The organism is Mycobacterium sp. NGS19 (assembly GCF_059813155.1).
This window is the reverse complement of record NZ_JCALEB010000006.1, coordinates 55925-111212: the sequence shown is the minus strand read 5'-3', so window position 1 is coordinate 111212 and position 55288 is coordinate 55925. Positions and strand designations below refer to the sequence as shown.

Sequence of the window (55288 nt, the reverse complement as noted above, 5' to 3'; positions counted from 1 at the left end):
GCGGCCTGAAAGTCGATGAAGTGCCTGCCGAACTCGCTGTGCAACTTACTGTCGCCGCGGCCGTCGACAACATCGGCCCAATGGCCGCCCACCGCCCGGCAGAACACTTCGGCGTATGGGTCCACGGCGAGCGGATGGTCCTTCTTGGCCTCCAAAGCCCTTGCCGCGGCGACGAAAAGCGCTGTCGAACCCACGCTTGTGGTGATATCCCAGGTGTCGTCGTCGGTGCGCATGCTCCGAGGGTACCGGTGACCGGCATCAACCAGATTGAGCACAAATCGATTCGGGTCGGCCGCGCGATGACCGCGCACGAAGCGCTGCGAGCCGTCGCAAACACTAGGGGAGTAGCGGAGCTGCTGGTCTCGCTTGCCGCATCGCTGCCCATGAAAAAGTTGGGTAGATGGGCTCTCCCGGTGAAGCCGTATTCACTAACCCCTTGACAGATCAACCCCACGCGATCACCGGGTGGTGCGTCAGAACCGGGGCCTAGTAGGAGCACCCCTCCGTCAGAGTAGGTGCCGAGAACGAGGACCTCTGAGCGCACCGGACCTATTTGGCGCGGCGAAGATTCGCGGCGCCGAAGAACATTCGATTAAGCAGTTCATCGCGGGAGTAGTTCGTGTTCTGCCCCGAAGACCGCTTCAGTCTGATTTAGGGACGAAAATCACTATGCAGCTTCCACGCGAGACGCCGTGCTCCCGGGGAATTCATCGACTGCGATCACACGGTTCGTCATGCGCTGGCGCGGCTCTTTCGCGCTGCGACGGAGCGAGGAGGGCGAGAACGCATGTGGTCGCGGGTTTTCTCCATCATGAGTCCCAGAGTGTGCACGTCGCTGGGATCGAGAGCGTCGAACAGTAGCTTGCGTACCACCTTGATGTGGCCGGGTAGAACCTTGGCGACTAGGGCGCGTCCCTTTTCGGTGATATCGACGACTGTCGCGCGTTGGTCGTCTGGCGATGTCGCTCGGGTGATGAGGCCCTCATCCTCGAGCAGCTTGGCCTGATGGGTGAGCCCAGATCGGCTGTACACCACACCGTCGGCCAACGAGGTCATGGTCAACGGATGCTCCGCGTGGGCGAGTTTGGCCAAGATTTCGAACTGCACGTAGCTGAGCTTGCCGTCGGCTTGCAACTGCTCTCGCACCGCATACTGAAGAAGGCTCACTGTCTCCATGAGAGCGAAGTAGGCCCGCAACTCGGCGGCGTCGAGGGCGTCGGGCATGTAGCCAGCATAGTGCTTCAACCTCGAAGCGTCTGTTGGTGGCCGAGGCGCGTGCAGCGACAGGGCGGTCGGACTCGAACGAACGCTCGGCGGGGCAAGAATGGGGCACCGCGGGCACGCTTTGACCTCAGAAGTCCTGGCCGTCGCACTACGCTTGCTCGAAATGGCGTCCACTCAGCCTCCTCGCAAGCTCCGAAAGGATGCTGCGCAGAACGCTGAACGGGTCATCGCTGCGGCGATTCGCGCGGGCTTGGCGGAGGGAAGATTTGTGCCCCTCGAGCAAATCGCGGCCGATGCTGGTGTGGGTATCGGGACGCTCTACCGCAGGTACCCCAACCGCGAGGCGCTCCTCGAAGCGATGGCAGTACGCGCCTACCGCTTGATTCTCGCCGAGGCGAAAGACGCGTTGGCGCATGGCGAAACAGGGCATGATGCCATCGCCCGCTTCCTGCGCCAAACGTTCGCCCATCGCGACGAGCTGGTTCTTCCCTTGCACGGCGCACCGATGACCGAGGACACCGAATCGGCGGAACTCCGCCAACAGATGCATCAGACGATGGGCGCGATTGTTGCGCGTGGCCATCGCGACGGCAGCGTACGGCTGGACGTGACCGCAGGTGCCGTCGTTCGGTTCGGGGCCATGCTGGCCCGCCCTATGTCGAATGTGCCGGACTGGCCGGCCGCGGCGGCCGAACAGCGGTTGATCTTCCTGCGTGGCATCGCCGCTGCAAGTGACTGACAGCTGGCGCCGCGTTGTCGCACGTCGGAGAATCAAAGAACCATGTGCATTAGCTTCGTCCGCGGCGTTGTAGTGGAGGAAATCCTCCGCTACTAGTAGGGTGAGCGCATGCAGCTCCATGCCTCGCAATCGGAGGCATATGTCGCGGCGACGCGGCCGCACAATTCGTCGACTTCGACCGCTGACGCGGTGGATCCGGCGGCCCGCATCCGACGATCACGGCTGCTGGGATGAGTCTTTCGGGCGCCGGGCCGCGCCTGCACGCATCGACAGTTCCGCTCGGCGTTGCCGATCGGGAGCGCGACCCACATGCCCGTCCGACAGCGCAACTCCTGATCGCCGCAGCGGCCCGGTACGGCCGGTTTCCGGCACGCCACTGATCCCGGGAATTGCTTCGATATAGAAGCGGTTAAACGGATGTCAATTGCTTCGGATTCGAAGCATTAACCAAGGAGGAAACATGAAGGCTGTCCGATACCACCGCTATGGCGACAGCGGCGTACTCGAATACGAGGATGCCCCGCGCCCGGTGCCGGGCCCCCAGCAGGTGCTCGTGAAGGTTGCCGCCACCTCGTTCAACCCGGTGGACGCTGGTATCCGCGGCGGCTATCTGGCCGAGGTGTACACGATCAGCTTCCCGCACATACCCGGTGTCGACCTGGCCGGGACGATCGCCGAGATCGGTGAGGGCGTACAGGGCTGGAATGTGGGTGATGCCGTGGTCGCGTTCCTTCCGCTGGATGCCGACGGCGCCGCCGCGGAGTACGCGATCGCCCCAGCCGAATCGTTGGCAGCCGCCCCGACGTCAATCGACCTCGCCGACGCCGCCGCCCTGCCCGAAGCGGGGTTGACAGCCTGGCAGGCCCTCTTCGAGGTAGCCGGCCTCACCAGCGGCCAATCGGTGTTCATCAACGGCGCCTCGGGCGCGGTGGGTGGTTACGCGATTCAACTGGCCAAGCAGGCCGGGGCCGTCGTCACGGCCACCGCCAAACAACGCGATGCCGACCGGCTGCGCGGCTACGGTGCCGACCGGATCGTGGACTACATCGACTACACGCAATCCCCGGTCTCGGTCGAGGGCGCACCCTTCGACGTCCTCCTCAACCTGGTTCCCACCACCGACGAACAGACCAACGCCCTGATCGGCGTCCTCGCCGACGGCGGTTTCCACGTCGGCACCATGGTCTTCGGGCCGCAGAACCCAGAGCGCAACGTCCGGTCGCAGCGGGTCTTCGTGCGCAGCGACGCCGCTCAACTGGCCGAGCTGGTGCGCCGCGTCGACGACGGACAGTTGCGCATCGAGGTCACCCACCGCCGCCCGCTCGCGCAGGCCGCGGCCGTGCACGACGAATCCGATGCCGGCCGCCTGCACGGCAAGACCATCCTCGTGCCCGGCCAGTAGCCGTAATCATCGACCCCTCAACAGATTGGGAGTAATGATGTCCGAGCAGAAACTGATCGCCGTCGTCGGAGGCACCGGATCGCAGGGCGGTGGCCTCGTCCGAGCCATCCTCGACGACCCCGCACAGCAATATCGCCTGCGCGTCCTCACTCGCAGCGCCAGGTCCGCGAAAGCGCGCGACTTGGCGGCCGCAGGCGCCGAGGTTGTCGAGGCCGATCTCGATAACGGGGCGAGCGTGCGAGCAGCGTTCGACGGCGCCGAGGGCGCATTCGTCGTCACCAACTATTGGGCTGAACGCACCGCCGAAGAGGACGCCGCACGGACCAGGGCCGACATGGAACTTCAGCAGGCCGACAACGCCGCGCTGGCAGCCAAGCAGGCCGGCGTGAAGCACGTCATTTGGTCGACGCTGGAAGACACGCGCGACGTCTTGGGCGCCGACGACCAAGTGCCGACCGTCGAGGGGCGCTACAAGGTGCCACACTTCGACGCCAAGGCCGAGGCGGATGCCTTGTTCCGCGAGTACGACGTCCCGACGACCTTCCTGCGCACGACGTTCTTCTTCGAGAGCTTCGCCGGCGGCGTCGGCCCGACGCGGACCGGTGACGGCACGCTGGAACTCAGCCTCCCGATGGCTGACCAACCGCTGTCGGGCATCGCCGTCGCCGACATCGGTAAAACCGCGTTGGGCATTTTCAAGCGCGGCGCAGAGTTGATCGGCCAGACGGTGAGCATCGCCGGTGATCACCTGACCGGTGAACAATACGCGTCGGCGTTCAGCGACGCCTTCGGCGAACCGGTCATCTACCGACCCATGAGTTGGGAACAGTTCCGTGCGCTGGGGTTTCCAGGGGCCGTCGAGATGGCCAACATGTTCCAGTACTACGCGCAGAACTCGGCCCGCTTCGTCGGCGATCGAGATCTAGCTGCGGTGCGCCGACTCAATCCAGCGCTGCAGTCGTTCCGCGATTGGCTCGCCCACGCCGGTCTCCAACGCCCGTAGTTAGGCCGGCCATGGCACGGCGACTTCCTATTGCCGCAACCCATCGATGACGCGTTTAGCGTATGGCGTGCGCGTGAGTTGAAGGTTGAAGGTGGCACGAGCGCAGCGCTGCTCGCGCAGCAGGGCGCGCAACGTCGTGTCGAGCGCATACGACGGTGTGGTCATGGCGCCCGCGCGTCAGTCGAGGTGCCGGTCGACATCCATGCGTTTGTGGAGGATGCGCACCACGTCGACGAGACCTCCGCCGGCGCCAACTCGGTAATAAAGCGTGTGTGATCCCGCCGTATGCCGTCGGTAGCCGGCCCGAACCTCGTCGCAGGACTTTCCAATTAGCGGGTTGTCCGCCACAAGCTCAATCGCATGCTGAATCACCCGCACGTACGCTTCGGCCTGATCGTCATTCCACCGTTCGCAGGTGTAGTCCCAGATCTGCTCCAGATCAGCCTGGGCAGCAGGGGACAGGACATATCGGCTCACCGTCCGCGAGGTTCTCTGGCGCGCTTCCGCGACACAAACTCATCGAACTCGAACGGCGTCGACGCGCCGCTATTTTCACCAGCTACCAGTGCCTCACGGAGGGCATTTAGATGGGTCTCGCGTTCCTCGAGCAGCCGCAGCGCAGCGCGTACGACGTCGCTCGCCGAGCGGTATCGTCCTGATGCGACCTCGTCTTCGATAAACGCATTGAAGTGCTCATCCAGGCTGAACGAGGTGTTCCTACCCATACGACAAATGTACCAACTATTGGTATTGGAGGCTTGGCTATCGTAGGCAACCCTGGAACGGTGATGTCGCGAGGGGGTGGTCCTCCCACCGGCCGACTTGGACCGTCATCGCCAGCTGGGAACGGCCCAAGCTCGTCGAACTCGAGCATCTGAGCCTCGACCATCCAGCCGTTGTCGCGGCAGCCAGGCGTCTCAACCGCCCTCTATAGACATTTTGGCTCCGGAAGGGATCTGCGACCTACCTGACGCCACCACGGGCTTACCGGCGTATTCATCATCGTCGTCAGCGAACGAAAAACGTTGCACTGCACGGTAATACGACGAACCATACCGGTAATCCGCCATATTCGATCCCGCCGTATTCCCTCGTCGCAAGGGACATCACACAATCAAACTTGCCGCAGCATGTCGCAAATGAAATGGGTTCAGGCGCCGCAGTGGAGAAGCGTTGAACGGTCGCCGGTTCCCCTCGGGTATGTGGTCGCATTCAGTCCTGGCGGTGCGGCGGCGAGGTGGTCGGGTGTGCGGGGATCGCGTCGAGCGCGGCGAGGGCCTTTTCATCGAGGGTGATCGCTCCGGCAGCGAGGTTTTCCTCGAGGTGGCTTGCGCTGGCGGTTCCGGGGATGAGTAGGGTCTGGGGGCTGTGGTGCAGCAACCAGGCAAGCCCGACCTGTGCCGCGGTGCATCCCAGGCGCTCGGCGACGGCGAGTACGGCCGCCTCGTCAGTGACCTTCGCCATACCCGGCATCGCGCCGCCCAAGGGGAAGTAGGGCACCCAGGCGATCTGCTCTGCCTCGCAGAGGTGGAGCAGGTCCTCGTCGTCGCGGGCCACGAGGCTATAGAGGTTCTGCACACACACGATGCCTGCGGGCAAGGCGCGACGCAGTGTGTCCAGGGACACGCTGCTGAGCCCGATCGCCCCGATCTTGCCTTGGTCGCGTAGCGCGATCAGCTCGGCGATCTGGTCGCCGATGTCGACCGCCTGGTCGCCGGGGTAAGGAATCGTCATCCCAGTGTCCATGCGGCGCAGGTTGACCACCGGGATCTGCTCCAGGCCGAGTGAGGCAAGATTGTTCTCGACTTGGGCCCGCAGTTCCTCGGGGCGCTGGGCCACCTTCAGCGGAAATGGACCGCCGGGGTCGGAGACAGCGCCGACCTTGCTGGCGACCACGACATCGTACTGGGATCGCAATGCCTCACGAATGAGGCCGTTGACGAAGCCGTCGCCGTAGAACTGGGCGGTGTCCACGTGGTCTACGCCGAGGTCGAACGCTCGGCACAGCAGGGCGACAGCTGCGGCGGGCTCGTCGTGCAGCCGTTCCAGCTGCATCGCGCCGTAACCGACGCGTGAGACCATACGTACGGCCAGCTGACCGGTGCCACCGGGGCGCGGAATCTTATTGAAGGCATTTCCCGATGTCATGGTTACCTATTCTCTCTGAGACCGGACAGGTCGGTCAGGGTAGGCGTGATTCATCCGATGAAAACGCCGAGGTTAACTTGACATAATGTGGCTTATCGGCGTTTATCCGAGCTGCATTGAAGGCACCGACTACGGCCGACCACCATGAAAGACCAGCACAACAACGGAAAGTCGCAAAGGTAACGCAGGCCTCGCCGTCACGGTCAGCACCGCTGGTGCCCATTGGAGCCGCGACAAGTCGTTTCCTTCGCGAGCCTCGCCGACCCGACTGCGCGCTCTAGCGCCGTACCGCCTTCATACGTCACTGTGACGAATTTGCATGCGCGTGGCCGATCTCAGTGAGCCGGCACTTGATGCGTTCACACCACCGCACGTTGCGTCGGCGCCCGTGGCGAAACTTGGCGTCCTATTCCGATTGGCGCCCACGGCCGTTGTCCCACTAGTTTTCGGAGGTGCTTTCTTCAGTTGCTCGTGCCGCAGCGCAGCGGATCGTCCCATTGCTGGCAGCTGCGGCTGTCGCCGTCGGCCTTTGCGGACATCCCGATGGCCCCACTCCGGCGCTGCGTCTAGCCGCCGATGAGGTGAACCCTCTGGCCGCGCTGCCGCTGTACGTCGACCCCAACTCGGCGGCCATGGCCGCGGCGCACAACGCCAATCCGCCGAGCCCCGAACTGACCGCCATCGCAACCACGCCGCAGGCCTACTGGATCGACCAAGCCGTCCCTCGTGCTGCTATCAGCAGATACATCAATGGGGCGCAGGCCGCCGGCAGCATGCCCGTTCTGGCCGTCTATGCGCTTCCCCATCGCGACTGCGGGAGCTTCGCAGCCGGCGGCTTCGCGACGGCCGCCGACTACAAGGCGTGGATCGACGGTCTCGCCACCGACTTGGGCTCATCGCCCGCCACGATCATTCTCGAACCCGACGCGCTCGACATGGCCGACTGCCTGTCCGCCGACCAGCGCCAGGAACGCTTCGACTTGATCCGCTACGCCGTCGACACATTGACCAAGGATCCAGCTGCGGCCGTGTACATCGACGCTGGCCACTCGCGCTGGCTGAGCGCCGAGGAGATCTCTGCACGGCTCAATCAGGTGGGCATCGACCACGCGCGCGGTTTCAGTCTCAATACCTCGAACTTCTACACCACCGACGAGGAAATCGGTTACGGCGAAGCGATTTCGGGGCTCACCAATGGCGCGCACTACGTCATCGACACGTCGCGCAACGGCGCCGGGCCGGCACCTGAGGGCCCGCTGAACTGGTGCAACCCCAGCGGCCGAGCACTCGGCGCCCAGCCGACGACCGCCACCGCGGGCCCACATGCCGACGCCTACCTGTGGATCAAACGTCCCGGTGATTCCGACGGATCATGTGGACGCGGCGAACCAGCACCGGGCCACTTCATGACCCAATACGCGATCGATCTGGCTCGCAACGGCAGCCGATAGCAAGCGGCCAGCAACTGCGCTGAATCACGAACGACGCAGGCCCGCAACAAATTTCGCCCGCCCCAAGCCGATCGCAGCGACCTAGTGATGGCTGTCGCCGGCCTGCCGCCATCGTCGAATGCGGTGGTGATCGGGCATGAAGCCGTGGTCGACACCCCACAGCACGGCCTGAGTTCGACTGCCGACGTCGATCTTGCGGTAGATGTTGCGGATGTAGGACTTGACGGTGTTGGGACTCAGATAGGTCAGTGCGGCGACCTCGGCGTTGCTTTTGCCTTGCGTGATCAGCGCGAGTATCTCGGCCTCCCGGTCACTGAGCCCCTCGTGCCGCCCGGGCCAGTCCAAACCGGCCGCGCGAGGCGCCCGCGCGGGCGGATCACTTATCACGATTTTGCCGGCGTGCACCGCCTCGAGGGCCGCGACCAAATCACCGGCCGACAGCGTCTTCGACAGGTAACCGTGAGCCCCTTGCGCGCGCGCGTTGTCGATCAGGTCTGGCTGAAAGTTCCAGGTGTACACCACCACTCGGCGCGCCCGAGGATTGCCAACCAACACACCGACCTCTTCCTGATCGGACTCCGGCTGGGCGAACGAGTCGTAAAGGGCGATATCGACCACGCCGTCGACGTTCTCTTGTGAGTCCAATTCGGTGACGACGACGCGGTCACGGTAGGGCTCGAGCATGTTGGCCACGCCCATGACGACGACGTCGTAATCGTCGACGACAGCCACGGTGATCGGCTCTTTCCGATCGGCCCCCACGCCGCCGACATTACCTCCCTAGGGGTGTACCGCGGACCGGCTCAGCGCTGGTCTCCTGGTCTCATGCCGGTCGTTCACCGGTAGCCCAAGCGCCGAGCATCGGCGCGGACGGAAAGGGGCAACAGCCATGATCATTCTCGGAATCATTTTGCTCATCGCCGGCTTGCTGCTGAAACTGTCGATTCTGTGGACCATCGGCATCATCGTCTTGGTCATCGGCCTGATCCTGGCCGCGATGGGCGCAATGGGCCGGGCGGTTGGCGGTCGGCGGCATTATTTCTAGCGGCTGGTCCCGCTCGGTCATTCGTAGTCGATGCCCTTCATCGTGAACGACCGCGACGAGAAGTCGATCTGCGCCGCCGGATTGGCGACCGCCGTGGTCATACCTGAACCGAATGCACCTTCGCGGTCGAACAACGTCGCGGTGCCCACCGCGATGCCGTCGGCGGCCCAGTGTGAATCACCCTGAACGCCGATCCACTCGTCGAGGGGCAACCGCGCCAGTGCGACGGTCAGGTCGCCGTTGATGTATCCGATGCCTTGTGTACCAAGGTTGGTCACCAGGCTTGTCGCTTCGGCGAGCATCACGGCACGCACAAAGGGTGAGACGCTCTCGCCCGCGACGACGTGGATTCCCTTGTTGTAGAAGCGCTTTCGCGAGGCGTTCTGATGTGCCGCTGGAGACCGGGTCCATCCCGCCTCGTCACTACCGACGAACGGCAATGTCTCGCCGTCGATCGGCGGGGGCGTCGGGAAGGCCGTCGGCGCAATCCACTGGCGACCGGGTGGAGCAGACGAGCACCGATAGGACACGAGCGTCGCCTTGGCCACCAAGCGGCCGTCCTGCTGAAGCAACGCATCGGCGGCCCGCACCCGGCGGCCGTCTCGTACGATTTGGACGTCGACGGTGGTCGACGAATTGCGCGCTGCCCTGAACAAGTCCGCCGTCAACCGTGTCGGCATGAATTCCGGCGACCCGCATCGGCGTTCCAACGCCCGCGCCAGTAGCCCGACGACGGCCGGCCCGTTGAGATGGTCATCGCCCCAATGACTTTGTGCGAACTGTGTCGGCATGAAGGTGCCGTTTCCTGTTGAGGTGAAATACGCAGGCTCCGTCGACATCTGCGCATCCTCGCATACGGTGTGCTGCCACTAGTCAGCTGTCGCGGCCCTGATACGGATGGGTCCGCGCCATGCCGTGCTCGGATCAAGCACGTTGCCGCGCTGCAGGAGTTCGACGGCACCCGACTGCGCAAGCGTCACGGCGATCCGGCGCGTCTCCGCCATCAAGTCGCGCCACGCTTCGCCGCCCACCGCCCGAGCCGCGTCCGACGGACATGTCGTACCGTCGGGTGCGCGATGACGTGCGAGCGCAAGGATGGCCGCCCTCAGCCGCTCTTCGACCGAACCTGCATCGAGGGCGCGTCGAGCTTCGTCAGCCGCGACACCACGCCCGGCGGCCGCACGCTCCAGCTCTCTGCGGACCGAAGACTCGCCCATTTGAGTTGTCACGCGTCGGCAAGAAACACCGACGGACTCATTGGCGGCGAAACCGCGGCGAACGAATACCGCATGACGCGAGCCTGCCCTTCGAACTGAATTTCAGTGTCCGACAAGTTCGTAATCTCGAGCTGATAGCCCGACGTGTAGGCCGGATTCTGATCCGAACCGGGCGCGTACTCCAGTTCGGAGCCTGATACGAGCATCATCGACCTCCGTTGATCGTTGCTTCAGTGTAGATTTCCCGACGCGGGACGGGCTCGATCCGACTCATCTCGTCACCATCGCCACAACGGCGAACGGGTCGCCGCCCGGCCTATCGGTCAGGAACGAATAACCTTTGATTACACGGCCTTTCGGCCCACCGATCGCGCTACCGCGCATTCGGCGGACCGAACCACCTGGCGAGCGCCGCCGGTAGGCCGCTGTCACCGACGCCTCCTACCCACGCGACATACCCGTCGGGGCGGATCAACACGGCCGCGGGAGCAGTCACGTGGCCAAGTGCGGGCAGCTCCCAGACGCCAGAGTATTGCGCGTCGACCGATTGGACCCGATCGGCCCAACCCGTGATGTCGAATCCGCCCCCGTCGCCGAAATCAATCAGCACCGGCTTTGCCGTGTGCAGGAGGCTGTATACCGGCACCGGGCCGTCGGCAGTGACGATGTCGAGGTCGGGCATGCGCCGACCGAGTAATGGATGTCCGTCACCGAGATCGTATAAAATGTCCAACCCAGACATCATGGCGCCAAAGCGCTTTCGCGGCTCCTCCATGGCGAGGAGCTCAGCGACGTTGTCACGCAACGCGGTTGTGCGTTCGTCACCGCGCAGCAACAACATTTGCGCCACCGTGGTGCGCAGCACGCGTGCGGCGACCGGGTGCCGCTCGGCGTGGTAGGTGTCCAAAAGACCATCGGGCGATAAGCGTTTCACCACTTGGGCGAGCTTCCATCCGAGATTCATCGCATCCTGCACACCGGTGTTGAGTCCTTGGCCACCCACCGGAGGATGCACATGTGCGGCGTCTCCGGCCAACAACACTCGCTTGTCCCGATACGCCGCTGCTTGTCGCGCCATGTCGGTGAACCTCGAGATGAACACGGGGCTGTGGACGCCGTAATCGGTGCCGTACACGCCGACAAGCGCCTCGCTGAGTTCACGCAGCGTCGGTTCGCCCGCCGGCCCGAGGCGCCGTTCGGTCACCATGACCCGAACCCGATTCTCCTCCTCGGTTCTGGCGAGGCCGTGAACGCCGATCTCGTCATGCCGAATCCCCCACTCCGGCTCCCCTTGGTCCAACGCCATCTCGACTTCGGCGATCAGGTGGCTGGTCGTCGGATCCCAACCGGTGAATTCGATGCCGGCGGCCTTGCGGACCACGCTGCGGCCACCATCGCACCCGACCAGATACTCTGCCCGTAGCGACTGCCCACCGGAGAGCTCGACGTCCACGCCGGTGTCGTCCTGCCGAAAACCTGTCACCTCATGCCCCCGATAGATCGGCACGGAGAATTCTTCGACCCAGTCGGCCAGAACGCGCTCAATGTGCTTCTGCCACAGCGCAAGCCCGTAGGGGTGCCGGGTGGGGAAGTCGCTGATGTCCAGGCGTATCTGGGCGTAACCGGCCACCTGCGCCACTTGCCCCTGCGCAAGGAACCGCTCAGCGATCCCGCGTTGGTCGAAGACTTCGATAGTGCGCGAATGCAGTCCTCCTGCCCGCATGCCGACCAGGCTCTGCTGGTCGCGTCGCTCGACGATCGCGACGTCGATACCGGCCAATGCCAGTTCGCCGGCCAAGGTCAGACCGGTCGGGCCCCCGCCTGCGACCACTACCGCATGACTGGACAACAATCCCATTCTTCGCTCCCCCATCTCCGCGACTGTTGGCATAGGGCAGCGATTCTGCGGCATGACCCGGGTCTTGCGGCAAGACCCGGGGTGCGCTATAGGTTGAGAGTGGGAGGGGCCGCTCCGCCCGGTTGAGGTTGCAGACGCATCAGTTCGCCCCGACGTAGGCTGCCAGGTGTTCGCCGGTGAGCGTGGATCGCGCAGCGACCAGTTCCGCCGGCGTGCCCTCGAAGACGATTCGTCCGCCGTCATGTCCGGCGCCCGGACCTAAGTCGATGAGCCAATCCGCATGAGCCATCACCGCCTGGTGGTGCTCGATGACGATCACTGATTTTCCCGCGTCGACAAGCCCGTCGAGCAAACCGAGGAGCTGCTCCACGTCAGCGGGGTGCAATCCGGTGGTTGGCTCGTCGAGGATATAGATGCTTGCGTCGCCGGCCATCTGGGCGGCGAGCTTCAGCCGTTGGCGTTCCCCGCCGGACAGCGTCGTCAATGGCTGGCCCAAGCTCAGGTAGCCGAGTCCGACGCTGTCCAAGCGCTCGAGGACGCGCTGTGCGGCAGGCAGTTTCACGTCGGCGGAACTGAAGAAGGTGAGGGCTTGAGCTACCGACATGTCGAGCACTTCGCTGATGTCTCGACCGCCGAGTTTGTACTCGAGCACCGCTGCGCCGAACCGCCTGCCTTCACACTCTTCACATGTGACGGCGACGCCGGCCATCATCGCCAAGTCGGTGTAGATAACGCCTGCACCATTGCAGTTGGGGCACGCGCCTTGGGAGTTGGGGCTGAACAAAGCGGGCTTGACGCCGTTGGCCTTGGCGAACGCCGTCCGGATGCGGTCGAGAAGCCCCGTGTACGTGGCGGGATTGCTGCGGCGTGAACCGCGAATCGGAGCCTGGTCGACCGTGATGACGCCATCCCGCCCGGCCACCGACCCGTCGACGAGTGAGCTCTTGCCCGAGCCGGCCACCCCCGTGACGACGACGAGCACGCCGAGCGGGATGTCGACGTCGACGTCACGCAGATTGTGAGTGTTACCACCGCGAATCATCAGAGCGCCCTTGGGTTCTCGCACTGAGCCCTTGAGCTTCGCCATGTCATGGAGGTGCCGTCCGGTAAGGGTGCCGCTAGACCGCAGCCCGTCGACCGTCCCCGCGAACACCACCTGACCGCCGACGGCGCCCGCCCCGGGTCCGAGATCCACAACGTGGTCGGCGATCGCGATGGTCTGCGGCTCGTGCTCCACGACAAGGACCGTGTTGCCCTTGTCGCGCAGCCGCAGTAGCAGTTCGTTCATGCGGTGAATGTCGTGGGGGTGCAGTCCTGCGGTGGGCTCGTCGAAGACATAGGTGACGTCGCTGAGCGAAGACCCGAGTTGGCGAATCATCTTGACGCGCTGCGCTTCTCCGCCGGAAAGCGTGCCCGAAGGCCGATCGAGGGAGAGGTAACCCAGTCCGATCTCCACAAAACCCGCGAGGGTGTCCTTCAACGCCGTCAGCAGAGGTTCCACGGAGGCGTCGTCGACGCCCTTCACCCATTCGAGGGTGTCGGTGATCTGCATCGCGCTGACTTCCGCGATGTTTTTGCCCTTGATTTTCGACGACCGGGCGAGCTCGGACAGCCGCGTGCCGTGGCAGTCCGGACAGATGCTGAAGGTGACCGCTCGTTCGACAAAGGCGCGAATGTGCGGCTGCATCGCCTCGATGTCCTTAGAAAGGAACGACTTCTGGATTCGCGGTATCAAACCCTCGTAGGTCACGTTGACCCCGTCGACCTTGATTCTGGTCGGCTCCTTGTAGAGAAGGTCGCGCATTTCTTTCTTGCTGAATTTACGAATCGGCTTGTCCGGGTCGAAGAATCCGCAACCTCTGAAGATCCGGCCGTACCAGCCATCCATGCTGAAGCCGGGTATCGTCAGCGCACCTTCGTTGAGCGACTTGGTGTCGTCGTACAGCGCGGACAGGTCGAAATCGGTGATCGAGCCGCGGCCCTCGCACCGGGGACACATGCCACCCGTGACAGAGAAGCTGCGCCTCTCTCTCACGGTTCGTCCGCCTCGGTCGATCGACACCGCGCCGGCTCCGCTGATGGAAGCGACGTTGAACGAAAATGCTTGCGGTGAGCCGATATGCGGCCGTCCGAGCCGACTGAACAAGATGCGCAGCATCGCGTAGGCGTCGGTGGCAGTACCGACCGTCGATCTCGGATCGGAGCCCATCCGGTCCTGGTCGACCACGATCGCGGCAGTCAGGCCGTCAAGCACGTCGACGTCGGGCCGCGCCAGCGTCGGCATGAACCCCTGCACGAAGGCGCTGTAGGTTTCGTTGATCAGCCGCTGTGACTCTGCGGCAATCGTGTCGAACACCAACGAGCTCTTACCCGAGCCAGATACCCCGGTGAACACAGTCAGCCTGCGCTTGGGTAGTTCGATGCTGACGTCTCTCAAATTGTTCTCCCGCGCGCCTATTACGCGGATTACGTCGTGGCTGTCGGCCTCTTGCTTTGCTGGTGCTGTCGACTTCGCGTTCGTCGTCATGGTCGGTTGAATCGGTCAGCGAACTTCCTGGATGCGGATCATGTTGCCCGCCGGGTCACGCAGGGCGCAGTCACGCACCCCGTACGGTTGTTCCGCCGGCTCTTGGACCACTTCTGCGTCGCTGCCTTGCACCTGTTCGAATGTGGCGTCGAGGTCCTTGGTCGCCAACAGCAGCGTGCCGAAGGTGCCCTTGGCCATCATCTCGTGGATGACCCTCCGCTCGTCGTCGGTGAGGCCAGGGGTGGCGTCCGGCGGATACAGGACGATCGAGGTCTCGGGCTGATTCGGCGGCCCGACAGTGATCCATCGCATCGCGCCGGCGCCCACGTCGAGGCGAACTTCGAAGCCGAGGGTGTCACGGTAGAACGCTAGAGACTCCTCCGGATCGTCGTGCGGAAGGAAGCTGGAGTGAATGGTGATGTCCATGGCGCTCAGGCTAAGTGCAGACCGACCGCGGGTGCTTCTCGATTCCTGATCGGTTTGGTCACCTGCTTTTCCACACATGACGGCATCCCCTGCGTCATACGTGCTGTCCGTTCCCGGTAGACGCTGGGCGGCATCCCGACAAGCTCGGTAAAGCGGCTGCTGAATGTGCCCAGAGATGAGCAGCCGACGGCGAAACACACTTCGGTGACCGACATGTCGCCGCGACGAAGCAGTGCCATCGCCCGTTCGATGCGCCGCGTCATCAGGTACGAGTACGGCGACTCCCCGTAGGCCGACTTGAACTGGCGCGACAAGTGCCCGGCAGACATGTTCACACCGCGCGCAAGTGCGTCCACGTCGAGCGGCATCGCGTATTCGCGGTCAATTCGATCGCGCACGCGGCGAAGTAATTTCAGGTCGCGGAGGCGCTGCTGAGAAGCGGAACCGTTGCCCACCTGCGACATGGTGCCATGCCGATCCGCTTAGAGTCGGTGCAGCTGTTCGAGTCGCGCGAGCATGGCCTCGATGTCCGGCTCGGAACGACCGTCGGCCGGGATCTCGGACGGGTGGGCCGACGGTTCACCGAGCAGTAGTCGGGCCACATCGGCCACGCCGAACCGCAGGGCGTCGAGGTCGTAGCCTCCTTCGAGCAAGAAAACGATCCTGCCGTCGCAGAACCGCTGTGCCATGCGAATCACTTCGCCGGCGAGATGCGAATAGCCGTTCAGCGTCAGCCGCATTCCGGCCAGCGGGTCGTTCCAATACGCGTCGAAACCCAAGGACACCAGCAGGAGCTGCGGCTGAAAGCGCTCGGCGGCCGGCCAGATGATGCGCTCGAATGCGTTGGCATAGTTGACATCACCGCTGCCAGCGGGTAGCGGAATGTTGACGGTGAAGCCTTCGCCGCGGCCGGTACCGGTGTCGGTCGCCGCACCGGTCGCCGGATAGAACGGATACTGGTGGGTCGAGATGTAGAGCACCGTGGGGTCGTCGTAGAACATCGCTTCGGTGCCGTTGCCGTGGTGCACGTCGTAGTCGACGATCAGGATGCGTTCGATCCCGAATCGGCGTTGGGCGTATCGCGCCGCGATTGCTGCGTTGCCCAGGAGGCAGAAGCCCATGGCACGCCCGGGCATCGCGTGATGGCCCGGCGGCCGGATCGCCGCCAGACTGTTGTGCGCCATCCCGCTGAGTACCGCGTCGACGGCCCCGACCGCACCGCCGGCTGACAGCAGCGCGATCGTCAGAGCATCGGGGCCCGCGTACGTGTCCGGATCGAGAAAAGTTGTGCGCGGCGTCGCGCTGATGCGCTGCAGCAGTTGGAGATACGCGGCGGTGTGCACCGCGAGCACCAGCTCGGTGTCGACGGGCCGGGGCTCGATGGCTTGCATACGCGCGGCCAGCCCGGCTTCGTCCAGCCCTCGCCAAATCGCGCGGATGCGCTCGGCGTTCTCGGGATGCCCCGGGTGATCGTGCTCGGCGTAGCGCGGATGAGTCGCATAGATCGTGGTCATGGCGTCGTCGGAAGCCTACGTCGCGTTGACACGGAAGGCGGCCGCAGGTGTCATTCGCGGCGCCGTCTGGTCATCGCCGCCACCCCGGCTGGTCAACGTCGTAAAGTGACCGCATGTCCGCAAAGGATCACCCCAACAACGCCCCCGGCGTCCCGATGCGGTTTCCACCCGTCGTGGAACGTCTGCAGGTCAAATACATGAACCCGGTGATGAAGAAGATCGCCCCGTATTTGCCGACGTTCGCGATCATCAAGCACCGCGGACGCAAGTCCGGCAAGCCGTACGAGACGGTGGTGAATGCGCTGTGCAAAGGCGATGTGCTGGCGGTCGTGCTGGGCCACGGGAAGACCGACTGGGTCAAGAACGTCCTGGCCGCTGGCGAAGCTGACGTGCACCTGTTCCGTAAAGACGTCCACATCGTCAACCCGCGGGTGATTCCGGCCGGCACCGATGACCCGGCGCTACCGGCAGCAGCGCGGCGAGCCGCCCGGTCCATGGGAGTGTTCGTCGCGGACATCGCCTGACCACGGCACGAAAGGAGCGCGCGATGGCGACCGACCTGACGCTCTATCTCGACGACGAGCCCGGCGAGCTCGCCCGCGTCGGCGACATCCTCGGTCAGGCCGGCGCCAACATCGAGGGGCTCTGCGCGATGCCCAGTGGCGGCGGCCAGGCCGAGATCCACATCCTTGTTTCGGACCCGACTCCCGCATTCGAGGCGCTGCAACGCGCAGGTATCAAGATCGTGTCCGAAGAAGAGGTGATTGTGCTGCCCGTCGAGGACCGGCCGGGCGCGCTGGGTGAGGTCGCCCGGAAGCTCGGCAACGCGGACGTCAATCTGACGACTGCCTACTTGGCGACCAACACCCGGCTGGTTCTGGCCGCCGACAACCTGGCCGCCGCCAAAGCCGCTCTCTCCTAACGACATTCAGGACACCGATGCCGACCTTCAGCCGCGACGACGCGACGATCCACTACACCGACACGCAGGCGCCGGCGGCGCGGCCCGATGCGCCCACCGTGTTCTTCGGCCACGGCCTGCTGTTCAGCGGCTGGATGTTTCATCCTCAGATCCAAGCGCTGCAAAGCGAATACCGTTGCATCGCCATCGATTGGCGCGGCCAAGGTGACAGCGCCGCCACCAAGGGCGGCTACGACATGGACACTCTGGCCGATGACGCCGTGGCGTTGATCGAGCTGCTGGGAGTCGCTCCTGTGCACTATGTCGGGCTGTCCATGGGCGGCTTCATCGGGCAGCGCGTCGCCGCCCGCCGGCCCGAGCTGATCCGCACGTTGACGCTCCTGGACACCAGCGCCGGCCCCGAAGACCCCGACAAGGTCAGGCGGTACAAGCTCCTCGGGACGATATACCGGTTCACCGGGATCCCGCCGCTGCGCAAAGCGGTGTTTCCCATCATGTTCGGTCCGAGCTTTCTCACCGACCCGGCCAGCCGGCCGCTTATCGCCGAATGGGAACGGCGCTTGAAGCGCAGCCGGCGCAGCGGCGTCAGTAAGGCCGTTATGGGTGTGGCCAACCGCGCACCGATCGACGACGAGATCGGTCGGATCACAGCACCCACGCTGGTGATCGTCGGTGCCGACGACGTCGCCACCCCACCGCATAAGGCGCAGCGCATCGCCGAGCTGATCCCCGGCGCACGACTGGAACAGATTCCGAACTGCGGTCACACCAGCACCCTGGAGCAACCTGATGCTGTCACCGCGCTGTTGCGAAACTTCTTGGCCGAGAACAGCTAGACGGCGAGCGCCTCGATGCGGGCCGGCACGTGCTTGTGCCACGGTGTGCCCGCATACGCGTCGCGCCATGCGCTCGATGTGAGAGCATTCGGAGCGACGCCAGAAATTTGGGTCTGGCCGTCCTCGTCGACAAAGTCCAGGCCGTAGCCGTTGGGCAGCGACGCGTGCCCGGCAAGCATTGCCTCACTGACCTCGACGACCGCCTCGGCGCTGCCGGCCGCGGTGGTGATGCGGGCGCGTCCGCCAGAGACCAGGCCCAGCGCCTGTGCATCCTCGACACTTACCCGAAGCGCTCCGTGGGCGTCGCGCTGACGCCACGACGGGTCCCGGAAGATGTCGTTCGCGGTATACGGTCGCCGTTCCCCGGCGGACAGCACGATGGGGAACTCGGGTGTCGTCAGCTGCGAGCGCTCCGCCGCCAAATCGCTTATCTCTCTTAGCAGTTCGGGGATTGTCAGCGCGATCTTGTGGTCGGCATGCGTGATGAGCGCGAAGTCGTCGTCGTACTCGTGCACCGTGAACGTCACCCCCGAGCGATGGCTCAGGATCGCCTCGAACAGCGCATTGCCGTCGGCATGTCCCGCGCGCCGAACCGCGTCCGGGTAGGTGAACGCGGTCTTCTGCGCAAGCCCCCACAGCGCCGCTGCGCCGGCGAGCCCGTCGGGCAACGCAGGTCCGAGCGTCTCGTAAAGCACGAAGGGCAGTACCTTGTTCCACGTCGGATTCGCGCTCACCCCGGCCATGAACGCTTGCGCGAAGTCCTCCAGCCCTTGCTTGGCGGCCTCACGCAGCGGTCGCAGCTCGGCGTCGTCGACCACGTTCAGCTCGCGGGTCAGCCGCGCCCAGATCTCCGGCTCCGGCAATGTGCCCGGCAGCGGCTCGAGGATCGGATGGCGCAGATGGAAGGTGTTGTGGGGAAACTCGAGGTTGAAAAACGTCGCCTCCGGCTTTTCGAACTGGGACGCCGCGGGCAGCACGTAGTGCGCCAGTCGAGCGGTCTCGGTCATCGCCACGTCGACAACCACCAGCAGTTCCAACGACTCCAGCGCGGCCCTCACCGACGACGAATCGGCCACCGAGTGCGCGGGATTGCTGCTCTCGACGATCATTGCGCGGAACCGGTCCGGGTGGTCGGTCAGAATCTCTTCCGGCACGACGTTGGACGGCACCAGCCCGGCGATCACCGGAGCGCCGGTGACAGGCGTACGCCCGACTCCGCTGGATGAAAAGAGCGGCGCGAACGAGGAATGCAGATGCTGCCCACCGCGTTTGGCGAAGTTCCCGGTGAGGATCCACAGCAGCTTGTTGAGGTAGGAACACAGCGTGCTGTTGGGAGCCTGTTGAATTCCCAGGTCCTCGAACACCGCGACGCTGGCGGCGGCGAGCCGGCGGGTGGCGGCGCGCAGCAGCTCCTCGTCGACACCGCAGCGCTGGGCGTAGTCCCCGACCGGCACGTCGTCGAGCACCTGCCGGACGGCATCAGCACCAGTGACATGGTCTGCGAGAAACGCTGTGTCGCAGAGGTTTTCCTGAACCAGCACACCGGCCATCGCCGCTAGGCACCACGCATCGGTGCCTGGCTTGACCCGCAGGTGAAAGTCCGCCATCTTCGCGGTGTCGGTGATGACGGGGTCGATGACGATCATCGAGCGGTTCGGGTCCTTGGCGATCTCGTTGAGAACCACCCGCGCTCGCGGGAAGCTTTGCGACATCCACGGATTCTTTCCGACGAAAACGGATACCTCGGCGTGCTCGAACTCGCCGCGAGTATGTCCGCCGTACAGGTGCCGGTCCACCCAATGTTCTCCGGTTTTCTCCTGAGCCAGGGCGTTCGACCGGTACCGCGAGCCGAGAGCCTTGAGGAACGCACCGCTGTAGGCGCCGCCGAGGTGGTTACCCTGTCCCCCGCCGCCGTAGTAGAAGATCTTCTCGCCGCCGTAAGTGTCGCGGACGTGTTCGAAGCCGGCGGCGATCTCGGAAATCGCAGTGTCCCAGTCTATTTCCTCATAGCCGCCATCCGCGCGCCGGCGCATCGGTGACGTCAACCGGCTGCGGTTGTTCTGGTAGTGGTCGAGCCGCAACGCCTTGTTGCAGGTGTACCCCTTCGACGCCGGATGCTGCTTGTCGCCGCGGATCTTGGTCAGCGTGCGGCCGTCGAGCGCCACGACGATGCCGCAGTTGCACTCGCAGAGAATGCAGGCGGTGGGCTTCCAGTCAACGGTCATCGGCGGCTCTTTCTCTTCTGTGTTTCCGACTTGAACAGAGCGCGCAGCTGGTGATGCACCATGTCGATGGGCTTGAGATCTCGAGATGCGCGTGCCACCACGATGGCGCCCTCGAGCGACGTGGTGGTCAGCATCGCCAGCTCCTCAGCGCGCGACGGCGCAACACCGTCGTCGACGAGTCGCTGCGCGATGAGCTCGTTCCAGCGCGCGAACGCCGCCGCGGACCGCTCGATCAGCGGCGCGGTGCGGTCGGGATTGTCCGGGTCACCGGCTTCGACGGCGACCGCGACGATGGGACACCCGGCGCGGTAGTCGGTGCTCTGCAGCTGGTCGCGGTATGCGGCGACAAGTGTGTCGAGGACATCGAGGCCGCTGCGTCCCTCGGCGATTCGCTTGGCGATGTACTCCCCCGCGTAATCGACCGCCTCACATAGCAATTGGGTCCGGCCGTCTGGAAAATAGTGGTACGCGGAGCCGCGTGGGGCGCCGCTGTGTCTCAGTACATCCGAGATGGCGGTGGCTTTGGCGCCGCGTTCGCGAATCAACAGCGCCGCAGACCGCACCATGCGCTCTCGCGGAGAAGCCATCTATATATGATGACATACATAACATGTCGCCGCACCTCCGCAACGTGGTCCAGGGTTGACGCTGCCGGGTTCGCCCGGCTGGGATAGACGCGCCGTTCCAACAGCGACACGGGAGGTTCGCATGGTCGAGGTGGACGTTTTCTGGGCCTACGGCATCGGTGCGGGGTTCGCCGCGGCCGCGACCCACCAGATCGCGCTGGCCAAGGACCGCCCCGCCGGCGCCGAAAGCCTCGGATGGCAGCGATATTTCTCGTCGCCTTACCTTTTCGTCGCGGTGCTCTACTGCGCCTTGCTGTTTGCGCCCAGCGGTGCATACCTGCTGCGGGCGTTTCCGGATTGGGAGACAATGCAAGTCGCGCGGGATCACGCGTCGCTACCGGCATGGCTGGTGACGCTGTTTGCGATCACCAACGTGAGCCAAGGCATCCTCGGCTACTGGGTGACCGCAAGGCTGATTCGCGCCGGTCGGCGCTACGCGGCGGGGCTGCAAGTCGGCGTCGGCTATTTCGGGATGTTCTTCATCCTGGTACACGGCTGGGACGGCCGCGGCTATCAACGCTTCTTCTCAGCCGACCGAGCGGTGTTCGCGTCGTGGCCGCGCCATGTGTCACCCGGTGACGCGGTCGAGCGCGCGGGCCGGTGGTTGACGTCGCCGGTGGCGCTGACATTGGCCGGTATGTCGGTGATCGTCGTGGTGCTGCTGTGGATCATGACGTCGTGGCTCGTCGAGGGTTACCGGCTAGCCGACGTGCATCATCCGCCCGGCGTCGCCGAGATTGTGGTCAGCGTGCTCGCGTTCGTGTTCGTCGGCGCGTTGGGTTCGGCGATCGTCGCGAGCGTGCTGATTCACCTGCTCGGTTGGTGGATCGGCGTTCCTGTTGCTGCTCTGCTGATATGGCTGGCCGTGGTGCGGCCGCGTACCAGCCTCGGCCAGCTGTTCTTCGAGCGTCTGCGGCTTGCCGGCACGGCGCCTAGCCGACCGTGCCCCTCAGATCCGGCCATGGCGGACGACGGATCATCGCCGCTGTCCCCAGCGTTGCCGCGACAAAACCCGTGAGCACGCCGATCAGCGCAATCGGCGTTGCGTCGACCGCAGCTTGCCATTTCACGTCGGCCCCGCGAATGACGAACAGTCCCACCGGCTTTGCGCGCACGGCGACGGCGTCGCCGTGCCCCCCAATCCTGCCGCGGACCTTGGACACAGCGATGATCGTCGCCCCGTCGGAGGTGTGGTACGGCTCGCTGTAAACATGAGCGGGTCGGCCATCCGCCGACATCGCGTCCAACGCGTCCTGCAGCTTCATAGGTCCTCCTCCACGCCGGATGACTGCGCAATCTACTCGCCTCTTCCAAGAGGGGCGTCGACAACCGTTTCCGATGGGCACGCCGGCCGGACGTGGTTGCGGACGCTGGTGGTTTCAGCGAAGGTGGACCGAACCGAGCGCCATGTGGTGTCAGCCACCGACATTCCCCATTCGAAGATCTCGAGGAGATGCTTGGATGCCACCCAGCAGCCGCCGACAGTTCCTTGGTTGCGGTGCCGCCGCCGCGACGGCAGTGGCTCTGGGCCCGTCGTTCCTCGCCGCCTGCGGTAGCACCCCCAACCGGTCCAGCGGACCGGTGTCCACCTCGCTTCGGATCTCGAACTGGCCCTTCTACATGGTCGACGGATTCATCGCCGGATTCCAGAACACGACCGGCATCACCGTCGACTACAAGGAGGACTTCAACGACGACGAGGAATGGTTCGCAAAAGTCAAAGACGCACTGTCACGTAAGCAGGACATCGGCTGCGACCTGGTGGTGCCGACGTCGTTCATGGTGGGCCGGCTACGCAACCTCGGTTGGCTCAACGACTTCAACGACGCCAACATCCCCAACTTGAAGAACATGCGGCCCGATCTCCTCAACGCCACGTTGGACCCCGGCCGCAACTTCAGCGCGCCCTACATGTCTGGGTTGGTGGGTCTGGCCTACAACAGGGCCGCCACGGGCCGCGACATCACAACCGTCGACGACCTGTGGGACCCGGCATTCAAAGGCAAGGTCAGTTTGTTCTCCGACCCGCAGGACGGACTGGGCATGATCATGCTGTCGCAAGGCAATTCACCGGAAGACCCGACTGTCGAGGCCGTGCGCAAAGCGGTCGACCTCGTCAGGCAGCAAAAAGACAAGGGACAGGTGCGAAACTTCACCGGCAATGACTACACCAGCGACCTGGCCGCCGGCAACGTGATTGTGGCCCAAGCGTATTCGGGTGATGTCGTACAAATGCAAGCGGACAACCCAGATCTGCAGTTCGTGATGCCGCGAACGGGCGGAACGGCTTTCATCGACACCATGGTCATCCCATACACCACTCAGCATCAGGACTGGGCCGAGGCCTGGATCAACTATGTCTACGACCGGGCCAACTACGCCAAGCTGATTGCCCACACCCACTACGTGCCGGTGCTGTCCGGCATGGCCGACGAACTCAACAAGATCGATCCCAAGCTGGCCTCGAACCCGCTGATCAACCCGCCGCAGTCGCTGCTCGACAACGTCAAATCATGGCCCACTCTCCCGGATCGACAGACCGAGCAGATCAATGCCCTCTACGCCGCGGTGACCGGCAGTTGATTCCGGCGGCTTCACGAACGCTAACCGGAATGTGACGAAAAGTTCGCTGCACGTACGCAGCGGGTACGGCTCGGCCATGACCGACACAGATGCAGATAGCGTGACCCGTGACGACCACCGTCGACCTCCCGGTGTCGACGACGCGACCGTCGAAGCGGTGGGCGCGGTGTCCGAAGCGCTGGAGTGGGTGGAACGCGCCCGCGGCCACCTCTATACCTTTCATCAGCTGATGGGGCGCGCCGATCTCCTCCTCGGCGAGGCGTGCGACAAGCTCCGCGAGGCCGGGCACGGCCCTGTCGCGGATCGGCTGCAGGCCGAGCTGGTGGGACGCAACGTGCTTTACGGCCGCTGGACGTTCCAGATCGTCGAAGAATTCGACGACGACTATTGGACGGTATTCCGTCGCCACGAGAAACAGGTGCGTGACGAACTGCAGGGCGGCAGGCGCCACGTGTTCGAAGCCGAGATGAAGGAGAGCCGCCGCACGCACGGGCGGGAAGGCCACGAAGGTCGCCCCTGACTGCGGGGAACCGATGATATTTGTGCGCCGGCGCGGTCACTACTGGTAACCGACTCCTGAAGGGTAAGCCATGCGCACGCTCGTCATCACGCAGAACATGACGTTGGACGGCTCGATCGAGATGCTCGACGACTGGTTCGACCCCGCGTCGCAGGACGACGAACTGCTCGAAGAGACGCACCGTCAGGATGCCCAGTCTGATGCGCTGCTGCTGGGTCGGGAAACCTTCGAAGCGTTCCGCAACTATTGGCCCGCTCGAACCGACGACCGAACGGGGATCACCGACTATCTGAGTTCCGTTGCCAAATACGTGGTTTCGTCGACACTGGACGACCCGGAATGGGAGAACTCGACAGTGCTGCGCGGCGATCCCGTGCCGCAGGTGCGCGCGCTGAAGAGACAGCCGGGCAAGGACATCGTGCTCACCGGCAGCATCACACTCGTCCACACACTGATCAGCGCAGGGCTGGTCGACGAGTACCGCTTGTTCGTCTACCCGGCGATCCAGGGCCGTGGGCGGCCGTTGTTTCCGTCCGACAGCCGCCCGCAGCTGCGGCTACTGGACCGACCGAAATCCTTCCGCGCCGGGACCGTGCTACTGCGATACGGCATCCGCGGGTAAGAATGACTTCGTGGACGTCGACCACCCGGAACGCGATCAGCAGTGGGATGACTCCGCCCGGCACGAAAGCGAATCCGAACGGCTGGACCGCAATTGGAGCAACTTGCTGCAGGAACTGCGTGTCACCCAGACCGGCGCCCAGCTGGTCACCGGTTTTCTGTTGACGCTTCCGTTCCAGCAGCGGTTCTCTGCGTTGAGCGACGTCATCAAGGATGTGTATCTGGCGACGGTGGTGTGTTCCATCGGCGCCACGCTGCTACTGGTCGCTCCAGTGGTCATTCACCGCGTACTGTTCCGGCAGCGGCGCCTGCGGACGCTGGTGTCCACCGCGCATCGGTGCGCGATCGCCGGCGTTGTGCTGCTGGGTATCGCGATGATCGGCGTCACCATCGTGATCTTCTATGCGGTGTACGGCGCGGCGGCCGGATGGGTGGGCGGCGCATGCGCGGCCGTGGCGATGGCGTTCCTGTGGATCGCGGTGCCGGTGTTTCAACGCGTCACCGACAACCACGCGCCGGGACAGCACTGATGTCGGGTTTGCGAAGCGAGAAGGAAGGTTATTCGGAGGCATGCTAGTTCGCAGAGTTGCGCGTCCGCTGCTGTCAGCTGTGTTCATTGGCCAAGGGATCGAGGCTCTTCGCAGCCCCGAGGAGGCGGCCGAGACGGCCCGTCCGACCGCCGAGGGCTTGCAGAAACTGCCGCCATCCGCGGCGAGCAAGGTCGCTCAAGATCCCCTCACATTGGCCCGGGTGACCGCCGGAGTACAGATCGGTGGCGGTCTGTTGTTGGCCAGCGGCAAACTGCCGCGGCTTGCGTCGGCGGCGCTGGCGCTCACGGTGGTGCCGGGAAGCCTTGGCGGACATCTGTTCTGGACCGAAACCGATCCGCAGCGCAAAGCGCAACAGCGGCGAGATTTCCTGACCGATCTCAGCCTGCTTGGCGGGCTGATGATCGCGTCGGTGGATACCGAGGGCAAGCCGTCGCTCGGCTGGCGGGGCCGTCGGGCCGCGAAGCGGGCATCCGAAGCGGTGTCGGCGGCGTTGCCAGTAGGCGCAGCCTCCGGCGGCGCGTTGCTCGGCACCGTCGGCGAGAAGGTCAGCCAAGGCTTGCAGACAGGCGCCGAGCGCGGCCGCGAGCTCGCCGACGTCGCCGGTGAGCGGGTCTCTCCCCTACTCGAGGTCGCCCGCGAGCGTGGGGCGGAGCTTGCCGAGGTCGCCCGTGAACGCGGCGCCGAGCTTGCCGAAGTGGCGCGTGAGCGCGGCGCCGACTGGGCTGACCTGGCCCGCGAGCGTGGGTCCGACTGGGCCGATGTGGCACGCGAGCGCGGCGCCGACTTGGCCGAAACCGCCAGGAAGCAGAGTAAGAAGGCCGCCAAGAAGGCCCGCAAGCGTGCCGACAAGCTGAGCAAGGAGGCACAGAAGCGGGCCGACAAAGCGGCCAAGCAGGCGCAAAAGCGGCTCGACGAGCAATTCGCCTGAGCCGGGCGTCAGATCACCAGCCCCAGCAACAGCACCAGCACGAAGCCCACGACGGACAACAGCGTCTCCATCAATGACCACGTCTTGATGGTTTGTCCTACCGTCATGCCGAAATACTGGTTCACAAGCCAGAATCCGGCGTCGTTGACGTGCGAGAAGAACAGCGAACCGGCGCCCACCGCGAGCACTACCAGCGCCACCTGACCGCTGCTCATTCCCTCGACCAGACCCAGCATCAACGACGAGGCTGTGACCGTCGCGACCGTGGCAGAGCCGGTGGCCAGCCGGATCAACACGGCGATCACCCATGCCAGCAGCAGCACGGAGACGTGTGCGCCCTTGGCCCAGTCGGCGAGCATGGTGCCGATTCCGGTGTCGACCAAGATCTGCTTGAAACCGCCGCCGGCGGCGACGATCAAGATGATGCCGGCCACTGGCGGCAAGCCGGACTCGATGCAGGTCGCCACTTCGGCACGCGACATGCCGACCCCCGCGCCGAAGGTGAACATCCCGACCACGACCGCGATCAGCAATGCCAGCAGCGGCGTCCCGAGAACGTCGAACACCACACGGATAGGCTGATTGTCGTTGTCGATGAAGATGTCCGCCACGGCCTTGCCCAACATCAACACGACGGGCAGCAGCACCGAGAACAGCGTGATACCGAAAGACGGTCGGCGCCAACGCCGTTCGGGACCGTCGACGCGTACTTCGTCGACCGGTGCGGGACCGGGGCGTTCGGTGGAGAAGGTCGCGGGCACGTCGACCACCACCCAGCGCCCGGCCAGCATGCCGAACAACGGACCAGCGACGATCACGGTGGGTATCGCCACCATGACTCCGAGCGCCAGCGTGACGCCCAGGTCGGCATGCAAGTTCGCGATCGCCACCAGCGGTCCAGGGTGCGGCGGCACCAGGCCGTGCATCGCCGACAACCCGGCGAGCGCGGGAATGCCGACGGCGATCAGCGACAACTGCGACCGCCGCGCCACCAGGTAAATCACCGGCATCAGAAGCACGAGGCCGATCTCGAAGAACATCGGCAGTCCGATGATCGCGCCGACGAGTGCCATCGCCCAGGGCAGAGCGCGCGGCGATGCGTGTCCGACGATCGTGTCGACGATCTCGTCGGCGCCGCCGGAGTCGGCGAGCAACTTGGCGAACATCGCACCGAGCGCGATGAGGATTCCGACTCCGGCCGCGGTGGAGCCGAAGCCGTCGGCGAACGACTTGAGCACCTTCTCCGGGCTCTCGCCGGCCACACTGCCCACCGCGAGGCTCCCGAAGATCAACGCCAGGAAGGGATGCAGCTTGACAGCGGTGATCAGCACGACGATCAGCGCGATGCCCGCCGCCGCTGCGAGGATCAGCTGCCACCATGCTGCCACCGGCGCAGGCATGTCGGCGGCCAGCAATGTGCGCGTCACCGGGTGCCCCTCTCCTGCGCGGAGGCCAGATAATCGGCGACGATCGAGTCGATGTCGTGGCCGACGTCGAGGGTCATGCCGTGCTCGTCGGGTTGCAGCGGTTCCAGCGTGGCGAATTGCGAGGCCATCAGCGACGCGGGCATGAAGTGGCCGGGCCGGCTCGCCTGCCGCGCGGCGATCACTTCGGGAGATCCGCTCAGATGGACGAAGGTCGTTCGCGCACAATGGCTTCGCAGCTGATCCCGGTATTTGCGTTTGAGCGCAGAGCAGCTCATCACCCCGCCGGTGTCGCAGCGATCGGCCAGCCAGCGGCCGATCGCGTCAAGCCAGGGAAAGCGGTCCTCGTCGTCGAGTGCGATGCCCGCGGCCATCTTCGCGATGTTGGCGGCGGGATGAAAGTCGTCAGCGTCGGCGAACGGCACGCCGAGCCGCTGCGCCAACGCGGCACCCACGGTCGATTTGCCGGATCCGGACACGCCCATCACGACGATCGGCCGCATGCCTGAGGTTAACTCGCACTGTGGACCGACAGCCTGAACTCGCGCGACGTTTCTTCAACCGCTTCGAACCCGTGCACGCCGTGACGTACTTCGCGCCCGAGGCTCGAGCCGCGCTCGACGGGCTCGGCTACCGCGGATTTTGGATGGGGTACTTCGCGGCGAGGTCAGCACCGCTCGGCAAGGTCGCACCCGAGGTGGTGACCGCGGTGTTCTACAACTTCGCACCGCAGCGGGTGGCCAAGTCGCTGACCGGCGCATGGGCGGTCGCCGGCCCCGACGCGGTGCTGCAGGCACGCTACGACTCGGCTGTCGCGGCGCTGCGCCGTTACGGAATCAGCGACGACGACGCCGTGCGCACCGCAGCAGGTCTCGCCCGCCGGGCCGCCGCGCATCTGGGCGTCGACGGCCGCCCACTGTTCGCGGCCAACAAGGCGCTGCCCTGGCCCGACGAGCCGGCCGCGGCGCTGTGGCACGCCTGCACCTTGTTGCGCGAGCACCGCGGCGACGGCCACGTCGCATTGCTGACCGCGGCATCCATCTCGGGGCGGCAGGCCAATGTGCTGCATGCCGCAGCCGGGAAAGTGCCGCGCGAATACCTCATGCGGACCCGGGATTACGACGAGGCGTCGTGGCAGGAGCACGAAAGAGCTTTGGCCGCAAGGGGATTACTCGACGACACCGGGACGCTCACCGCTGCGGGCATCGAACTGAAAAATCGGCTGGAAACGGAAACAGACCGCCTGGCGCTGGCCGCGCTCGACGCGCTCGACGATGACGAAGTCGAGACGCTTTTCCAGGCGCTGACGCCGATCACGCGGCGCGTCATCGCCGGCGGCGACATCCCGGAGATGACGCCAATGGGGCTCGGCCGTGACGACCTCGGCGACGGCAGCGCTCACCTGGCCTGACGCTCATTTCGTCGGATCGTGGCCCCAGTTCATCAGCGAATACCGCCAGGCGGTGTCATTCACGGACCCTGAAGGGCGTTGCGCCAGATGGCGTTTGGTGTAGCCGACGACCTTGCGCATATGGGCGAAGTCGTGGTCGGTCAGCTCCGACTTCTTCGATTTGAGGATCGCGACGATGCGCCGGCCGCTTTCATGGCCGGTTGATTCTGACCCTCCTGACTTCTGCCCAACACTCTTCGACTCGTCAGTATCAAGCCATCGCTGTAATTCCGAGGCCGTCATGTTGACGGCATCGCGGAATTCTCTCCAGGTCTTGGCGTCGTCATCGGCCATGTCACGTGGATTTCTTCTTGTGCAACGCTTCTGGCTTGTGCACCGCGTCGTTGCCGCTCTTGTCGCTGCGTACCCGGTATTGCGGTTCGTCCTCAGAAGCCCGCACTTTGCGCTTGGCAGCCGTCGTGTCAGACGTGATCTTCTCCTCGACGGTGCCTTCTGCGGTGCTGCCGTGACTCTTCCAGGTCACCTTGTCACCCTTGTGGAATTCTTGTTCACCCATGACGCCCGCATACCCGTTGCCTGCGACCCGACGCTTACAGATTTGTGACGACTCAGTGCTCGGCGGGAATCCTGGTCATCGAGCGCCGCCGCACCACCGCGGCTCGCACCGCGTGGGCGCCGACTGCGGCAAACAGCAGCATCACCCATACTTCGAGTGGCGGATGGGTCAGTTCGGCGGTGAACACGGCCGCGAAAACCGGTGCATGCTGCGTGATGCCGAGAACGGCGGCGCCTCCGATCAAGGCCAGCGTGGGAACACTGGCCTCACCACCCAGGTGGTTGACGGCCAGCGCCACACAGGCGCCGGTTGCGACGCCCGTCGACAATGCCGGCGTGAGCATGCCCCCCACTGCGCCGGCGCGGATGAACAACGCCGTCAGAACCGGCTTGAGCACCACCGCCACGCTCACCCCGATCAGCGTGTCGCCGCCGGCGAGGCTTTCCAGCACGATGCTCCTACCGTTGCCCGGCATCTGTGGCATCCAGATCGATGCCGTGCCCGTGACCAGTCCGGCCAGACTGATCGCCGGTATCACAAGCCACGACGTCGCAGGCGCCTTCGCCCGAGCGTGAGCGATCAGCCGGTTGAACGCCGTGCCCACGAGCGCGGCAAGCGGCATCGCGGTGATTGCGAACAGGAAGGCCTTCCATGTGAAGGAAGTGTCCGGCCAAACGAATGTGGGCGCGCCGTGGGTGATGGGCCACACGGTCACCGTGGCGATGCACGACGACGCCACCGCCACCAGCACCGGCAACGGCCGCCAGCTGCGCAACACGATGCCCAAGGCAAACAGCACGCCGGCCGCAGGCACGTTGTATACCGCGGCCAAGCCCGCACCGGCTGCACTGCCGAGCAGAATTCGACGCTGCGCTGGCGCAAGCGATCCCAGCCGAATCAACAGCTCAGTCGATGCGGCCGCGAAGAGTCGAGGCGCCTGCTCGCGCCCCAGTGAGGCACCGGAGCCGACGGCCAAGACCTGCAACAGCGCGTCAGCGGCCATCGGACCCTGGGCAAAAGGGCGGCCTTGCCGGATGGACTCGGTCAGACCGGGCACTGTTGTCCTGCGTCGCAGTAGCCACCAACCCGCACCGGCCAGTGCGCAGCCGAGCGCAGGTCCGAGTAATCGCCGTGGTATCGAGGCGTCTTTCACGCCCGTGAGCAGCGGACCCTGCAGATAGCCGTAGGTGAGGTGTTCGATCGCCCGCACCAACACGGTGGTGAAGCCGCCGGCCACACCGCTGAGAACACCCGTCACCAGGATCGCGGCGGCGAAGGTGAGGTAGCGCTGAAGGCAGGTCATCTAGTCGACGTCGTTGCGGTTCCACTCGATCCAGCCGACACCGTCGCGCCCGTCGGACGTGGTGACCGCTGCCCATGCGCGTGCGAACCATGCCACTCGGCCGTCGGGGGCTTGCAACCTCAACGGGGCGTGACCTCGAATGTCGGCGGCCACCTCCAGGTCGTCGTAGATGATCGCGGTCGTCAGCGGTAAACCGTTGGGGCCGAACGATGCTCGCGCGCTGATCGATTGCAGCTCGGTCAGTTGAGCGCCAGGCGGTTGCAGGTAGCCGACGCCGAAGGGCGGGGCGCCGGGCAGTCGGATGTCAACGGCGTGCAGGTGGGTGCCGTCGGTGAGGTGCAAGGCGCTCCACACCCAATCCATCCCCCACCAGTCGCGCACCCCCCACGAGTGGTCGCGCTGTCCGGGCACTGCATCGATTCTCGTGTGCTGGCCGCCGATAATGACGGTTCCTGTTACCGCGCAAGGGATTTCGTAGCGTGACGTGACGCGGTACTGATACGGCGTCCCGGCCGTGACCCACTCCAGATCCATGCTGACCTCGACGTCGCGGCCGGGCTCTCCGCGCAGCAACGCGGCGGGATCGTCGTGCAGTTGACCGTGGCCGTTGAGCACCAGCCGGTACCGCTGCAGCGGCGAGACGATCGTATGCGCGAAATCGAACGCGTCGGTGTTGACGCTATATGGGTCGTCGATCGGGGCGGCGAAGTCGATCACCGCGACCGTCGGTTGCTCAGGGCCGCACAACAGGGCGGTGAACCAGGCCACGCCCTCATTCGGTGTCAGCCCCAGCCGCACATATCCTCCGATGCGCTGCGCCGGGTCGACGAAATCGCAATACCAGCTTTCGTTCCACAGCGGCTCCACTCCGGTAGGGTGCGCGAACTCGTCGGCCGCTGCAGGGGTAAGAGGTTGGGAGGCAACGGGTTCCGGCAGCAGCGCAAGCGCGTCGGTGTCGAGCACCTGCTCGCAGTGCCGCGCGATCATGGTCATGAACATCTCGTCGCCGCGATCTGTGCGAGTCACCAGCATCGGCGACACGATCGCCATCATCACCCCGAAGAAGCTCTGCCGCCGCACTCCTTCGCGCACGTCGGCAAGTGTCAGTGCGCTGGCCGCCCCCAGCGCCGTGTGGTAGTGCGCTGTCAGTTCGTCGGCGTGCGCGCGTCGCAACGGCACCGGCAGCGCGCATCCCAGAAAGTATGCGAGGTCGGTCATGGCCGGCCCCCAGCTGACGGTCTGCCAGTCGACCACGGTCAGCGGCCGGTCGGCACCTTCGAGGCCGAACAGCATGTTGTCGAGCCGGTAGTCGCCGTGTATCAGACCTTGCGGCGTCTGCGTTTCGGCGGCCGCGTACGCGTCGAAGCTGGCGACCAGACGCTCGCAAACCTCCCGGTGGCGCGGCGCGATCCGGTCTGTGTAGCGCTCGGCGAACCCGGCGTACAGCTGGGCCAGCATCGCTTGGCTGATCGGCGATTCGCGGTTGAGCCAGTCGGCTCCGGCGAGCGCCGGGTCGCCGATCGTGGGTCCTTGCAGGCGGCCGAGTTCGGACACCGCCAGCCGCGCCCGATCCACCGACGTGCCGGCGATCTCGTCGCCGACTTCCGCGGGTCCGGCGTCACCGAGCAGCAGTGCGAACGTCTGCGCTTGCCCGTCGAACGACGCGTGGTAGCACGGTGCGATCGGCCCCACCAGCCGCGGGGCCACCTCGGCGTAGAACCGGACCTCGCGCTCGTAAAGGCCCAGCGCGAAACCGGTTTGGCTGCTCACCGGGTCAGCGGCGGCGACCTTGAGAACCACCGAATCGGGACCTGCCGCGGCGTTCACGTAGCGCAACGCGACGCGATAGCACTCGCTCATCTGGCCGGTTCCGATGCGCTGCACATCGAACTGTGAAACCTCAGCGTGCAGCTGGGCGCTCAACCACTCGGCGGTCACCTCGGCGGCTCGCATTGTCCGACCCTAAGCCGAGCGGGTGCGCAGCACATCGCGATTGAGTGTTCGCGGTGACGCATGGCCCGAAAGTGCCAGTGTCAGATCGACTTCCGCGAGCAGGTTGCGGATCACCTGCGCCACGCCGTCGGCACCCTGCAGCGCCATCCCCCACAGATACGGGCGGCCCAGCAGCACCGCGCTGGCCCCCAGGGCCAGCGCTTTGACCACGTCGGCACCGGAGCGTATGCCGCTGTCGAACAGCACGGTGAGTTGGTCGCCGACTGCGTCCACCACGTCGGGCAGCGCGTCGAGCGCCGCGACGGCGCCGTCCACCTGCCGCCCACCGTGGTTCGACACCACCACGCCTTGCACGCCGTGGTCACGGGCCAGCCGCGCGTCGTCGGGATGCAAGATGCCCTTCAAGACGATCGGCATGTCGGTCATTTCGCGCAGCGCAGCCAGATCGGCCCAACTCATGGCGGGATTACTGAACACGCTGACGAAGTGCAGCACCGCGGCCGTCGGATCCTCTTCCGGTGGTGTCGGCAGCGCGGCGCGAAACACGGGGTCCGACAAGTAGTTTGCGATGCCCACCGACTGCAGGAACGGCAGGTAAGCGGTCTGCAAGTCGCGGGGACGCCATGCCAGCAGCCCGGTGTCCAGCGTCACGACTAATGCGCCGTACCCGGCGGCTGTCGCGCGTGCGACGAAGCTTGCGGTCAGTTCGGGATCCTTGGGCCAGTACAGCTGATACCAGCGGGGCACCTCGGCGCCGGCAGCGGCGATTTCTTCCATCGAGTACGACGCCGCGGTGGATGCGACGAAGCCGATTCCCGCGGCGGCGGCACCGCGGGCGGCGGCGATCTCACCGTCGGGGTGCACGATCGACTGCACGCCCACCGGCGCCAGCAGCACCGGTGCCGCGTGCTTGACGCCGAAAAGCTCAGTGCGAAGGTCGCGTACCGACACGTCACGCAACATGCGTGGCACGATCCGGTGCCGATTGAAAGCCGCCCTGTTCTCCCGTTCGGTGTCCTCGGTGCCCGCGCTGCCGAACACGTAGCCGTTGGCACCGGCGTCCATCGCCGCCGACGCCTGCACTTCGAGCTCGGTCCAGCTCATCGGGAAGGCCGGCGTCTGGCCGGCCATGCCCTTGAGATAGATCTCGAACTGGTAGTTGCCGAATGGACTCTGAAGCGCAGACATGTGCCGACCTATCGGGCGAGGCTGAAGTCCTGCCAGGCCTCGCGGCGGGCGGGGTACGGGTCGTATTCCACCCGCGAGTGCTTGTCGAAGACCATGACCGCGCGGTTGTGGTCGTAGCTGGGCCAGCCCTGGCCCGGCACGCCGGTGCGGCTGAACCGCCGCCACCGCGACTGGATGTTGTTGCTCACCCGCAGCGCCGAACGCCGATCCCCGGCCACGGTCAGCAGAGACCCCAGCCGAGTGCGGTACATGTCGAACACAGCCAGCAGCTCCATCGCATGCGTGGCGCCCAGCCCGCTCCACGCCAGCGTCCGGGGCGCGTAGTCATACCGGTACATGTAGGTGGGCGCGTGCTTGCTGTGCGCCTCGGCGATCTGCCACGCTGCCGACCCGAAGAACATGTCGGCGGACAGCCGCATGCACTCGTCGGGGTGCGGATAGCCCGGGTAGGCGGCTTGGATGCGTTCGCGGGCGGCGGGGTCGATGTCGGCGAGCAGTCGCTCGAGCGCCCGCTCCGTCGTCGGCATCATCTTCAACCAGCGGGTGAACAGCCGCGACTCTTCGGCGTTGTTGCCGACCACTACGGGAACCCGGTGCGCCTCGCCGCGCGCCATCGCCTGCACCGGATCGCGGGGCAGGTAATCGCCGTCGACGGTCGGGCCGAGGGCGAACGATCCGCCGGACATGTCCTGAACTGAATGCTCGAGCAGCTGGTCGCAGGCTTTGACCAAGCGGCGCGGCTCAGCGTGCATCAGCGTGGCGGCGGCATCACGCCGGTCGACCCCCAGCAGCTCGGCGAACTTGGCGGCGAACCGGGGGGCGGCTTCGGCGCTGACCACCATGCCGCTGGCAGGGCTTTCCGAGATCGCGCCCGCGAACAGGCCCTCGGCGGCCGGCACCGCGAGCAGCGTGGCGACCGCGTGCGCGCCGGCGCTCTCGCCGAAGATCGTCACTCGATTCGGGTCTCCCCCGAAATGGCCGATGTTGTCGTGCACCCACTGCAGGGCCAGCACCAGGTCACGCAGGAACAGGTTGTTCTCGATCGGGTGCTCGGGAGTGGACAGCGACGACAAGTCAAGACAGCCGAGTGCACCGAGCCGGTAGTTCACCGAGACGTACACGCAGCCGCGGCGAGCCAGTGCCGCGCCGTCGTACAGCGGTGTGGCCGAGCTGCCCAGCATGTAGCCGCCGCCGTGGATGAAGAACATCACCGGCAGCGGCTCGTCCGACGGCGTGGCAGGGGCTACCACGTTGAGCGTCAGACAGTCCTCGCTGACAGGTTGATATTTGTTCAAGCCGATGAGCGTGTACCGGCGACGCTGCGGGGCGCAGAACGCGAAGTCGTGGCAGTACCGCACCCCGCGCCAAGGGATCGGCGGTTGCGGGGCTCGGTACCGCAGCCGGCCCACGGGCGGGCGCGCGTACGGGATGGCCCGCCATCTGGTCACCCCACCACTCGTGTGCCCTTCGACGGTGCCGCTCGTGATGGTTACTCGCACATTGCCATCGGCCATCCTTCGACGGTAGCGAAGCCGTAGCCGTCCGGCCGGTTGGGACTCGCCTCGAGACCGCGTTTCGCTGGTCAGCCTGCAGCGCGGGCAGGACGCAGCAGGTCGCTGTCGCGGATCGCAGCCACCGACAACGTGCGGTAGCCGTAGTCGTCGAACAGCACGGTGAGCCGGTCCTCTTCTGCTCCGATCACCACGCCGCGTCCCCACTCGCGATGCTGCACCTCCGCGTCCACAGCGAACCCGGCTGCCTCGTCGCGCGCGGACGTGGTGTCCCCCTCCGTGCACTGGTCGCAGTTGCCGCAGGGCTCGGCGAGCGTCTCGCCGAAATAGCTCAGCAAAAAGCGCCGTCGGCAGTCGCGTGCCTCGGCGTAGCCGCGCATCATCTCGACACGGGTGCGGTCCACCCGCTCGGCGACGTCGGCCACCTCCAGTGCGCGAGCCACCGCGAGGGCGGCGTCCTGACCGCTGGCGCGAAAGCCCTTCTTGGTGCTTGTGATCGCGCCGGCCTGCTCGAGCAGGTTGACGGCATTGGTCAGCTTGCGGCCACGCACATCCAGCTCAGCGCCCAGGTGTTTGAGCCGTTTCGGCTTGTCGCCGAGCGCGTCGTACACCGCCCGCAACAACGCGTCGTCGGGCCGCTGAGTCGTGAAAAACCTTGCCAGAGAAAGGTCTTCGGGCCGATAGAACAACCGGGCCAGCGCCTCGTGGCCGTCTCGGCCGGCGCGACCGATCTGCTGGTAGTAGCTGTCCACCGAATCGGGAACCGACGCGTGGATGACGAACCGCACGTTCGGTTTGTCGATGCCCATCCCGAACGCCGACGTCGCGGCGACCACGTCGTACTCGTCAGCGCCGAATCCCGCGTGCACCGTTTCGCGTTCGGCGGCGGACAGCCCCGCGTGGTAGACCGCGCTGCGACGGCCGCGCTCGGCCAGTTCGCGGGCGTAGAACTCGGCGTCTTTGCGGGTGGCCGTGTACAGCAGGCCGGGGCCGTCCAGTTCCAGGGCGGCGGCCAGCACAGCGCCACGTTTGTCGTCGTCGTGCAGATGGTGGTGCACCTCGAGGCGGATGTTGGGCCGGTCGAAGCCGCCGGCGATCTCGACAGGGTCGCGCAGGTGAAGATGCTCGACGATCTCGCGGCGCACGACCGGGCTCGCGGTTGCGGTGAGTGCGAGCACCGGCGGCCGGCCCAGGCGCGCGAGCGCGTCGGGGATGCGCAGGTAGCTCGGCCGGAAGTCGTGTCCCCACGACGAGACGCAGTGCGCTTCGTCGACCACGACGAGCGACACCCGTCCGTGCGAAAGTTCTTCCAGCACAGCGTCTTTGGCGAGCTGCTCAGGCGCCAAGAAGACGTAGTCGGCCTCTTGGTGTCGAACCGCGGCCCAGCTCTCCTCGGCCTGCGCGGCGCGCTGGCGTGAGTTGATCGCGACGGCCTCGAGCTCGTCGGTGGCCTCCAGCGCGGCGATCTGATCCTGCTGCAACGCGATCAGCGGCGAGATCACCAGTGTGGTGCCGTCGGTCAGGACCGACGGCACCTGGTAGATCGCCGATTTGCCGAATCCGGTCGGAAGCACCGCCAGGACGTCGCGGCCGGCAAGGATCGCCCGCATGCCGTCGAGCTGGTCCGGCCGGAGCTCTTGCCAACCGAACAGTCGTCGGGCGACGGCTTGCAACTCCTCGGCTGGGTTCACCGCTGCCAGGTACCCGCAGGCGATGGGCAACTAACGTCAGAGGCGCTCAGCGCCACCCGTCGGCCGCTTTGGCCGCATCCAGCAACGCGCCGCACAGTTCCCGCAATTCGGCCTTGTCCGCGCCCTCGTCGAGTGCGGTTGCGACGTCTTCTGCCGCGCAGCGCAGCTGGTAAAGCCGGTCGGACCAGCGGGCGGCTTCCTCGGCGGAGAGCACCACCGCGTCGGCAGGCAAAGTGGTGCCCTTCACGGCAGCGCGGTGCTCATAGGCCCGCTGGCGGCACGACTGGCGACAGTATTGGCGCTTGCGACCGATTCCTGCGTCGGCGACGTCGCGACCGCACCAGCGGCACGGTTGCGCGCGGCGGACGCCGCGGATGCGAGGGGCAGAAGTAGTCACCGCCTGATGACTCTAAGCGGCTTTTCAGCGCAAGCCCGGTATCCTGGAGGTCGCGTCGCCCACCGCGTGGGAACTGCCAGCGCACCTTCTGCGTTGCTTACCTGGGTAATTGCGCGGACATGCAACAGATGGAGAGTGTTGACGATGGCTGATCGAGTCCTGAGAGGCAGCCGGCTCGGTGCCGTGAGCTATGAGACCGACCGCAACCACGACCTGGCGCCGCGTCAGATCGCGCGGTATCGCACCGAGAACGGCGAAGAGTTCGAGGTACCGTTCGCCGACGACGCCGAAATCCCCGGCACCTGGCTGTGCCGCAACGGCATGGAGGGCACGCTGATCGAAGGCGACCTCCCCGAGCCGAAGAAGGTCAAGCCGCCCCGCACGCACTGGGACATGCTGCTCGAGCGCCGCACCATCGAGGAGCTCGACGAGCTGCTCAAGGAGCGGCTGGAGATCATCCGCCAGCGCCGCCGCGGCTGAGCCGCGCAGTCAACCACCGCGGCTGAGCCGCGTATCAACCACCCGGGCTGAGCCGCTGGGCGGGGGCGGTTCCACGCGCGCGGTCTCGGCGCCCCTGGATGCCCCATTGAGCGACCTTGACGATCGCCTCGCGGATATTCGACCCGCTCATCTTGGAGACGCCGAGTTCGCGTTCGACGAACGTGATGGGCACCTCGACCACGGTGAAGCCGTTGTTGATCGTGCGCCAGGTCAGGTCGATCTGGAAGCAGTAGCCTTTCGACTCGACGGCCGACAGGTCGATCGTCTCCAGCACCTCCCGGCGATACGCGCGGTAGCCGGCCGTGATGTCGTTGACGCTGGTGCCCAGCAGTGTGCGCGAGTACCAGTTCGCGGTGCGCGATAGCACCAGCCGGCGCCACGGCCAGTTGCGCACCTGCCCACCTTCGACGTAGCGGGAGCCGATCGCCAGGTCGGCACCCGCGTCGATTGCGTCGAGCAACCGCGACAACTCCTCCGGGGCGTGGCTACCGTCGGCGTCCATCTCGACGAGAACCGAGTACTGCCGGGCCAGGCCCCAGGCGAAGCCGGCCAGGTATGCCGCGCCCAATCCGTCCTTGGCGGTGCGGTGCATGACGTGGATGCGTGCGGGGTCGGCCGCGGAGAGCTGGTCGGCGAGCTCGCCGGTGCCGTCGGGGCTGCCGTCGTCGACGATCAGGATATGCACGTCGGGCCGCGCGTTCTGCAGCCGCTGCACGATCAGCGGCAGGTTCTCGCGTTCGTTGTAGGTCGGGATGATCGCCAACGTCCGCTGGCTTGGTTGGCCGCCGGGGCTTCCGGTGGTCATGACGCTCCTTTGTCTTTACCGCCCGGCCGGAGCCGACGTATGAACCACCCATTGTGCAGTATTCCGGCGAGCAGGGCGGCACCGCCGATTGCGATCAGCACCCACAACACGACCGGTCCCCACCGCGTCGCAGGGGTCAAATGCGTTTTCAGGTGCACCTGTTTTACCAGGTAGGCGGGTTCGAAGAAGTCCGTGCGGGCCACCTCATGGCCGTCCGGGGCGATGATCGCGCTGATCCCTGTGGTGCCTGCCACAACGGCATACCGGTCGTGCTCGACGGCGCGGACCTTCGCGAAGGCCAGCTGCTGCTCGCTCATCGGCTGGCCGAACAAAGCGTTGTTGGTGGGCACCGCCAGCAGCTGCGCGCCGTTGACGACGGACTCCCGGGCGGCCCGGTCGAAGATCACCTCCCAGCACGTCGTGACGCCGATCGGCACCCCTGCGGCGTGCACGACCCCGTCACCGTCGACCGGCACGAAGTAGCCTGCGCGCTCGGCGTACGGCGACAGATGGGAGAACAATCCGCGCCAGGGCAGGTACTCGCCGAACGGCTGCACGATCTGCTTGTCGTGCCGCTCCCCCGGCCCACGCCCGGCGTCCCAGACGATCACGGTGTTCGTCGACGCCGGGTTATCTTCGGAGTAGTCCGGCCGCTGCAGCACCGCACCGACCAGAATCGGCGCGCGGATGACCGCGGCGGCAGTCGAAATCTCTTGTGCTGCATCAGGATTGCGCAGCGGGTCGATGTCCGACGAGTTCTCCGGCCAGATCACTAGCTGCGGCTGCGGGGCGCGGCCAGCCCGCACGTCGTCGGCGAGGCGGACGGTTTCGCGGACGTGGTAATCGAGCACGGCTCGCCGCTGGGCGTTGAAGTCGAGGCCGAGCCGCGGCACGTTGCCCTGGATCGCGGCGACGGTGATTGTTCGGTCGGTGTCGGCACCGCTGCCGGACTGGCGCACCCCGGGCCAGGTCGCCGCGACGGCGAACAGCACGACGGCGATGCACATGCCGGGCAGCAGCACGCGCGGCGGGGTGTCGCCGCGACGCGGCCACCAGTGCACGACTTCGAGGACCAGCGCGGTGATGCTGAACCCGGTAAGCGCGATCGCGAACGACAGCAGCGGAACTCCGCCGAGCCGAACCAACGACAGCATCGGACCGTCGGTCTGTCCGAATGCCACGACGCCCCAAGGGAATCCGCCGAACGGCACACTGCTCTTGAGCCATTCGGCTCCCACCCACAGCGCGGCGAACCAGACGGCCCAGCCGGGTAGCCGCCTGACCGCGACGGCGGTCGCACCGAACAGTCCCGGGAACACCGCCTGCACCGCTGACAGCGCCAGCCACGGCACCGCGCCGACCAGTTCGCCAGTCCACGGCAGCAGTGGGATGTAGAACGCGAGGCCGGACAAAAAGCCGTAGCCGAAGCCGCCGAGCGCCGTGGTGGTATTCCGCAGCAGCACCCAGCCCAGCATCGCGAACGCGACGACTGCGCAGTACCACCAACCGAACGGCGGAAAGCTCACGCACATCAGCAGGCCCGCGCCGACGGCCGCCGCGAGCTGAGGTATCCGGTTCAGGACGCCGGGGCCGAGCCGCTCGAGCACGCGGGCGTCAGCCATATATGACCTCGCCGCAGTGCACGGTCTGCAGGCAGCGCGGCAGTGGGTCGTCGGGATCGAGTCGGGGCAACGACGGCACGTCCCACACGGCGAAGGAGGCGGGCGCACCGGGTGTCAGCGTTCCGGCCAGGCCGTCGCGGACGCCGGCAGCCCGCCAGCCGCCGCGGGTGGCCGCGGCCAGCGCGGCCTCGGTCGAAATCCCACTGCGCGGCGTTCGGTGGTGCACGGCGGCACGCACCGTTTTCCAGGGATTCATGCTGGTCACCGGGGTGTCTGAGCCGAACGCTAGGGACACGCCTTCGGATGCTAACAGCGCCAGCGGGTTGCACCGGCGCGCTCGGTGAGCGCCCAGCCGCGCGGCGTACATGCCGTCGTCGCCACCCCAGAGCGCGTCGAAATTGGGCTGCACGCTTGCGGTCACGCCCCACTCGGCCAGCTTGCGGGCCTGCTGTGCGTCGACCATCTCCAAGTGCTCGACGCGATGCCCGCATCGAGCGACGGCTGTGCGCCCGCAGCGGTCGACGGCCGCGGCAATCGCGTCGACCACCGCCGTGACCGCCGCGTCACCGATCGCGTGGAAGCCCGCCGGGATGCCCGCCTGCGTGCATGCGAGCACGTGCGAGGCGATCTCTTCTGGGGCGAGGTAGCAGTTGCCATGCGGGTTGGGGCAGTGGCGGACGTCGGCGTACGGCTGGGTCAGCCATGCGGTGTGCGAGCCGAGAGCCCCGTCGACGAAGAGGTCGCCGGCCAGGCCGCGCGCCCCGGTGCGGGCCAGCAGATCGGCCGCGTGGTCGGCATCGCTGACCGCCTCACCCCAATAGCCGACGACCTCGACGCCGTGGGTGGTGATGCGTAGCTCTTGCCAGTCCTCGAGGCCGCCGATGTCAGGGCCGGCGCATTCGTGGACGGCGACGATTCCGAGCGCGGCGGCCGCGTCGAGCGCCGCAAGCCGTGCCTGTGCCCGCTGCGCGGCGGTGAGCAGACTGCGCGCGAGGGCCCTTACGGCGTGGTGCGCATCTGCGGTCAGCGCCGCCTGAGGATGAAACCCCTTGCAATGCCGCAAGTTTGGCGCGAGCGCACGCAGCGCGGTGGACGCGGCCGCGGAGTGGACGTCGACCCTCGCCAGATACGCCGGCCGGCCCCCGACGGCCGCGTCGACGTCGTCAGTCGTGGGTGCATTCGGCTGCGGCCATGCCGACTCGTCCCAGCCGTGGCCCCAGATCACCCCGTTCTGGTGGGCACGGGCGAAACCGCGCAGCAGTGCCAGGCAGTGCTGCAAGGAGGTGGCGGGCCGCAAGTCGAGTCCGGTCAACGTGAGCCCGGTGGCAGTGGTGTGGACGTGGCTGTCGACGAACGCGGGGGTGACGAGCGCGCCGTCGAGGTGGACCACCTCGGCGCCCGGGAACGCGTCTCGGCCGGCAGTGTCGCTGCCCAGCCAGGCGACGACGCCGTCGAGAACAGCAAGTGCGGTCGCTTCAGGGTGCGTCGGGCTGTGCACCCGGCCGCCGAGCAGCAGTGTGGTCAAGGGGTGCGCGGTAGGGCCGGCGGCTCGTAGTCGACTACGTCGACGACCTCGCCGTCGACGTAGTCGCGCCGCTGCGCGATGAGCGGGACGCGTTTGCCCACGAGCGCCGCCACCATCGGGCGGGCGGCCGCTCGAGTCGGTGGGAGCAACAACAGCAATCCGAGCGCGGTGGTGACGATTCCCGGGATGACGACCAACACGGTGCCGAGCGCGATCAGCGCCCCGTCGGTGAGTGCGCCCTGGGCGGTGACGAGCCCGCTGCGGAAACGGCGGATATGCCGTTCGGCCTGCGAGCCGGCCAGCGCGACACCGCCGACGAACGACGCCAGCACGAGCAGCAGTGTCCAGCCCACTCCGATGGCCCAGCCGAGCCCAACCACGGCCGCGAGCTCGAGGACGACGTAGAGCCAGAACCACCGAATCACCATGTGAGCAGAACGTGCCACGCCGGGTTTCGGTTCCTAGCCGGCCGGGGTGATCTCGAGGCCGACGTGCACCTTGTCGATGCCTCCGCGCAGCAACGTGTGCGCGTAGAACCACCACGCGTGATACCAGTAGCGCTTGAGGATCGCTTGGTAGACCGCGTGCGTCTCGGATTTCGGAAGTACCCGCGCGACGGCTTCGACCGGGTCGCTCTTGGGCTTGCCGAGGCCGCTGCTCTTGGCGATGGTGACCCTCGGGGTGTTGCGAATTCGCTTCACCTTCCAGGAGTCGTCGTCGGTGATGACGAGCAGTCGGTCACCGTCGCGAACCGCCCAGATCGCCGACGGTTTCGGCCTGCCGTCCTTGGTGAACGTGGTGAGCAGGATGTACTCGGAGCCGGCGACGTCGTCGAAGGTGGTCATCTGTCAGGCCGCCTTCAGCTCGAGGCCGACGTTCTTGCGCATGCCGCCGCGCACGTACTTGCTGAACAGGTTGAACACCTTGCCCATCAGGCCGTAGCGCTTGCCGATCGCGTCGTACACCAGATTCGTCTGCGACCTGTCGAGGATGGTCGCGGTGGCGTCGACGGGGTCGCTTTTCGGAGTGCCCTTGACGTCACAGGTTGCCAGTGTGACGCGGGGGTTATTGCGGATTCGCTTGACCTTCCAGGAGTCGGCTTCAGTGATGACGAGCAGCCGGTCGCCATCAGGTGCTGCCCAGATGGGCGTCGGCTTGGACCGGCCGTCCTTCGTGAACGTCGTCAGCAGGATGTACTTGGACTTGGCGACGTCCTCGAATGTGGTCGGCACCGCTCCAACCTAGCGGTGCGGTCGCGGCTCCAGCGAATTCAACGCTATGCAGAGAAAGTGCGAGAAGGGCACGCCATAGCGTTGAATTCGACGCGAAACTGCTCAGGCTTCGAGCTCGCCCTCGGTTTCCAGCAGGACCTGCTTGAGCCCGTCGACCGTCGCCGCCTGCGGTTGTGCCCACATGCCGCGGCTGACGGCTTCGAGCAGCCGCTCGGCCATGCCGTGCAAGGCCCATGGGTTGGACTCCGCCATGAATTTGCGGTTCACGTCGTCGAAGACGTACTGCTCGGCCAGCCGCTCATACATCCAGTCCGCCACTACGCCTGCGGTGGCGTCATAGCCGAAGAGGTAGTCGACGGTGGCGGCCATCTCGAACGCGCCCTTGTAGCCGTGGCGTCGCATCGCGGCCATCCACCGCGGATTGGTGACGCGGGCACGAAAGACCCGCGATGTCTCCTCCGCCAGGCTGCGGGTGCGCACCGCCTCGGGACGGGTGTTGTCGCCGATGTAGGCCGCCGGGTCGCGGCCGGTGAGGGCGCGCACGGTGGCCACCATCCCGCCGTGGTACTGGAAATAGTCGTCGGAGTCGGCGATGTCATGTTCGCGGGTGTCGGTGTTCTTGGCCGCCACCGCTATTCGCCGGTATTGCCGAGCCATGTCATCAGCCGCCGGCGCACCGTCGAGTCCGCGGCCGTAGGCGAACCCGCCCCACGCCGTGTAGACCTGGGCGAGGTCGGCATCGGTGCGCCAGGCGCGGCTGTCGATCAGCTGCAGCAGCCCGGCGCCGTAGGTCCCCGGCTTCGATCCGAAAACCCTTGTGGTTGCCCGTCTTTCGTCGCCGTGCTGAGCCAGATCGGCCTGGGCGTGGGCGCGGACGTAGTTGCGGTCCGCGGGTTCGTCAAGACCGGCCGCCAGTCGCACCGCGTCGTCGAGCATCGCCACCACGTGCGGGAAGGCGTCTCGGAAAAAGCCCGAGATGCGCACCGTCACGTCGATACGCGGCCGGCCGAGCTCGGCGAGGGAGATCGCTTCCAGTCCCGTCACCCGCCTCGACGCCTCGTCCCACCGCGGCCGGATGCCGAGCAGCGCAAGTACTTCGGCGATGTCGTCGCCGGAGGTGCGCATCGCCGACGTGCCCCACACCGACAGGCCGACCGACCGCGGCCAATCGCCGAACTCGTCGCGGTAGCGCGCCAGCAGTGAATCTGCCAGTGCGGCACCGGTTTCCCACGCGAGCCGCGACGGCACGGCCTTGGGGTCGACGGAGTAGAAGTTGCGTCCCGTCGGGAGCACATTGACCAGCCCGCGCAACGGCGAACCCGACGGTCCGGCCGCGATGAACCGCCCGTCCAGCGCGCGCAGCACCTGCTCGATCTCGGCCGCCGTGGAAGCCAACCGCGGCACCACCTGCGTGGCGGCGAACCGCAGGATCCGCGCGACATCCGGCTGGTCGGTCAGGCCGTCCACGGCCGACGGATCCCAGCCGGCTTTCTGCAATCCGGCCAGCAGAGCCCGGGCGTCGGCTTCGACCGCGTCGACGTCGGCACGGTCGGTGGCGTCGTCGGGGAGTCCCAGGGCTTGCCGCAGACCGGGCAGCGACTGGTCGCCCGCAAAGAGCTGCCGGGCCCGCAGAATCGCCAGCACCAGGTCCAGCAGCTGTTCGCCTTCCGGCGTACGACCGAGAATGTGCAGCCCGTCGCGGATTTGGACGTCCTTGATCTCGCACAGCCAGCCGTCGACATGCAGCAGGATGTCGTCGAACTGCTCGTCGGCGGGCCGTTCGGTGAGGCCGAGGTCGTGGTCGAGCTTGGCGGCTTGCAGCAGCGTCCAGATCTGCTGCCGCACCGCGGGCAGTTTCGCAGGGTCCAGGGCAGCGATGTTGGCATGCTCGTCGAGCAGCTGCTCCAACCGAGCGATGTCGCCGTAGCTTTCGGCCCGCGCCATCGGGGGGATCAGGTGGTCGACCAGCACCGCGTGCGCACGCCGTTTGGCTTGCGTGCCCTCCCCCGGGTCGTTGACCAAAAACGGGTAGATCAGCGGCAGATCGCCCAGCGCAGCGTCGGGACCGCACGCTGCCGACATGCCGAGAGTCTTGCCGGGCAGCCATTCGAGGTTGCCGTGTTTGCCCAGATGCACGATCGCGTGGGCTTTGAATCCCGTGCGCAGCCAGTGATATGCGGCCAGGTAGTGGTGGCTGGGCGGCAGGTCGGGATCGTGGTAAATCGCCACCGGGTTGTCGCCGAATCCGCGGGGCGGCTGCACCATCAGCACGACGTTGTCGGATCGTATTGCGGCGACAACGATTTCGCCGTCGGGATCGATGCTGCGGTCGACGAACAACTCGCCGGGCGGCGGCCCCCAGTGCTGCTGCACCTGTTCGGCGAACGACCGGGGCAACGTATCGAACCACTCGCGGTAATCGCGGGCCGCCACGCGGATCGGGTTGCCGGCCAGGTGTCCCTCGGTCAGCCAGTCGGGATCTTGTCCTCCGCGTTCGATCAGCGCGTGCATCAGCGCGTCGCCATCGCCCGCATCCAACCCGGGAATGTCACCGATCCGATAACCGTGCCGGCGCATCGCGTCCAGCAGCGCAATCGCGCTTGCCGGCGTATCCAGCCCGACGGCGTTGCCGATCCGCGCGTGCTTGGTGGGATAGGCGGAGAACACGACAGCCACCCGCTTGTCGCCCGGCGCAACGCGGCGCAGCATCGCCTGCCGCATCGCGATCCCGGCGACTCGGGCGCACCGCTCGTCGTCGGGCACGTAGGAAATCAGTCCTTCGTCGTCGATCTCCTTGAACGAGAACGGAACTGTGATGATCCGGCCGTCGAATTCGGGCACCGCCACCTGGCTGGCTACGTCGAGAGGGCTCAGCCCGTCGTCGTTGGACTCCCACGCGGCCCGCGGGCTGGTCAGGCACAGCCCCTGAAGGATCGGAATGTCAAGGGCGGCAAGGTGTTCGACGTTCCAGCTGTCGTCGTCACCGCCGGCCGATGCGCCGGCGGGAACCGCTCCGCCGGCCGCCAGCACAGTCACCACCATCGCGTCGGCGGCCGCCAGCGCTTCGATCAATTCGGGTTCGGCGGTCCGCAACGATGCGCAGTACACCGGAAGTGCGCGACCGCCGGCGTTCTCGATGGCCCGGCACAGCGCCTGCACGTAGCCGGTGTTGCCGGCCAGATGCTGTGCGCGGTAGTAAAGCACCGCGATCGTCGGCCCGTCGGCATGCGGCGACGCCCAGTCGAGCCGACCCCACGTCGGCGACGGGGTGGGCGGCGCGAAGCCGTACCCCGTCATCAGCAGGGTGTCGGACAGGAAGGCGTGCAGTTGGCGCAGGTTCTCGACGCCGCCGTGGGCCAGGTACAGGTGCGTCTGCACCGCGATCCCGGCGGGCACCGTAGAACGGTCCATCAAATCCGCGTCCGGTGCCTGCTCACCGCTTACCAGCACCGTCGGCACGCCACTGGCCCGCATTGCGTCGATGCCGTCTTGCCAGGCTCGGTACCCGCCGAGGATGCGCACGACGGCCACGTCGACGCCAGCGAGCAGCTCCCGCAGCTCATCGATGTCCAGCCGAGACGGGTTCGCCCACCGGTATGCGGCCCGGCTGGAGCGTGCCGTGATCAGGTCGGTGTCAGAGGTGGACAGCAGCAGGACGGTCGGGGCGGGCACCCGTCATTCGTACCCCACCGCGGCCATCGAGGGCGGGGTGACCACAGCCGGAGGGAGCGCGCGAGGCGGACGCGGCGGTTCCACCTGCACCTTGGCCGGGTCCGTGCCCTCGTACACACCGTCGAGATACACGTCGCACCACTTCTTGCCGTCGATGTCCTTGTAGCAGCACTTCGAGAAGCGGCTGCCGTTGCTGACGGTTGTGGTGTACGTGCCGTTCGCGGCCGCGCATTCGCTCTTGATGGTGGACTCCGACAGCGCGAAGGCCGCAGGAGCGGTGGCGATCATCGCACCCGCGGCGCCAGCGACGATCAGCAGTCCAACGTGAAATTGCTTCATGGTCGTCTCCTCTGTGTGGGGGCGATCGTTCGATGGAACGCCTCACAGGTAGGAGCGAGCCGCCTCGATTCGGTGACAGTTTTTCGGCGGATCAGATTTTTCGCTGACCCGACGTTTCCTCGAGGGCTTTCAGTTCGTCGGCCATGTTCGCTCGTGCGCGCGACTCCCATCGGCTGCGCGCCAACGACGTGTGAAACAGCGACGACGCGGCCAGCAGCTCGTGGAGGATTCGCGTGCGCCCGGCGCGGAATTCGGCGTCGCCGACGTGGCCGTACTCGGCTCTGACCGCGGCGCTGTTGGCGCGGTAGCGATCCGGTTCGATGCCCAGCACAGCAAGATCCGCATCGCACAGTGCCTCGCCGTTGCGGTCACCCTTCTGCGGATGGTGGCCGATCGTTACGCGCACCAGGCGCGCCACCTCCGCGACCAGCGCCGGGTCCACGCCGAGGGCGGCCAAGTCGGCTTCTGCCCGCTGTGCGCTGCGCTCCTCGTCGTCGGAGCGGCCCTGATAAACCGCGTCGTGATACCAGGCCGCCAGCCGCACAGCGTCGGGGTCTTGCGCGTGGTCGGCCAATTCCTCGACGTGAGTGAGGACTTCGCGCAAGTGCGCCAGCGTGTGGTAGCGCCGGTGCGGCTCGGACCATGACGCAATCAGCGCACGCCCGGTCGCCTCCGCGGCGGGGTCGCAAGTGTGCCGCGCAAGCAGATCGTTCCAGGCGCGCACAAGATCCTCTGCGTCATCAGCCATGCCGCTGCCCTTCACCGGCCTGCTGGCCACGCTGGAACGGCAGCAGTGAGAGCAGGAAGATCGCCACCGCGACGGGAGGAGCGACCAGCGGAAGCCAAGGCAGCTCGACCGGCAGCGCGGTGGCGACGATCCCGACGAACGTGAACCCCACCATCCCGATCACGGTGGGCAGAGTACTGGTCACGATGTCTGCTTCCGCCGCGTGCCTCAACACCAGATACGCCGCGGCCGAAAGGCCCGACAGCGCCGCGAACGTCGGTGCCGGGTCGGACAAAGCGACAGCGGTGCCCGCGAGCAGCACGCAAAGAGTTGCGGCGGAGCGGTATCGGAGCCCGAGGACGACGGTGACGGCGGCCACGACCGCAGCGATGGTGCCCGCCGTGCCCGCGCCGTTCCACGCGGCGGCAGTCATCAAGAAACCGAACGCCGTCGAAAACATCAGCGCGCCAGGCTGATTGCGCGTGTTCATCTCAGCGCCTCGCCGCCGGGTGCAGGTGGTCGGGTACCAGACGCATCGACTGGTCGAGGGTGACATCGGCCGGCCACGACACCACGTCGACGCCGATCACGCCCATGTCCCGGTACATCGCCGACCGTTGCAGCGCCCACATCCGCGTGATGATCGGATCCTGCTCCTGCTCGAACGGTGCACCCACGAGCACGTCGACTGCCACCACGGTGTGGCCGCGTCGCCGCAGGTCGAGCAGCGCCAGCGCAAACTCCGTGTCGAGCAGTGTGGAGAACGCGACGACGATGGCCCCGGGCGGCACGGCCGCTCGCGGTGCCAGCGTCCCGGTGCTCACCTCGTATTCGTTACCGGCGGCCAGGATCGCGTCGAGCACCCGGTAGAACTGGCGCCGACCGATGTCGGCGCCCAGCCATCGCGGCCGGCGCGCCCCGAGGGTGACGATCCCGGCCCGGTCGCCGTTGCGCAACGCGGTCTGCACCACCTGCACCGCACCGCGAACCGCGCGCTCCATGGCGTCGGTCGCCGGACCGGCGGCCTGCGTGCTGGTGTCGATCAGCACCACCACGTCGGCGGCACGGTCGGTCAGCCGCTGCGTGACGTGCAGGCTGCCGCGCCGGGCGCTGACCGGCCAGTTGACGGTGCGTAACTGATCCCCCGGCAGATACGGGCGAACGTCGGCGTATTCGACGCCCGGCCCGATGTGCCGGGTGAGGTGGGTGCCGAGTCGATCGGGTAGCTCGGTGCGCGGCAGGCCCGTGGACTGCGGCGGCGCGGTCGGGAACACGAAGATGTCGGCCACCTGCACCTCCGCCGACCCTGACAGCAGACCGCCTGCACACAGCGCATGCAGCCGCGCGGACAGCGGATAGCGGCCCCACCGCTGCGCCCGGGCGGCCACGTTCTTCGCGTAGACGGAACTGTCTTCGAGTACGTCGAGCTCCATCCCCTCTGGCGCGGTGACCTCCAACTGCACGGCGACGTCGTCGGCCTGTGCGGTCACCCACACGCGGGCGTGCGCCGGTTCGGATTCGAAGCAGCGGACCAACGCCGGTTGGGCGTGCGCCCGGACCGCCGACGCTCGTCGTTGCCACGGAATCGAACACAGCACGCCCAGCAGCGGCGCCACGAACGCGATCAGTGACGGCCGAGATGCGAGCACCGCCGCGCCCAGCCCAAGCGCCACACACGTGGCGATTGCTCGACTCAGAGGTGATGGCCCCCAACGGAACTCGACTTCCTCGATGCGGTGGTCAGCCAGGCCCGCGGCGATGTCAGTCACGTCGACCGTGCGCCCGGGGCACCGGCAGCCGCGCCAGCAGTTGTTCCACCACGTCGGAGCCGTGGACGCTGCGGACCCACATCTCCGGCCGTAAGCTGATCCGATGCGAGATAGCCGGCACCGCAAGGGTTTTGACGTCCTCGGGGATCACATAGTCACGGCCACACAGCAGAGCGCGTGCGCGGGCCAGCTGGACCAGGTCGAGCTCAGCGCGCGGGCTGGCGCCCACGGCGACCTGCGGATGGCTTCGCGTGGCCGCGGCCAGCGACACCACATAGTGCAGGATGTCGTCGTGGACGGTCACCTGCTCCACCGTCTCCCGCATCGCGAGGACGTCGTTGGCGTCGACGACCTGGTTGACCGCCGGTTGCGCCGACCCTCTGTCGAGCCTGCGCCGCAGCATCGCGGTTTCGTCGCGCTGGGACAGGTACTTCAATTCCAGCTTGATCGCGAAGCGGTCGAGCTGGGCTTCCGGCAGCGGGTAGGTGCCTTCGTACTCGATCGGGTTGTCGGTGGCCAGAACGATGAAAGGTAATGGCAGCCGGTGCGTCTCACCGTCGATGCTGACCTGCTCCTCGGCCATGGCCTCCAGCAGCGCGGCTTGGGTCTTCGGTGGCGTGCGGTTGATCTCGTCGGCCAAGAGCAGGTTGGTGAAGATCGGGCCACGGCGGAATTCGAACCGGCCCGACTGCATGTCGTAAACCGTCGAGCCCAGCAGGTCCGCCGGAAGCAGGTCCGGGGTGAATTGGACGCGGGTGAAGTTCAGGCCCAGCGCTGAGGCGAACGAGCGTGCAATCAGCGTCTTGCCCAGTCCGGGAAGGTCTTCGATCAGGACGTGCCCGCCGGCGAGCACGGTGGTCAGGATCAAGGTGAGCGCGGCACGCTTGCCGACGACCACGCGTTCGATCTCGTCGAGCACCGCCTCGGCGTGGGCGGTGGTCACCGTCGCCGGCATCGTCATACTCGTTCCAATCGCTCCAGGATGTCGTTGAGCGCGCTGCGGCCTGGACCAGGTGTGTGGCGCTCATTGAGCGCGACGTTGCTGGGATCGACCCACTGCCAGAGTTCGTCACCGAACAGCATCCGGCCGGTAGCCTGCATGGCCGCCGGGTCCTTGGTCGCCCGCTGCCCGGTGGCGAGCATGAATTCCCTTGCCAGCCTTGGCCTTAGATGCCGGTCCCAGTCCGCACGGCTGGAGTCGGCCCACCGGATCATCGATTCGGTGCGGGCGATCCAGCGCCGCATCGACTCTGCGGGCCCGTCCTGCTCACGCTCAGGCGTCTCGGTGGCGGGAACCCGCACAAGCAGCCGACGCGCTTCCACCAGCACCAGCGCCGCGACCCCGCCGGCGATCCACGGCACCCAGCGGTGTTCGACCATCGTCAACGCCAGTACCTCCGTGGCCAGCACCAGTCCCAGTCCGATCAGCGCCACCTTCGTCATACCGCGCTCCTGAGCTCGGCGAGCACCAATTCCAGTGCCCGCACGGCGGTTTCGCGATGCTCCTCCGTCATGACGTGCGGACTGAACCGTGCCTCGGCGAACAAGTCGACCAGATCTGTCGCGGCGCCGGGGTGAACGGCATGGTGCTCGACTGCCCGGGCCAGCACTTCGGAAGGGGTGTCCGACTCTTGCGGCACCACGCCGGGGGCGTTCGCCAACGCCTGCTCCATCGCCGCGTAGCACGCGATGATCGCCTCGCGGGGTTCGCGGCTCAGGTCGCCCATCGCGGCCAAACCGCGTTCGGCGGCCAGCGCCAGCGATTGCGGCTCCGACGCCGCAGGCGCCGCCTCTGCGGCGGCGTCGTCGAGCGGCAGCGGCGGCACAGGGCCGCGGCGGTGCCGGCGCAGCGTGATCACGGCGCCGATGCCCCACAACGCCAGCATGACCATCGTCGTGGCGAACAGGTACCAGAACAGGCCGCTCTGCTCTGCCGGCTGGGCGGGCGGCGCGGGGGGCGGGGTTGGTGTGGGGGTGGCGCCGGGCGCGCTGCTGGTCGGAGCCGACGTCACCGACGGTGTCTCCAGCCGGATGTCGAGGCGCAGCAGCACGATGACGACGGCCAGCCATGCCACCAACACGGCCAGCCCGATCAGCAGAATGCGCCGGGTGGGCCGCCACCGCTCGCCGCTGCGGCGCCGAGGCAGCTGTTTGGAGGTCGGCGCCTCGGCGCGGGGATTGCGAAGCACGGTGACGATCGCCAGCGTGATGATCGCGACGGCGACCGCGAGCAGCGCGATCACCGCGACCATGGCCGCCGGGTTGTCGGTGTGCTGCTCCTGCGTGCGGGCCGCTTGGCCCGGCAACCGCCCGCGCAGCGCGACGCCGGCGAAGACCACCAGCGTGATCAACGCGACCACGCGCCCCGTCGCCCTATCGATACCGGGCATCATGACCCATCGTGGCACGTCCGGGTCGCTTACGGTGGACGGATGCGCACCCGTGACGTCGACGCCTGCCCCGGCGCGCTGTCGGTGCACCACGCGGCGGACGGCGCGCTGGCCCGCATCCGGCTGCCGGGCGGAATGGTCTCCTCGGCGCAGCTGCAGGCACTTGCACGGGTGGCCGCCGACGTCGCGTCGCCGGCGATGGAGCTGACCTCGCGCGGCAACATTCAGATCCGGGCCATCACCGACGAAGCGGCCGTCGCGCAGGCGGCGGCCGCGGCCGGCCTGCTGCCGTCGGCCACCCATGAGAAGGTGCGCAACATCGTCGCGTCGCCGCTGTCGGGGCGCGTGGGCGATCACCCTGATGTGCGGAGTTGGGTTGCCGAGCTCGACGAGGCGATCATGGCCGAGCCGTCGCTGGCTTCGGTGGGCGGCCGGTTCTTGTTCAGCATCGACGACGGCCGTGGCGACGTGTCAGGGCTGAGCCCCGACGTCGGCGCCCATGTGGTCGACGACGATGCGGTGGCGCTACTGCTCGCCGGACGCGACACCGGGGTGCGGCTCCCGTTCTCCGAGGTGGTGACGACGCTGGTGACGGTGGCGACCCGGTTCGCCAGACTGCGTCAGAAAGCTTGGCGCATAAGCGAATTGGATGATGTAGCACCGCTGGTTGCCGGATTCCGGAGGTCGGCCCACGCGGCAGTGGCATGGCCGGCCGCCGCTGAGCCCCCGGTCGGCTGGCTGCCTCAGCGCGACGGCCGGATCGCGTTGGGCGCGGCAGTGCCGTTGGGGGTCCTGCAAGCACGCGTCGCCGAATTTCTCTCCGCAATCGAGTCGCCGATGGTCGTCACCCCGTGGCGGTCGGTGCTGGTGTGCGACCTCTCCGAGCACGTCGCCGACACCGCGTTGCGGGTGCTGGCGCCGATGGGCCTGGTATTCGACGCGAACTCGCCGTGGCTGTCGGTCAGCGCCTGCACAGGCAGCCCGGGATGCGAGCACTCGCGCGCCGACGTGCGCGCCGACGCGGCTCGGCTGGTCGCCGACGGGTTCGGCGGTCATCGCCGCTACGTCGGCTGCGAGCGGGCGTGCGGCAGCCGCCCTGGCGACGACGTCTGGGTGGCCACCGGTGACGGATACCGGCGCCTGCCTTCGTAGGGTGAGCGGCGTGCTCGACTACATCCGCGACCCCGCCGAGATCTACCGGCAGTCGTTCGCGACAATCCGTGCCGAAGCCGATTTGTCGCGGTTCCCCGACGACGTCGCGAACGTTGTCGTCCGGATGATTCACACCTGCGGTCAGGTCGATCTGGCGGAGCACATCGCCTTCACCGACGACGTCACCGCCCGCGCCCGCGCGGCGCTGGCCGCCGGCGCGCCAGTGCTGTGCGACTCGTCGATGGTGGCCGCGGGCGTGACGCGGCTCAAGCACGGCAACGAGGTGGTCTCACTGGTGGCCGATCCCCGCGCCGCCGGCCTGGCCGCGCGACTGCACACCACCCGCTCGGCCGCCGCAGTCGAACTCTGGGCCGATCGGCTGGGCGGGGCGGTGGTGGCCGTCGGCAACGCGCCGACAGCGCTGTTCCGGTTGCTGGAACTGGTCGACGACGGCGCGCCGGCACCGGCGGCCGTGCTCGGCGGGCCGGTCGGATTCGTCGGGTCGGCGCAGTGCAAGGACGAACTGGTCGCCCGCCCCCGTGGCATCGCCTATCTGGTGGTGACGGGCCGGCGGGGCGGCAGCGCGATGGCCGCCGCCGCAGTCAACGCCTTGGCGGGCGGGCCGGCGTGACCCGCCGCGGCACATTGTTCGGTGTCGGGCTGGGCCCGGGCGACCCGGAGCTCGTCACTGTCAAGGCCGCCCGCGTCATCGGCGCGGCCGACGTGGTGGCGTACCACAGCGCGCGCCACGGGCGAAGCATCGCGCGCGGCATCGCCGAACCGTACCTGCGGGCCGGGCAGATCGAAGAGCATCTGGTCTACCCGGTGACCACCGAGACCGTCGACCACCCGCGCGGCTATGCCGGCGCGATCGAGGACTTCTACGCCGAATGCGCCGAGAAGATCGCGGCACATTTGGACGCCGGGCGGGATGTGGCGCTGCTGGCCGAGGGTGATCCGCTGTTCTACAGCTCCTACATGCACATGCACACCCGGCTCACCGAGCGCTTCGACGCGGTGATCGTGCCGGGCGTGACGTCGGTGAGCGCGGCGTCTGCCGCGACCGCGACGCCGCTGGTGGCCGGCGACGAGGTGTTGTCCGTGCTCCCCGGGACACTGCCGACCGCCGAGCTGGCCCGGTATCTGGCCGACGCCGACGCGGCCGTGGTGCTGAAGCTGGGACGCTCCTATCCCGCTGTGCGAGAAGCACTTTCGCTTGCCGGCCGACTTGACGACGCGTATTACGTCGAGCGGGCCAGCACCGGTGCGGAGCGGGTGTTGCCGGCCGCGGAGGTCGACGGCGCGTCGGTGCCGTACTTCTCGCTGGCCATGGTGCCCGGTGGTGCGCGCCGATCCGCGGTGGGCGGAGTCGCCGTGGTGGGGCTCGGACCCGGGGCGCCGGAGTGGATGACGCCGCAAAGCCGGCGCGAATTGGCGGCGGCCACCGACGTGATCGGCTACGGCCCGTACCTGGACCGGCTGCCCGAACGGCAGGGGCAGCGCCGCCACCCCAGCGACAACACCGACGAGCCCGCCCGAGCCCGGCTGGCCTGCACGCTTGCCGAGCAGGGCCGCGCGGTTGCGGTGGTGTCGTCCGGCGATCCGGGCGTGTTCGCGATGGCGACCGCGGTGCTCGAGGAGGCCAAGCAGTGGCCGGGTGTGCAGGTGCGGGTGATTCCGGCGATGACCGCCGCACAGGCAGTCGCCAGTCGTGTCGGCGCGCCGCTGGGACACGACTATGCGGTGCTGTCGCT

The 55288-nt window shown here is 66.7% G+C and carries 60 protein-coding genes (2 of these 60 cut by a window edge); 19 read left to right on the top strand and 41 right to left on the bottom strand.

Going from position 1 to position 55288, the window contains the following annotated elements; translation table 11 throughout:
• Both AC5Y4N_RS17820 and AC5Y4N_RS17815 read right to left on the bottom strand, forming a co-directional pair.
• Window positions 1–233, bottom strand: partial view of a class I SAM-dependent methyltransferase gene (locus AC5Y4N_RS17820; RefSeq protein WP_499908210.1) — the 5' end (the start) only. Its footprint begins 685 nt before the window's first position; the window shows 233 of its 918 coding nt (coding positions 1–233); it begins with the start codon at window positions 231–233; the stop codon falls past the left edge of the window.
• A 499-nt stretch (window positions 234–732) separates the two neighbouring features.
• The gene (locus AC5Y4N_RS17815; RefSeq protein WP_499908208.1) at window positions 733–1224 is read right to left on the bottom strand and encodes a MarR family winged helix-turn-helix transcriptional regulator; all 492 of its coding nucleotides are present in this window, start codon (window positions 1222–1224) and stop codon (window positions 733–735) included.
• A gap of 100 nt (window positions 1225–1324) precedes the next feature.
• Between AC5Y4N_RS17815 and AC5Y4N_RS17810 the strand changes: the two genes are divergently transcribed.
• The 3 genes from AC5Y4N_RS17810 to AC5Y4N_RS17800 all read left to right on the top strand — a co-directional run bounded on the left by AC5Y4N_RS17810 (window position 1325) and on the right by AC5Y4N_RS17800 (window position 4368).
• A complete protein-coding gene (locus AC5Y4N_RS17810; RefSeq protein ID WP_499913895.1) occupies window positions 1325–1963 on the top strand; it encodes a TetR/AcrR family transcriptional regulator in 639 nt (212 codons plus the stop codon).
• A 460-nt stretch (window positions 1964–2423) separates the two neighbouring features.
• Window positions 2424–3365 (top strand): NADP-dependent oxidoreductase, encoded by a 942-nt coding sequence (locus tag AC5Y4N_RS17805; protein WP_499908206.1) that lies wholly within the window; start codon window positions 2424–2426, stop codon window positions 3363–3365.
• A 37-nt stretch (window positions 3366–3402) separates the two neighbouring features.
• Window positions 3403–4368, top strand: a complete 966-nt coding sequence (locus AC5Y4N_RS17800; protein ID WP_499908204.1) for an NmrA family NAD(P)-binding protein — start codon at window positions 3403–3405, stop codon at window positions 4366–4368.
• Between the two features lie 177 nt (window positions 4369–4545).
• Here the strand turns inward: AC5Y4N_RS17800 and AC5Y4N_RS17795 are convergent, their stop codons facing one another.
• The 3 genes from AC5Y4N_RS17795 to AC5Y4N_RS17785 all read right to left on the bottom strand — a co-directional run bounded on the left by AC5Y4N_RS17795 (window position 4546) and on the right by AC5Y4N_RS17785 (window position 6516).
• Complete coding sequence (locus AC5Y4N_RS17795) at window positions 4546–4845, bottom strand: type II toxin-antitoxin system RelE/ParE family toxin (RefSeq protein ID WP_499908200.1); 300 nt, start codon at window positions 4843–4845, stop codon at window positions 4546–4548.
• Window positions 4842–5093, bottom strand: coding sequence for a type II toxin-antitoxin system ParD family antitoxin (locus tag AC5Y4N_RS17790; protein ID WP_499908198.1), 252 nt, complete (start codon window positions 5091–5093; stop codon window positions 4842–4844). Before AC5Y4N_RS17790 ends, AC5Y4N_RS17795 begins: the two co-directional genes overlap by 4 nt.
• 487 nt (window positions 5094–5580) lie before the next feature.
• Complete coding sequence (locus AC5Y4N_RS17785) at window positions 5581–6516, bottom strand: aldo/keto reductase (protein WP_499913893.1); 936 nt, start codon at window positions 6514–6516, stop codon at window positions 5581–5583.
• A 452-nt stretch (window positions 6517–6968) separates the two neighbouring features.
• On the opposite strand from AC5Y4N_RS17785, the gene AC5Y4N_RS17780 reads away from it, so the two are divergent.
• Window positions 6969–7967, top strand: coding sequence for a glycoside hydrolase family 6 protein (locus AC5Y4N_RS17780; RefSeq protein ID WP_499908194.1), 999 nt, complete (start codon window positions 6969–6971; stop codon window positions 7965–7967).
• Between the two features lie 81 nt (window positions 7968–8048).
• Here the strand turns inward: AC5Y4N_RS17780 and AC5Y4N_RS17775 are convergent, their stop codons facing one another.
• Entirely contained in the window at window positions 8049–8729 is a 681-nt protein-coding gene (locus tag AC5Y4N_RS17775; RefSeq protein ID WP_499908191.1) for a response regulator transcription factor, read from the bottom strand.
• A 127-nt stretch (window positions 8730–8856) separates the two neighbouring features.
• Here AC5Y4N_RS17775 and AC5Y4N_RS17770 point away from each other — a divergent pair, with 127 nt between their 5' ends.
• Window positions 8857–9012, top strand: coding sequence for a DUF6131 family protein (locus tag AC5Y4N_RS17770; RefSeq protein WP_499908189.1), 156 nt, complete (start codon window positions 8857–8859; stop codon window positions 9010–9012).
• 17 nt (window positions 9013–9029) lie between these two features.
• On the opposite strand, the gene AC5Y4N_RS17765 is transcribed toward AC5Y4N_RS17770, so the two are convergent.
• From AC5Y4N_RS17765 to AC5Y4N_RS17730, 8 genes are all read right to left on the bottom strand, one after another.
• Window positions 9030–9851, bottom strand: coding sequence for an acyl-CoA thioesterase domain-containing protein (locus tag AC5Y4N_RS17765; protein ID WP_499908186.1), 822 nt, complete (start codon window positions 9849–9851; stop codon window positions 9030–9032).
• A 30-nt stretch (window positions 9852–9881) separates the two neighbouring features.
• Window positions 9882–10241: a DUF3253 domain-containing protein gene (locus tag AC5Y4N_RS17760; protein WP_499908185.1), complete on the bottom strand. Its 360-nt coding sequence runs from the start codon at window positions 10239–10241 to the stop codon at window positions 9882–9884.
• Window positions 10238–10435: a hypothetical protein gene (locus AC5Y4N_RS17755; protein ID WP_499940536.1), complete on the bottom strand. Its 198-nt coding sequence runs from the start codon at window positions 10433–10435 to the stop codon at window positions 10238–10240. Before AC5Y4N_RS17755 ends, AC5Y4N_RS17760 begins: the two co-directional genes overlap by 4 nt.
• 167 nt (window positions 10436–10602) lie before the next feature.
• On the bottom strand, window positions 10603–12078 hold the full coding sequence (locus AC5Y4N_RS17750) for an FAD-dependent monooxygenase (RefSeq protein WP_499908693.1): 1476 nt from the start codon (window positions 12076–12078) through the stop codon (window positions 10603–10605).
• Window positions 12079–12226: 148 nt separating this feature from the next.
• On the bottom strand, window positions 12227–14614 hold the full coding sequence (locus AC5Y4N_RS17745; RefSeq protein ID WP_499908183.1) for an ATP-binding cassette domain-containing protein: 2388 nt from the start codon (window positions 14612–14614) through the stop codon (window positions 12227–12229).
• A gap of 15 nt (window positions 14615–14629) precedes the next feature.
• Window positions 14630–15040 carry a VOC family protein gene (locus AC5Y4N_RS17740; RefSeq protein WP_499908182.1) on the bottom strand — a complete coding sequence of 137 codons (411 nt, stop codon included), beginning with the start codon at window positions 15038–15040 and terminating at the stop codon, window positions 14630–14632.
• Between the two features lie 5 nt (window positions 15041–15045).
• Window positions 15046–15504, bottom strand: a complete 459-nt coding sequence (locus AC5Y4N_RS17735) for a helix-turn-helix transcriptional regulator (RefSeq protein WP_499908181.1) — start codon at window positions 15502–15504, stop codon at window positions 15046–15048.
• A gap of 18 nt (window positions 15505–15522) precedes the next feature.
• Complete coding sequence (locus AC5Y4N_RS17730; protein WP_499908180.1) at window positions 15523–16554, bottom strand: histone deacetylase family protein; 1032 nt, start codon at window positions 16552–16554, stop codon at window positions 15523–15525.
• A gap of 113 nt (window positions 16555–16667) precedes the next feature.
• On the opposite strand from AC5Y4N_RS17730, the gene AC5Y4N_RS17725 reads away from it, so the two are divergent.
• The 3 genes from AC5Y4N_RS17725 to AC5Y4N_RS17715 are packed head-to-tail and all read left to right on the top strand — an operon-like array spanning window position 16668 to window position 18312.
• Window positions 16668–17078, top strand: coding sequence for a nitroreductase family deazaflavin-dependent oxidoreductase (locus tag AC5Y4N_RS17725; RefSeq protein WP_499908179.1), 411 nt, complete (start codon window positions 16668–16670; stop codon window positions 17076–17078).
• 23 nt (window positions 17079–17101) lie between these two features.
• The gene (locus AC5Y4N_RS17720) at window positions 17102–17476 is read left to right on the top strand and encodes an ACT domain-containing protein (protein WP_499908178.1); all 375 of its coding nucleotides are present in this window, start codon (window positions 17102–17104) and stop codon (window positions 17474–17476) included.
• Window positions 17477–17493: 17 nt separating this feature from the next.
• Complete coding sequence (locus AC5Y4N_RS17715; RefSeq protein WP_499908177.1) at window positions 17494–18312, top strand: alpha/beta fold hydrolase; 819 nt, start codon at window positions 17494–17496, stop codon at window positions 18310–18312.
• Here AC5Y4N_RS17715 and AC5Y4N_RS17710 read toward each other — a convergent pair.
• Both AC5Y4N_RS17710 and AC5Y4N_RS17705 read right to left on the bottom strand, forming a co-directional pair.
• Window positions 18309–20537 carry a molybdopterin-dependent oxidoreductase gene (locus AC5Y4N_RS17710; protein WP_499908176.1) on the bottom strand — a complete coding sequence of 743 codons (2229 nt, stop codon included), beginning with the start codon at window positions 20535–20537 and terminating at the stop codon, window positions 18309–18311. The two genes, AC5Y4N_RS17715 and AC5Y4N_RS17710, sit on opposite strands and share 4 nt — an antisense overlap.
• Window positions 20534–21124 (bottom strand): TetR/AcrR family transcriptional regulator, encoded by a 591-nt coding sequence (locus AC5Y4N_RS17705; RefSeq protein WP_499908175.1) that lies wholly within the window; start codon window positions 21122–21124, stop codon window positions 20534–20536. The genes AC5Y4N_RS17710 and AC5Y4N_RS17705 overlap by 4 nt, the downstream gene beginning before the upstream one ends.
• 121 nt (window positions 21125–21245) lie before the next feature.
• Between AC5Y4N_RS17705 and AC5Y4N_RS17700 the strand changes: the two genes are divergently transcribed.
• Window positions 21246–22181, top strand: a complete 936-nt coding sequence (locus AC5Y4N_RS17700; RefSeq protein ID WP_499908174.1) for a hypothetical protein — start codon at window positions 21246–21248, stop codon at window positions 22179–22181.
• On the opposite strand, the gene AC5Y4N_RS17695 is transcribed toward AC5Y4N_RS17700, so the two are convergent.
• Window positions 22096–22428 (bottom strand): hypothetical protein, encoded by a 333-nt coding sequence (locus AC5Y4N_RS17695; RefSeq protein WP_499908173.1) that lies wholly within the window; start codon window positions 22426–22428, stop codon window positions 22096–22098. The two genes, AC5Y4N_RS17700 and AC5Y4N_RS17695, sit on opposite strands and share 86 nt — an antisense overlap.
• Before the next feature lie 196 nt (window positions 22429–22624).
• On the opposite strand from AC5Y4N_RS17695, the gene AC5Y4N_RS17690 reads away from it, so the two are divergent.
• From AC5Y4N_RS17690 to AC5Y4N_RS17670, 5 genes are all read left to right on the top strand, one after another.
• Window positions 22625–23746, top strand: coding sequence for an ABC transporter substrate-binding protein (locus tag AC5Y4N_RS17690; protein WP_499908172.1), 1122 nt, complete (start codon window positions 22625–22627; stop codon window positions 23744–23746).
• Between the two features lie 76 nt (window positions 23747–23822).
• Window positions 23823–24266, top strand: coding sequence for a hypothetical protein (locus AC5Y4N_RS17685; RefSeq protein WP_499908171.1), 444 nt, complete (start codon window positions 23823–23825; stop codon window positions 24264–24266).
• A 70-nt stretch (window positions 24267–24336) separates the two neighbouring features.
• On the top strand, window positions 24337–24888 hold the full coding sequence (locus AC5Y4N_RS17680) for a dihydrofolate reductase family protein (protein WP_499908170.1): 552 nt from the start codon (window positions 24337–24339) through the stop codon (window positions 24886–24888).
• Window positions 24889–24898: 10 nt separating this feature from the next.
• Window positions 24899–25417 (top strand): DUF6328 family protein, encoded by a 519-nt coding sequence (locus AC5Y4N_RS17675; protein WP_499908169.1) that lies wholly within the window; start codon window positions 24899–24901, stop codon window positions 25415–25417.
• Window positions 25418–25457: 40 nt separating this feature from the next.
• Window positions 25458–26366, top strand: a complete 909-nt coding sequence (locus AC5Y4N_RS17670; RefSeq protein WP_499908168.1) for a DoxX family membrane protein — start codon at window positions 25458–25460, stop codon at window positions 26364–26366.
• Between the two features lie 8 nt (window positions 26367–26374).
• Here the strand turns inward: AC5Y4N_RS17670 and AC5Y4N_RS17665 are convergent, their stop codons facing one another.
• Both AC5Y4N_RS17665 and AC5Y4N_RS17660 read right to left on the bottom strand, forming a co-directional pair.
• Window positions 26375–27766: a GntP family permease gene (locus tag AC5Y4N_RS17665; protein ID WP_499908691.1), complete on the bottom strand. Its 1392-nt coding sequence runs from the start codon at window positions 27764–27766 to the stop codon at window positions 26375–26377.
• 23 nt (window positions 27767–27789) lie between these two features.
• Window positions 27790–28293, bottom strand: coding sequence for a gluconokinase (locus tag AC5Y4N_RS17660; RefSeq protein ID WP_499908167.1), 504 nt, complete (start codon window positions 28291–28293; stop codon window positions 27790–27792).
• A 20-nt stretch (window positions 28294–28313) separates the two neighbouring features.
• Between AC5Y4N_RS17660 and AC5Y4N_RS17655 the strand changes: the two genes are divergently transcribed.
• Entirely contained in the window at window positions 28314–29201 is an 888-nt protein-coding gene (locus AC5Y4N_RS17655; protein ID WP_499908166.1) for an SCO6745 family protein, read from the top strand.
• 3 nt (window positions 29202–29204) lie between these two features.
• Here AC5Y4N_RS17655 and AC5Y4N_RS17650 read toward each other — a convergent pair whose 3' ends face one another.
• The 8 genes from AC5Y4N_RS17650 to AC5Y4N_RS17615 all read right to left on the bottom strand — a co-directional run bounded on the left by AC5Y4N_RS17650 (window position 29205) and on the right by AC5Y4N_RS17615 (window position 37779).
• Complete coding sequence (locus AC5Y4N_RS17650; protein WP_499908165.1) at window positions 29205–29534, bottom strand: DUF3140 domain-containing protein; 330 nt, start codon at window positions 29532–29534, stop codon at window positions 29205–29207.
• Window position 29535: 1 nt separating this feature from the next.
• A complete protein-coding gene (locus AC5Y4N_RS17645; protein WP_499908164.1) occupies window positions 29536–29757 on the bottom strand; it encodes a hypervirulence associated TUDOR domain-containing protein in 222 nt (73 codons plus the stop codon).
• A 52-nt stretch (window positions 29758–29809) separates the two neighbouring features.
• Window positions 29810–31060: a chloride channel protein gene (locus AC5Y4N_RS17640; protein WP_499908163.1), complete on the bottom strand. Its 1251-nt coding sequence runs from the start codon at window positions 31058–31060 to the stop codon at window positions 29810–29812.
• The gene (locus AC5Y4N_RS17635; RefSeq protein WP_499908162.1) at window positions 31061–33013 is read right to left on the bottom strand and encodes a DUF7064 domain-containing protein; all 1953 of its coding nucleotides are present in this window, start codon (window positions 33011–33013) and stop codon (window positions 31061–31063) included.
• Between the two features lie 9 nt (window positions 33014–33022).
• The gene (locus AC5Y4N_RS17630) at window positions 33023–34201 is read right to left on the bottom strand and encodes a lactate 2-monooxygenase (protein ID WP_499908161.1); all 1179 of its coding nucleotides are present in this window, start codon (window positions 34199–34201) and stop codon (window positions 33023–33025) included.
• A gap of 8 nt (window positions 34202–34209) precedes the next feature.
• Window positions 34210–35715 (bottom strand): carboxylesterase/lipase family protein, encoded by a 1506-nt coding sequence (locus AC5Y4N_RS17625; RefSeq protein WP_499908160.1) that lies wholly within the window; start codon window positions 35713–35715, stop codon window positions 34210–34212.
• Between the two features lie 68 nt (window positions 35716–35783).
• Window positions 35784–37403, bottom strand: coding sequence for a RecQ family ATP-dependent DNA helicase (locus AC5Y4N_RS17620; RefSeq protein WP_499908159.1), 1620 nt, complete (start codon window positions 37401–37403; stop codon window positions 35784–35786).
• Between the two features lie 46 nt (window positions 37404–37449).
• On the bottom strand, window positions 37450–37779 hold the full coding sequence (locus AC5Y4N_RS17615; RefSeq protein WP_499908689.1) for a hypothetical protein: 330 nt from the start codon (window positions 37777–37779) through the stop codon (window positions 37450–37452).
• A 165-nt stretch (window positions 37780–37944) separates the two neighbouring features.
• Between AC5Y4N_RS17615 and rbpA the strand changes: the two genes are divergently transcribed.
• Window positions 37945–38280, top strand: a complete 336-nt coding sequence (gene rbpA / locus AC5Y4N_RS17610; protein WP_499908158.1) for an RNA polymerase-binding protein RbpA — start codon at window positions 37945–37947, stop codon at window positions 38278–38280.
• A gap of 34 nt (window positions 38281–38314) precedes the next feature.
• On the opposite strand, the gene AC5Y4N_RS17605 is transcribed toward rbpA, so the two are convergent.
• The 14 genes from AC5Y4N_RS17605 to AC5Y4N_RS17540 form a co-directional block, all read right to left on the bottom strand.
• Window positions 38315–39106 (bottom strand): polyprenol monophosphomannose synthase, encoded by a 792-nt coding sequence (locus AC5Y4N_RS17605; RefSeq protein WP_499908157.1) that lies wholly within the window; start codon window positions 39104–39106, stop codon window positions 38315–38317.
• Entirely contained in the window at window positions 39103–40728 is a 1626-nt protein-coding gene (lnt, locus tag AC5Y4N_RS17600) for an apolipoprotein N-acyltransferase (RefSeq protein ID WP_499908156.1), read from the bottom strand. Before lnt ends, AC5Y4N_RS17605 begins: the two co-directional genes overlap by 4 nt.
• On the bottom strand, window positions 40721–42253 hold the full coding sequence (locus AC5Y4N_RS17595; protein ID WP_499908155.1) for an amidohydrolase: 1533 nt from the start codon (window positions 42251–42253) through the stop codon (window positions 40721–40723). Before AC5Y4N_RS17595 ends, lnt begins: the two co-directional genes overlap by 8 nt.
• Window positions 42250–42681 (bottom strand): FxsA family protein, encoded by a 432-nt coding sequence (locus tag AC5Y4N_RS17590; RefSeq protein ID WP_499908154.1) that lies wholly within the window; start codon window positions 42679–42681, stop codon window positions 42250–42252. The genes AC5Y4N_RS17595 and AC5Y4N_RS17590 overlap by 4 nt, the downstream gene beginning before the upstream one ends.
• Window positions 42682–42714: 33 nt before the next feature.
• Window positions 42715–43098, bottom strand: a complete 384-nt coding sequence (locus AC5Y4N_RS17585; RefSeq protein WP_499908153.1) for a PPOX class F420-dependent oxidoreductase — start codon at window positions 43096–43098, stop codon at window positions 42715–42717.
• 3 nt (window positions 43099–43101) lie between these two features.
• Entirely contained in the window at window positions 43102–43485 is a 384-nt protein-coding gene (locus tag AC5Y4N_RS17580; RefSeq protein ID WP_499908152.1) for a PPOX class F420-dependent oxidoreductase, read from the bottom strand.
• Between the two features lie 102 nt (window positions 43486–43587).
• Entirely contained in the window at window positions 43588–47157 is a 3570-nt protein-coding gene (gene cobN, locus AC5Y4N_RS17575; protein ID WP_499908151.1) for a cobaltochelatase subunit CobN, read from the bottom strand.
• 3 nt (window positions 47158–47160) lie between these two features.
• A complete protein-coding gene (locus tag AC5Y4N_RS17570; RefSeq protein ID WP_499908150.1) occupies window positions 47161–47496 on the bottom strand; it encodes a hypothetical protein in 336 nt (111 codons plus the stop codon).
• 91 nt (window positions 47497–47587) lie between these two features.
• Complete coding sequence (locus AC5Y4N_RS17565) at window positions 47588–48244, bottom strand: HD domain-containing protein (protein WP_499908149.1); 657 nt, start codon at window positions 48242–48244, stop codon at window positions 47588–47590.
• Window positions 48237–48713 carry a hypothetical protein gene (locus tag AC5Y4N_RS17560; RefSeq protein ID WP_499908148.1) on the bottom strand — a complete coding sequence of 159 codons (477 nt, stop codon included), beginning with the start codon at window positions 48711–48713 and terminating at the stop codon, window positions 48237–48239. The genes AC5Y4N_RS17565 and AC5Y4N_RS17560 overlap by 8 nt, the downstream gene beginning before the upstream one ends.
• Window position 48714: 1 nt before the next feature.
• On the bottom strand, window positions 48715–49971 hold the full coding sequence (locus tag AC5Y4N_RS17555) for a DUF58 domain-containing protein (protein WP_499908687.1): 1257 nt from the start codon (window positions 49969–49971) through the stop codon (window positions 48715–48717).
• 13 nt (window positions 49972–49984) lie between these two features.
• Complete coding sequence (locus AC5Y4N_RS17550; protein ID WP_499908147.1) at window positions 49985–50953, bottom strand: AAA family ATPase; 969 nt, start codon at window positions 50951–50953, stop codon at window positions 49985–49987.
• Complete coding sequence (locus tag AC5Y4N_RS17545; protein ID WP_499908146.1) at window positions 50950–51435, bottom strand: hypothetical protein; 486 nt, start codon at window positions 51433–51435, stop codon at window positions 50950–50952. Before AC5Y4N_RS17545 ends, AC5Y4N_RS17550 begins: the two co-directional genes overlap by 4 nt.
• On the bottom strand, window positions 51432–52382 hold the full coding sequence (locus AC5Y4N_RS17540) for a DUF4129 domain-containing protein (RefSeq protein ID WP_499908145.1): 951 nt from the start codon (window positions 52380–52382) through the stop codon (window positions 51432–51434). The genes AC5Y4N_RS17545 and AC5Y4N_RS17540 overlap by 4 nt, the downstream gene beginning before the upstream one ends.
• A gap of 42 nt (window positions 52383–52424) precedes the next feature.
• On the opposite strand from AC5Y4N_RS17540, the gene cobG reads away from it, so the two are divergent.
• The 3 genes in view from cobG to AC5Y4N_RS17525 are tightly spaced (at most 10 nt apart) and all read left to right on the top strand, a layout consistent with a single transcriptional unit that may run on beyond the window.
• Window positions 52425–53534, top strand: a complete 1110-nt coding sequence (cobG, locus tag AC5Y4N_RS17535; RefSeq protein ID WP_499908144.1) for a precorrin-3B synthase — start codon at window positions 52425–52427, stop codon at window positions 53532–53534.
• A gap of 10 nt (window positions 53535–53544) precedes the next feature.
• Entirely contained in the window at window positions 53545–54165 is a 621-nt protein-coding gene (locus AC5Y4N_RS17530; protein ID WP_499908143.1) for a precorrin-8X methylmutase, read from the top strand.
• On the top strand, window positions 54162–55288 hold the 5' portion of the coding sequence (locus AC5Y4N_RS17525) for a precorrin-2 C(20)-methyltransferase (protein ID WP_499908142.1). Its footprint extends 343 nt past the window's final position; only the first 1127 of its 1470 coding nucleotides appear in the window; its start codon is at window positions 54162–54164; the stop codon falls past the right edge of the window. The genes AC5Y4N_RS17530 and AC5Y4N_RS17525 overlap by 4 nt, the downstream gene beginning before the upstream one ends.

Coding starts and splice junctions, on each gene's coding strand:
- AC5Y4N_RS17665 (WP_499908691.1), bottom strand. CDS start 27,766: ATGCCTGCGCCGGTGGCAGCATGGTGGCAGCTGATCCTCGCAGCGGCG.
- AC5Y4N_RS17705 (WP_499908175.1), bottom strand. CDS start 21,124: ATGGCTTCTCCGCGAGAGCGCATGGTGCGGTCTGCGGCGCTGTTGATT.
- AC5Y4N_RS17550 (WP_499908147.1), bottom strand. CDS start 50,953: ATGACGATGCCGGCGACGGTGACCACCGCCCACGCCGAGGCGGTGCTC.
- AC5Y4N_RS17800 (WP_499908204.1), top strand. CDS start 3,403: ATGTCCGAGCAGAAACTGATCGCCGTCGTCGGAGGCACCGGATCGCAG.
- AC5Y4N_RS17680 (WP_499908170.1), top strand. CDS start 24,337: ATGCGCACGCTCGTCATCACGCAGAACATGACGTTGGACGGCTCGATC.
- AC5Y4N_RS17770 (WP_499908189.1), top strand. CDS start 8,857: ATGATCATTCTCGGAATCATTTTGCTCATCGCCGGCTTGCTGCTGAAA.
- AC5Y4N_RS17560 (WP_499908148.1), bottom strand. CDS start 48,713: ATGAACACGCGCAATCAGCCTGGCGCGCTGATGTTTTCGACGGCGTTC.
- AC5Y4N_RS17790 (WP_499908198.1), bottom strand. CDS start 5,093: ATGGGTAGGAACACCTCGTTCAGCCTGGATGAGCACTTCAATGCGTTT.
- AC5Y4N_RS17785 (WP_499913893.1), bottom strand. CDS start 6,516: ATGACATCGGGAAATGCCTTCAATAAGATTCCGCGCCCCGGTGGCACC.
- AC5Y4N_RS17650 (WP_499908165.1), bottom strand. CDS start 29,534: ATGGCCGATGACGACGCCAAGACCTGGAGAGAATTCCGCGATGCCGTC.
- AC5Y4N_RS17540 (WP_499908145.1), bottom strand. CDS start 52,382: ATGCCCGGTATCGATAGGGCGACGGGGCGCGTGGTCGCGTTGATCACG.
- AC5Y4N_RS17635 (WP_499908162.1), bottom strand. CDS start 33,013: ATGCGAGCCGCCGAGGTGACCGCCGAGTGGTTGAGCGCCCAGCTGCAC.
- AC5Y4N_RS17605 (WP_499908157.1), bottom strand. CDS start 39,106: ATGACCACCGGAAGCCCCGGCGGCCAACCAAGCCAGCGGACGTTGGCG.
- AC5Y4N_RS17710 (WP_499908176.1), bottom strand. CDS start 20,537: ATGACCGTTGACTGGAAGCCCACCGCCTGCATTCTCTGCGAGTGCAAC.
- AC5Y4N_RS17730 (WP_499908180.1), bottom strand. CDS start 16,554: ATGACCACGATCTATGCGACTCATCCGCGCTACGCCGAGCACGATCAC.
- AC5Y4N_RS17570 (WP_499908150.1), bottom strand. CDS start 47,496: ATGAAGCAATTTCACGTTGGACTGCTGATCGTCGCTGGCGCCGCGGGT.
- AC5Y4N_RS17685 (WP_499908171.1), top strand. CDS start 23,823: ATGACCGACACAGATGCAGATAGCGTGACCCGTGACGACCACCGTCGA.
- AC5Y4N_RS17585 (WP_499908153.1), bottom strand. CDS start 43,098: ATGACCACCTTCGACGACGTCGCCGGCTCCGAGTACATCCTGCTCACC.
- AC5Y4N_RS17755 (WP_499940536.1), bottom strand. CDS start 10,435: ATGCTCGTATCAGGCTCCGAACTGGAGTACGCGCCCGGTTCGGATCAG.
- AC5Y4N_RS17700 (WP_499908174.1), top strand. CDS start 21,246: ATGGTCGAGGTGGACGTTTTCTGGGCCTACGGCATCGGTGCGGGGTTC.
- AC5Y4N_RS17720 (WP_499908178.1), top strand. CDS start 17,102: ATGGCGACCGACCTGACGCTCTATCTCGACGACGAGCCCGGCGAGCTC.
- AC5Y4N_RS17630 (WP_499908161.1), bottom strand. CDS start 34,201: ATGTCTGCGCTTCAGAGTCCATTCGGCAACTACCAGTTCGAGATCTAT.
- AC5Y4N_RS17690 (WP_499908172.1), top strand. CDS start 22,625: ATGCCACCCAGCAGCCGCCGACAGTTCCTTGGTTGCGGTGCCGCCGCC.
- AC5Y4N_RS17640 (WP_499908163.1), bottom strand. CDS start 31,060: ATGACCTGCCTTCAGCGCTACCTCACCTTCGCCGCCGCGATCCTGGTG.
- AC5Y4N_RS17660 (WP_499908167.1), bottom strand. CDS start 28,293: ATGCGGCCGATCGTCGTGATGGGCGTGTCCGGATCCGGCAAATCGACC.
- rbpA (WP_499908158.1), top strand. CDS start 37,945: ATGGCTGATCGAGTCCTGAGAGGCAGCCGGCTCGGTGCCGTGAGCTAT.
- AC5Y4N_RS17590 (WP_499908154.1), bottom strand. CDS start 42,681: ATGGTGATTCGGTGGTTCTGGCTCTACGTCGTCCTCGAGCTCGCGGCC.
- AC5Y4N_RS17725 (WP_499908179.1), top strand. CDS start 16,668: ATGTCCGCAAAGGATCACCCCAACAACGCCCCCGGCGTCCCGATGCGG.
- AC5Y4N_RS17715 (WP_499908177.1), top strand. CDS start 17,494: ATGCCGACCTTCAGCCGCGACGACGCGACGATCCACTACACCGACACG.
- AC5Y4N_RS17810 (WP_499913895.1), top strand. CDS start 1,325: ATGGGGCACCGCGGGCACGCTTTGACCTCAGAAGTCCTGGCCGTCGCA.
- AC5Y4N_RS17740 (WP_499908182.1), bottom strand. CDS start 15,040: ATGGACATCACCATTCACTCCAGCTTCCTTCCGCACGACGATCCGGAG.
- AC5Y4N_RS17745 (WP_499908183.1), bottom strand. CDS start 14,614: ATGACGACGAACGCGAAGTCGACAGCACCAGCAAAGCAAGAGGCCGAC.
- AC5Y4N_RS17735 (WP_499908181.1), bottom strand. CDS start 15,504: ATGTCGCAGGTGGGCAACGGTTCCGCTTCTCAGCAGCGCCTCCGCGAC.
- AC5Y4N_RS17625 (WP_499908160.1), bottom strand. CDS start 35,715: ATGGCCGATGGCAATGTGCGAGTAACCATCACGAGCGGCACCGTCGAA.
- AC5Y4N_RS17545 (WP_499908146.1), bottom strand. CDS start 51,435: ATGACGAAGGTGGCGCTGATCGGACTGGGACTGGTGCTGGCCACGGAG.
- cobG (WP_499908144.1), top strand. CDS start 52,425: ATGCGCACCCGTGACGTCGACGCCTGCCCCGGCGCGCTGTCGGTGCAC.
- lnt (WP_499908156.1), bottom strand. CDS start 40,728: ATGGCTGACGCCCGCGTGCTCGAGCGGCTCGGCCCCGGCGTCCTGAAC.
- AC5Y4N_RS17815 (WP_499908208.1), bottom strand. CDS start 1,224: ATGCCCGACGCCCTCGACGCCGCCGAGTTGCGGGCCTACTTCGCTCTC.
- AC5Y4N_RS17670 (WP_499908168.1), top strand. CDS start 25,458: ATGCTAGTTCGCAGAGTTGCGCGTCCGCTGCTGTCAGCTGTGTTCATT.
- AC5Y4N_RS17805 (WP_499908206.1), top strand. CDS start 2,424: ATGAAGGCTGTCCGATACCACCGCTATGGCGACAGCGGCGTACTCGAA.
- AC5Y4N_RS17765 (WP_499908186.1), bottom strand. CDS start 9,851: ATGTCGACGGAGCCTGCGTATTTCACCTCAACAGGAAACGGCACCTTC.
- AC5Y4N_RS17695 (WP_499908173.1), bottom strand. CDS start 22,428: ATGAAGCTGCAGGACGCGTTGGACGCGATGTCGGCGGATGGCCGACCC.
- AC5Y4N_RS17565 (WP_499908149.1), bottom strand. CDS start 48,244: ATGGCTGATGACGCAGAGGATCTTGTGCGCGCCTGGAACGATCTGCTT.
- AC5Y4N_RS17645 (WP_499908164.1), bottom strand. CDS start 29,757: ATGGGTGAACAAGAATTCCACAAGGGTGACAAGGTGACCTGGAAGAGT.